We start from the raw sequence: 57,671 nt of genomic DNA on the forward strand, positions 1-57,671 counted from the left end.
GGCGGCCGGGGGGGGGGGGGGGGGGGGCGGGCGGGGGGGGGGGGGGGGGGGGGGGGGGGGGCGGGGCCGGGGGGGGGGGGGGGGGCCCCCCCCCCCCCCCCGCCGCCTCCCACCGCCCGCCCGGCACCCCCCACCAGCAGTCCCGCCACCCCTGAGGACGCCATGAGCAGCACGACCGTCATCACCAACATCGCCAGTCTGGTCACCAACGATCCCTCCCTCGGATGGGGGTCCCCCCGGTCGAGCAAGTTCGAGACTGGGGGAGGTTCCCCCCTCGGTCTGATCCAGGACGCGGCCGTCGTCATCGAAGGCGACCGCGTCGCGTGGACCGGTGAATCAAGCAAAGCACCCGCCACCGACAACCGCGTCGACGCCGGTGGCCGGGCGGTGATCCCGGGCTTCGTCGACTCCCACTCGCACCTGGTCTTCGCCGGCGACCGCACCCAGGAGTTCAACGCCCGCATGTCCGGCCGCGCGTACAGCGCGGGCGGCATCCGCACCACGGTCGCCGCGACCCGCGCCGCCTCCGACGAGGAGCTGGAGCGCAACCTCACGCGCTATCTGCGCGAGGCCCTCCGCCAGGGCACCACGACCTTCGAGACCAAGTCGGGCTACGGCCTGACCGTCGAGGACGAGGCCCGCGCGCTGCGCATCGCCGCCTCGCACACCGACGAGGTCACCTACCTCGGCGCGCACATCGTCTCCCCGGACTACGCCGACGACCCGGCCGGCTATGTCGCCCTGGTGACCGGCGAGATGCTCGACGCCTGTGCCCCGTACGCCCGTTGGGTGGACGTCTTCTGCGAGAAGGGCGCCTTCGACGGCGACCAGGCGCGGGCGATCCTCACGGCCGGCAAGGCCAAGGGCCTGCACCCGCGCGTGCACGCCAACCAGCTCTCGTACGGCCCCGGTGTCCAGCTCGCCGTCGAGCTGGACGCGGCGAGCGCCGACCACTGCACCCACCTGACGGACGCGGACGTCGACGCCCTCGCGAGCGGCGACACCGTGGCGACGCTGCTTCCCGGCGCCGAGTTCTCCACCCGCGCCGAGTGGCCGAACGCCCGCAGGCTGATCGACGCCGGCGTCACGGTCGCGCTGTCCACCGACTGCAACCCCGGTTCGTCCTTCACCTCGTCCGTGCCCTTCTGCATCGCGCTCGCCGTGCGGGACATGCGGATGACCCCGGACGAGGCCGTGTGGTCGGCGACCGCGGGAGGCGCGCGGGCACTGCGCCGCGACGACGTCGGCCGTCTCGCGCCGGGCGCCTACGCGGACCTGACGCTGCTGGACGCCCCCAGCCACGTGCACCTCGCCTACCGCCCGGGCGTCCCGCTGGTCACCGGCGTCTGGCGGCGCGGCGTCCGCGAGATCTGAGCGTCCCGCGGGCCGCAGGGACCCGTCCCCTCAAGGGACCCGTCAGGCGTTGCCCGCGCGCCAGCGCTGGCCCGTGCCCCCGGTCAGCGGCACCAGGGACAGCCCGCCGCCCCCGTCCGGCGTCACCGCCGTCTCGATGGCCACGGCCGGGCGGATCACGCCGTCGCCGTCGACGGTGAACCGGAGGTTGTCACCGTGGCCGCCGTCGAGCGAGGAGCACTCCCAGATGCCCACGCCCCGGTCGACGGAGCCGCGGCTGTCCAGGCAGAAGTCGTCGTCGGCGGCCGACCGGAGGGAACCGGTGCCGGTGTCGACGCGCCAGCGCTGGGTGGAGGAGGAGGTGCAGGGCGCCGTGATGACATCGGTGCCCTTCTCGAAGTCGCCGTCGCGGATGTCCAGGCACAGCCCCGAGGCGACGTTCACCACCTGGGTGGAGGCGCCGCCCGGCGGGCGGAAGACGACGGTCGGGGTCGGCTTCGGGCTCGGCGACCTCGGCGGCGCCGAGCTGCGGGACGGGGAGGGCGACGCGGAGGTCGCCGACGGCGAGGGCGAGGACGAGCGGGAGGGCTTCGGGGCCGACGGGGTGACGGGGACCGTGGCCGTGACGGTCACCGCGGGCCGGCCCGACGGCGCGGAGACCGAACCCGCCGCGCCCGTGGCCGGCGTCTCGCCCGAGGACAGCAGCAGGAACAGGACCGGCGCCAGGGCCACGCCGAGTGCCGCCGCCGAGGTCAGGACGACCCGGCGGGACGGCGGCCGGGACAGCAGCGACGACCGGGGGCCGGCAGCGGGTACGGGGGGCGGTACGGACCCCGCCTCCGGCACGTCGTTCGTGACGTACGCCGTACCCGCCCACGGCAGCAGGCCCTCGGCCAGGGCGGAGCGCGGATGGTCGCGCAGGGCGGACAGTTCCTCGTACGCGGCCGAGCAGTGCGCGCAGCGCGCCATGTGGGTGTTGAGGTCGGTGCTGGAGCGGGGGTTGTCGGGCCGCACCGACTCCTCGATCAGCCGGCGGAAGTCTCCGCAGCGCGGATCGTCCGAGGCGGCCAGCCGGTACTTCAGACAGGCCTGGGCCAGCGACTGGAGCGCCTGGTCGGTGCCGTACGTGACGTCCTCGGGGGTGAGGCCGAGCAGGACCGCCGTCCGCTCCGCCGGCTCGCGCTCCACGACCGCGTACCAGATGAGGCCCTGGGCGCGGGACGGGAGCGACTGGAAGGCGGGGAGCAGGGAGGGGACGGGGCCGGAGGGGCCGGCCGTGCTGAGGACGAGGAGCAGTCCGGGGTCGAGGCCCGCGGCCCGCTGGTCCCGGGCCCACGATGCGGCCACCCGCGCGGTCAGCAGCAGGAGCTGGTGCCGCCAGGGGACGTTCGGGTCGATGCCGCGGGCCGTCTCGCGGGCCGCGAGGGTGAAGGTCCCCGCCGCGAGCTGCCCGGCTCCGGACTCTCCGGTGGTGCACAGCCGGGAGTAGGCGAGGACCGAGGCGCGGTGGCGTCCGCGGAGTTCCTGGAGGGCCGCGTACGCCGTCGAGGTTCCGCCGCGCAGCAGCTCGGTCAGCCGTGCGTCGGACGTCCCCGCGGCCGGTCCGTCGCCTTCGGCCGCGGTGTCCTTGTCGGCCGGGTCCCCCTGCGCCATGTTCGTCCGCCTCCCCGCACCTGGTGCGTGCTCGTCCCGAACTGACGTACCGGCCAGTTTGGGATGCCCATAGTGGCGGGATCGGCCTTCCGGGAAAAGAGTTGTTGAACAACGATTCCATGGGAGCGCTCTCAACCTCCCCGTGCGGAGAGCGAGTTGACCGTGAAAGCGCGGGTTGACCGGGAAAGACGGAGCGGCCCGGCGCTCTTCGCGCCGGACCGCCCGGATGCGCGGCCCCGCGGGCCGCGAAGTCCTGTCACTCCTCGACGGTCAGGCCCTTCCGCAGCCGCACGAGGGTGCGCGACAGCAGCCGGGAGACGTGCATCTGGGAGATGCCGAGTTCGTCACCGATCTCGGCCTGGGTCATGTTCGCCACGAACCGCAGCGAGAGGATCTTCCGGTCGCGCTGCGGGAGTTCGGCGATCAGCGGTTTCAGGGACTCCATGTACTCGATGCCCTCGAGTCCGCCGTCCTCGTAGCCGATGCGGTCCGCGAGCGCGCCCTCGGAGTCGTCGTCCTCGGGCTGGGCGTCCAGCGAACTGGCCGTGTAGGCGTTGGACGCGGCCATGCCCTCGACGACCTCGTCGCGGCTGATGCCGAGCCGCTGCGCCAGCTCGTCCACGGTCGGGGCGCGGTCGAGGCGCTGGGCCAGTTCGTCGCCGGCCTTGGCCAGGTCGAGCCGGAGTTCCTGGAGCCTGCGCGGTACCCGCACCGACCAGGAGGTGTCGCGGAAGAAGCGCTTGATCTCGCCGATGATCGTCGGCATCGCGAAGGTGGGGAACTCGACCCCGCGGCTCAGCTCGAACCTGTCGATCGCCTTGATCAGGCCGATGGTGCCGACCTGGATGATGTCGTCCATCGGCTCGCTGCGGGAGCGGAAGCGGGAGGCGGCGAACTTCACCAGCGCGAGGTTGAGTTCGACGAGCGTGTTGCGGACGTAGGCGTAGTCGTGCGTGCCCTCTTCGAGGCACTGCAGCCGCGCGAAGAGCGTCTTGGACAGAGCCCGTGCGTCCACCGGCCCCACCTTGTCGTACGGGGGGATCTCCGGGAGTCCGGCGAGTGCGTCGACTCCGTCGGTTCCGGTTCCGTCGACGTGCTCCGGGGATTCCGGAGAGGGAGCCGACGTCGCCGTCAGGGTCTGCGATGCGTCGAGCCGGGGTGACATGTGCCCTCCATCGTTCTCGCTCGGCATATGGCCGCCGATGCCAATACGTGTGCACTGCGGTGTGCGGCGCCTCCAAAGCCGGCCGGGTCGGATAGGTGTCTCTTCTAGCCCTACCCGGTTTCTCGAACTCGCCGCAAGTGTCTTATCCGGCGAAATGTCCATTTTCATGGGGTTGTTCGGGTGTCGGGTGACGTAGAGAAGGCGTAGTGTTCGAGTGCGTACGTCAGTAGTCGCGACACCCGGAAGAGAGACGGCATGGACCGCGGGACGGTCGGCAGCGCACAGTCTGGCCGGCTTCTTGTCGAGGTGCGGGAAGAAGGCACGAGCGCTGTCGTGACCCCCGCGGGTGAGCTCGATCACCACACGGCCGATTTGTTGCGTGAGCCACTCGAAGGGTGCCTCGAAAAGGGGTACGCGCGGCTGGTCATCGACTGCTCCCGGCTGGAGTTCTGCGACTCCACCGGGCTCAACGTGCTGCTCGGAGCCCGGCTGAAGGCCGAGGCCGCGGGCGGCGGGGTGCATCTGGCCGCGATGCAGCCGGTGGTGGCACGGGTCTTCGAGATCACCGGGGCGGAGGCCGTCTTCACCGTCCACGACACGCTCGAAGCGGCCCTGTCCGCCTGATCCGGGGCCGTCCGTCATGCCGCCGCCCACGTCCCGGGTGCCCCTGGGGGACCGGCACGCCACCGGCGTCACGGGTTCCGTGCCGAATAAGTGGGTGTTCGGACCGTTCCGTCGGGCAGGAGACATCCTGGACGCGCCGGTGGCCCAGGGGCGGGCGGCGGGCGCGGCGGAAGTTGTTGATCCACAAGCGGTGAAAGCCGTTGCTCCATCCGTACTGAGTACTGCGTACTGAGTCTTGAATCGTGAACCGGTGAATCGGTGAGGTGAAGCGCTGATGAGCACCACCCGGCCTTGCTCGCCGGGCGACCGCGGCCCGGAGTCGGGCGACGGCGGCGCTTCCGCGGTGTCCGCGCGGAGCGTGGCGTCCGTGGACGGCACGACGTCCGCCGACGGCGCCTCCCCGGCCGGCGCGGCCCCCGCGACCGTCGGCCGCCAGATCCGGGCGCTGAGCCTCGGCGGCGAGAGCGGCGTCGTGCCGCTCGCCCGCGACTTCGCCCGGCAGGCGCTGTACGCGTGGGGCTGGCTGCCCGCGGCGAGCGCCGACCGGCGGGCGGCCGCCGAGGACGTCCTGCTGGTCGTCTCCGAGCTGGTCACCAACGCCTGTCTGCACGCCGAGGGCCCGGACGAGCTCCGGATCTCCTGTGACAACAAGGTGCTGCGCATCGAGGTCTCCGACCGGGGGGCGGGCCAGCCCGCCCCGCGCACCCCGCACCGCGCCGGCCGTCCAGGCGGCCACGGCATGTTCATCGTGCAGCGGCTCTGCCTGGACTGGGGCGTCGTCCGCACGCCCGGAGTCGCGGGCAAGACGGTATGGGCGGAACTGGGCGCTCCCGCGTAGCTTCCCGGCCCGGCCGGTCGGCCTCGCCTGCGGGGCGTCCGTCCCGTCGGTCTCGCGGGCCCGTCCGTCCCGTCGGCCCGGTGGGCCCGCCTCCCGGTTCGCCGGGGAGGGCCGTCCTTCCGGTCGTCCTCCCGGCTGTCCGCCCGTCGGCCGTCGCCGGTCGCCCGCGGTTCGAAACCTCCTTCGTACGGCACCCGGTGCGCGCCGGATCCTCACGGATCCGGCGCGCACTTTGTCTTCCCTCCACAAGTCCCCGGGCGTACCTTGACGGCCGATCTGATGTTCCGTCAGAAAATTGGCGTGAATGCCGTCAGGAGTGAGGGGCAGGCCCGTGTCGTACCGGACGTACCAGAAACGAACCGCCGCGCTCGCGTTCGCCGCGGCCCTGGCCGGCTCGGCGGTGCTGACGGCCGCCCCCGCAGCCCGGGCGAACGTGGTGGACGTCAACTACCAGTGCAAGACGCCGATCGGCGACAAGAGCGCCGTCTCGCCCATCGACATCAAGGGCGTCAAGAGCGGCAGCTCCTACAAGCTCACCATGTCCTGGCAGAAGGGTGTCTCCTCCAGCCCGGTCGAACTCGGCAAGGGCGCGATGTCGCCGAGCGCCGTCATCAAGGTGGGCGGCGCGGACAGCGGCACGGTGGCGGTCAGCGGTCCGGCCAACGCGGCCGCCATCCCCGCCAACACCCCCATCAAGATCAATGACTTGAGCGGGACCTACACGCCGAAGAAGTCCGGCAAGGTCACCTTCACCGCGGGCGTCCTCACCATCAAGGCCCTCGGCACCACGACCACCTGCACGCCCGCGAACAGTCCGGGCCCCTCGCTGACCCTCGACGTCACGGCGGCCGGCGGTTCCGGCTCGTCGACGTCGGGTTCGTCGGCCTCGGGCTCCTCCGGCTCCGGCACGAGCGGCACCGACTCCGGCGGCTCCCTCCCGCAGACCGGCCCCGAGGACTCCGTGATCGCCCTCGGCACCCTCGGCGGCACGGTCCTGCTCGCGGGCGCGGCGGGCGTGCTGTGGCTCACGCGCAGGCATCAGGCGGTACGCCGCTGACCGTCCCGCACCACGACCTGGAGCCGCCGCATGCCGTACGCACTCCCCGCTGCCCGCGTGCTGGGCCTGACCCTGGTGCTGCTGAGCGCGGCACCGACGGCCCTGGCCGCCGGGGGCTGGTCCGTCGTGCCGGCCGCGGGCGGCACGGCCGACGGACGGCCCCTCGTCTACGCGGAGGGCGCGCCGGGCACGGTCCTGCAGGACGCCGTGTCCGTGCTCAACCCGGGTGCCCGGCCCCTCACCGTCCGGCTGCGCGGCACCGCGGGCAACGCCGCCGGAGGTGTCCGCACCGCGCGCGGACGGCCGGCGGACGCGGGCGCGTGGATCGCCTTCGCCGGACACGCGGACGGCCGCCGGACCGCGGTGCGGGAGCTGTCCGTACGGGTCCCGGCGCACACCCGCGCCGATGTGCCGTTCACCATCGGTGTCCCGGCCGGGGCGGCGCCCGGTGACCATCCCGGCGCGATCGTCGCGAGCGGCGGCGGCCGCACCTCGGCGGTCCGGGTCCGGCTCCGGGTGCCGGGACCGGCGCTGCCGGCGCTGACCGTCGAGCACGTCAGGGTGGGCGGCGGCCGGATCTCGTACGAGCTGGTCAACCGCGGCACCACGGTCCTCGCTCCACGGCTCGCCGTGCACGTCGACGGGGTCTTCGGCACCCTCCTCGACCGGGGCCCGCGCGCCCTGCCCGTCGAGCTGCCGCCGGGCCGCCGCGTCACGCTCCACGAGGCGTGGACCGACCCGCCGGCGCTCGACGCGGCGGACGTGCGGCTGACGGTGACGGCGGCGGGCGGGGTGCGCGGGGCGGCGGACGCCGAGGTCCGGTTCGTGCCGTGGGGGACGGTGGCCGGGGCGGGGGGCGCTCTGGTGCTGCTGGGCGCCGTGCCCGCCGTACGACACCGGAGGCGGGCCGGGGTGAGGGGGCCGGGGCGTCGCGGGCGCCGGGCGCGGGACGGCGGGGCCGGCGAACAGCGCGGCACGGAGGTCGAGTCGACGGGAGCGGTGTCGTGAGCGTCCTGGGGTGCAAGATACGGGCGGCGGTGCTGGGGGCGGTGCTGGTGCTCGTCCTGGTCCCGTCGGCGGCGGCCTCGGCGCTGTCGGTTTCCGCGGCCGGGAAGCCGAGCGTCACCCTGTCCAAGTCCGAGGCGGGAAGCGGTGGTTCGGTCACCGTGACCGGCAGCGGATGGCGGCCCGGGACGCTGCTGATGATGCTGATCTGCGGGCAGTCCGTGCCCTCGCGCGGGGTGATCGGCGGCACCAACTCCTGCGCCAACGCCGACGGACGGGCCGTCACCACCGACGCCCAGGGCGGTTTCAGCAAGAAGCTGCCGGTGGCCGAGCCGCCCGAGCCGTGCCCCTGCGTGGTGCACGTCGCCACCGTCACCGGGGAGAAGGCCGAGGCCGACGCCCTTTTCATGGTGGCGGGCCACGCGGTCGAGCCGTTGCCGAAGGAGGAGGGCGGCGGCCGGATCTCGGTGCTGACCGACACCCGGCTCGACGGGTCGAGCGGTCTGCTGACCTGGTTCGGCTCGCCGCCCTCGCGCACCCTCGTGCTCACGGTCGGCAACGTCGGCACCGCCCCCGTGAAGAACCCGGTCTTCCAGGTCGGCACCGCTCACGGGGTGTTCGCCCCGCAGTGGGAGGAACAGCAGTGGCGCGGCACCATCGCGCCGGGCCGCAAGGCGCAGATCAGAATCCCGGTCGAGCTGTCGGCCGGGGCGCACGGCGACTACACGGTCTCGCTGAAGTACGGCGGGAAGGTGCTCGCCGAACAGCCGTGGGGCGTCGGCCGTCCCTGGGGCGTCACCGTCTTCTGGATCCTGCTCTGCGTGGTCGTCCCGGCCGCGGTGTTCCGGGCCGGCATGGCCGTGGTGGACCGGGTGCGTCCCCGTCGGCCGGGCGGGCGGGCGGGACGGCACCGGGGTCTGCGGCCGGGCGAGCTCACCCTGCGCCTGCCCTGGGCGAACCCCGCCCCCCGGACACCGGCGGACGACTCCGCCTCCCCGGGCCCGGCCCTGCCCTGGTTCACCCCGGACGACGATCCGGGGACCGGGGCGAACCGTCAGCTCTCCGCACCGCACGAGAACGGTCCGACGACGCAGACGAGAAAGGGGCATACGTGAGCACGCTACGGAGAGTGGTGCCGGTCAGAGGCCGCAGAGCGGGCGCGGCCGGAGTCGCGCTGATGCTCGGCGGTGCGGGCATCCTGCTGGGGGTGGCCGCCGTTCCGGCGCAGGCCGCCGAGGTGTCGTACAGGACGGAATGCATCCCGCCCGCGATCTCGGGTCTGCCCGCGGTGGAGGGCACCACGAAGGTGGAGATCACCGCGCCCGCCGAGGCGAAGGTGGGCGACGAGGTCACCGTCACCTGGAAGTTCACCCAGGCCGCCTCGAAGAACCCCGACGTCCTCGACCTCGACGCGAACACCGTCAAGCCCACCGGGACGCTGAAGGCGGGCGGAGCGCAGACCGCCGACATCGCGATGGAGGGGTCGCGCACGAACCCGGCGATCCCCAAGAACAGCGACATGAAGCTGTCCGACATGACGGGCAGGCTGAAGCTGACGACGGCGGGCGACGTCACGCTCACCCCGGACGGGTACGACATCAATGTCAGCAAGCCGATCTCCACCGACACCAAGTGCACGCCCAAGGAGGCGGTGAACCCCTCGGCGACCATCAAGGTGACGAGCGGCGGCGGGACGGGCGGCACTCCGACCCCCACGCCGCCGTCGACCCCCACCCCCACCCCGACCCCGAGCGGGTCGGCCACCCCGTCGCCGAGCGGCAGCGGGACCGGCGGAGGAAGCGACACCGGCGGTTCCGGCAGCGGGCAGACCGACTTCACCGGCAAGGAGGTCTCCGTCCCCTACGCGTGCAAGACGCCCATCGGAGACAAGAACGCCACCTCGGCCGTCCAGATCGACGCCAGGAAGAACGGCGGGAGTTTCGACCTCACCGTGCAGTTCAAGGCGTCGGTGATGGACAGCCCGGCGGACATCCCCGCGGATTCCGTGAAGCCGTCGATGGAGGTGGTCCTGGGCGGCGCGGACAAGGGCACGGTGCATGTGGAGGGTCCGACGAACTCCGCGCCCATCAAGTCCGGCGACCCGATCGAGATCCCCGATCTGACGGGCACCTACAAACCGGGCGCGACCGGATCGTCGACGCTGTCCCCGGGGGTGCTGACCGTGATGGCCCTGGGTACGACGACGACCTGCACCCCGACCACGTCCGAAGTCTCGCTGACCCTGGACACCTCGGAGCAGGCGAGCGGCGCCTCGGGCGGCGGGTCCACCTCGTCCGGTTCCGGGTCCGCCGGTACGTCGTCCAGCGGCGGCCTGGCGGAGACGGGCTCCGACAGCCACAGCGCCCTCGAGGCGCTCGCGCTGGTGGCGGGCACGGTGATCCTGCTGGGCGGCGCGGTCTTCACGTTCATGCCGGGACGCCGGAGCCGGTGACCGGGATGCCAGAGCCGGTGACCGGCGCGCGCCGATCCCCGGCCGTGGCTCTGGATCCGGTCCCCGGCCCGGTTCATGGCCCGGGGAGCGAGCCGGCCGCGGAAACGGCGAGGGGCCGCCGCACCGAACGGTGCGGCGGCCCCTCGCCGTGCTGTGGAACCGACGTCAGTGGACGTCGCCCATGAGCGCCTTGACCTTCTTGCGGTACATCCACACCGCGACACCGGCGATCACGGCGAGCGTGGCCTCCAGGGCGACGATGCCCGTCTTGTTGAGGTCGACGTTGGCGATGGAGAGCAGACCGGTCGTGGCGTCACCGGCGGTGACGGCCAGGAACCAGACACCCATCATCTGGGAGGCGTACTTCGCCGGAGCCATCTTCGTGGTGACGGAGAGGCCGACCGGGGAGAGCAGCAGCTCACCGACGGTCTGCACGAAGTAGATCGCCACCAGCCACATCGCGGCCGCCTTGTGACCGCCCTCGGCGATCGTCAGCGGGGCCAGGAAGAGGAAGAACGACGCGCCGATCAGGATCAGACCCGAGGCGAACTTCGTCGCCGTGCTCGGCTCCTTGCCGCGCTTGTTCAGCCACAGCCAGGCCCAGGCGAAGACCGGGGCCAGCGCCATGATCATGACCGGGTTGACCGACTGGTACCAGGAGACCGGGAACTCCCAGCCGAAGATGGTGTTCTTGGCCGACTCGTCGGCGAAGATCGACATCGTCGAGCCGCCCTGGTCGTAGATCATCCAGAAGACGGCCGCGGCGACGAAGAACCAGATGTACGCGGACATCTTCGACTGGTCGGCGCGGTCCAGGGACTTGTCGCGCTTGATGCGCCCGATGACCATGACCGGGATGACCAGACCGGCGATGATGATCGGGACCAGCAGCCAGTTCAGCGTGTAGTGGCCCGAGAAGCCGACGATCGCGTAGAACACGACGGCGACAGCGGCCCACAGGGCGGACTTGCGCAGCGTCGCGGACTTCTCCTCGGCCGTCAGAGGCGTGGGGACCTCGTGCGAGCGGGCGCTGAGGTGACGGCCGCCGAGCAGGTACTGGATGAGACCCAGCGCCATGCCGAGCGCGGCGAGGGCGAAGCCCAGGTGCCAGTTGACGCTCTCGCCGACGGTGCCGATGATCAGCGGAGCGGCGAAGGCACCGAGGTTGATGCCGACGTAGAACAGCGTGAAGCCACCGTCACGGCGCGGGTCGTCCGGGCCGTCGTAGAGGTGGCCCACCATCGTGGAGATGTTGGCCTTCAGCAGACCGGAACCGATCGCGACGAGGCCGAGGCCGCCGTAGAAGGTGCCGGAGGAGGGCAGAGCCAGCGTGAGGTGGCCCAGCATGATGATCAGACCCGCGACGGCGACCGTCTTGCGGGGGCCGAGGACGCGGTCGGCGAACCAGCCGCCGGGCAGGGCGAGCAGGTACACCAGGGAGAGGTACACCGAGTAGATCGCGGTCGCGGTGGCCGCGCTCAGGTGCAGACCGCCCGGTGCCACGAGGTACAGCGGGAGCAGTGCCTTCATCCCGTAGTAGGAGAAACGCTCCCACATCTCGGTCATGAAGAGAGTGGCCAGTCCGCGGGGGTGGCCGAAGAAGGTCTTCTCGGAGGAACCGGAGATTCCCGGAGCCGACGAGTCCTTCGTCAGGCTGGACGCCATGTCGATCCTTGCTGGTCGGGACGCGCTGTTGGGGGTACCCCGCTCACGTGGAACCGAGAGGTCGGGGAAATACGCGCCCATGGGGGGCGGCCGGCACCGGCGGGGTTCGGCGTCCGTCTCCCCACGCCCTCGGGGAGTCCGCTCCGGATGACGGAGCGGTGGACGGCGACCACCGGGATCCACGCCCGGCACGCGTCAGCGCGTCCGGGCCCGGCCACAGGTCTTTCCTTCGAAGGCTGGCTGACACCAGCCCGCACACAGAAGAGACCTTCAGCATCAAGTTCCAGCCAAAGGTCCCGAAGCGGTGCATCAGGCGTTAGGTCACCATACGACATCGCAATGCCCCATATGGAAGGACTTGAGACATGGATCACAGGTGATCGTGGAACCGCAGACGATCATTCGAAGGTGTTGTTCATGATCTCATCCCGAACCCGCAGGTAAGAAACACCCGGACGGAGGGTGTGAATCACGGAGGCGGATCACTGCCCGGACGTACTCCACGGCGGTCTACCATCACCCCATGACCCGTGTACTGCTCGCCGAGGACGACGCGTCCATCTCGGAGCCGCTGGCCCGTGCCCTGCGCCGGGAGGGTTACGAGGTCGAAGTCCGCGAGGACGGCCCCACCGCGCTCGACGCCGGAATGCAGGGCGGTGTCGACCTGGTCGTCCTGGACCTCGGACTGCCCGGCATGGACGGCCTGGAAGTCGCCCGCAGGCTCCGCGCCGAGGGCCACACCGTCCCCATCCTCATCCTCACCGCGCGCGCCGACGAGGTGGACACCGTCGTCGGCCTCGACGCGGGCGCCGACGACTACGTCACCAAGCCGTTCCGGCTCGCGGAACTCCTCGCCCGGGTACGGGCGCTGCTCCGGCGCGGCGCCGCCGAGCCCCAGCAGCCGCCCGCCACCCACGGCGTGCGCATCGACGTCGAGTCGCACCGCGCCTGGATGGGCGACGAGGAACTCCAGCTCACGGCGAAGGAGTTCGACCTCCTGCGGGTCCTGGTCCGGGACGCGGGCCGCGTCGTCACCCGCGACCAGCTCATGCGCGAGGTCTGGGACACCACCTGGTGGTCCTCCACCAAGACCCTCGACATGCACATCTCCTGGCTGCGCAAGAAGCTCGGCGACGACGCGGCGAACCCCCGCTACATCGCGACGGTACGAGGCGTCGGCTTCCGCTTCGAGAAGAGCTGAGGCGTCGGCTTCCGCTTCGAGGAGTGCCGAGCTCCGCAGGGACACCTGAGGCCCGTCCGGTCCGGGGCGGGGGGAAGCCCCCGCGCCCCGGACCGGCGCCCCGCTCGGGCCGGAGCGGCGAACGTGCACACTGGTCCCGGTACAGCCATCTGCCCGGAGGACCCCGTGCGTCGCCGTCTGATCCAGTCCACCCTCGCCGTCGTCCTCGTGGTGATCGCCGTCTTCGGGGTCTCCCTCGTCATCGTCGAGACCCGCACGATCAGCAACAGCGCCCAGGAGCGCGTGGACTCCGAGGCGCTGCGCCTGGCCAGCATCGTGGACAGCCGCATCCTCGGCGACGAGAACATCACCGCCGAGACGTTCAGGAACCAGGTCACCGACCGGCGCTACGCCGTGATCAGGATTCCGGGCCGCGACCCCATCGAGGTCGGCAACCAGCCCACCGGTGACGTCATCCAGTACAGCGCCAAGGGCGAGTCGGGGGAGACCGTCACCGTCCAGGAGCCCCGCTCCTCGGTGACCAAGGAGGTCGGCCGCACGCTCCTGGTCATCGGCGCCGTCGCCCTGCTCGCGATCATCGCCGCCGTCCTGCTCGCCGTACGCCAGGCCAACCGGCTCGCCTCCCCGCTCACCGACCTCGCCGAGACGGCGGAACGGCTGGGCTCGGGCGACCCCCGCCCGCGGCACAAGCGCTACGGCGTTCCCGAGCTGGACCGGGTCGCCGACGTGCTGGACAGCAGCGCCGAGCGCATCGGCCGGATGCTCACCGCCGAGCGCCGCCTCGCCGCCGACGCCTCCCACCAGCTTCGGACACCGCTGACGGCGCTCTCCATGCGCCTGGAGGAGATCACCCTCACCGACGACCCCGACACGGTGAAGGAGGAGGCGACGATCGCGCTGACGCAGGTGGAGCGCCTCACGGACGTGGTCGAGCGCCTGCTCACCAACGCCCGCGACCCGCGTACCGGCTCCGCCGTCTCCTTCGACCTCGACGAGGTCATCAAGCAGCAGCTGGAGGAATGGCGCCCGGCCTACCGCAGCGCCGGCCGCGCGATCGTCAGCTCCGGCAAGCGCCATCTGCAGGCGGTGGGCACCCCGGGCGCGGTCGCCCAGGTCCTCGCGGCACTGATCGAGAACTCCCTCATGCACGGCGGCGGCACCGTCGCGCTGCGCACCCGCGTGATCGGCAACCAGGCCGTCATCGAGGTCACCGACGAGGGCCCCGGCGTCCCCACCGACCTCGGCGCCCGCATCTTCGAGCGCACCATCAGCGGCCGCAACTCCACCGGCATCGGTCTCGCCGTCGCCCGCGACCTCGCGGAGGCCGACGGAGGACGCCTGGAGATGCTCCAGGCCCAGCCGCCGGTCTTCGGCATGTTCCTGTCCCGGACCCCGCTCAAGCGCCCGCCCCGGCTCCCGGAGGACGGCGAGGAGCGCACGGTCAGGTAGGAAAACGCCTGGTCAGGGGGCGGACGAGCGCAGGGTCCGGCGGTGGGGCGGCCCGTCGGTCGGGCAGCGGGACGGCCGGTCGGGCAGGACGGGCGCGCTCAGTTCACGCGGGCCCGCGGGCGGCGCGTCCCGGGCTCGGGCTCCTCGTCCAGGAACGATTCGGCGCTGGCCACCGCCTCCCGGGCCGGCAGCGCCCGGAACACCCAGGTGCGGTAGGACCAGAAGCGGAAGAGCGTCGCGACGCCGATGCCGAGGAACTTGAAGACGTTGCTCTGCAGCGGGCTGTCCCAGCCGAAGCCGTACGTCGCCGCGTACAGCACACCGTTCTCGATGACCAGGCCCACCACGCTGAACAGCAGGAAGAGCGTCAGCTCCTTGGTGCGCCCGCCCTTGTCGCGGTCCCGGTAGGTGAAGTAGCGGAACCCGACGTAGTTGAAGACGATGGACACGACCGTGGCGATGACACTCGCCCGCACGACCTGCAGGCCCGTGAGGTGGCGTACGAGGTTGAAGACGAGCAGATTGACGAGCAGCCCCGCACCGCCCACCGCGCCGAACTTGGCGACCTCGCGGAAAAGCAGGTCGAAGCGGCGCCGAACCGCGTTGCGAGGCCCGGTTCGAGGCCCCGATGTGGCACTGCCCATGGTGTCGCCAGCCCCCGTCGGTGGGTCGTGTCGTCTGCCGCGCAGGTGAACGCGCGAGTGGAATACGCCAACCAGCCCATGCTAACCAGCGCCCTGCCGCGATGCCTGTGCATGTGCTCACAGGTAAGAAAAGACGCGGTCACCGGCAGGGAAAATCGGGCGTATCACCGCGGAAACCGGCCACCGCGGCGTGGCCGATACTCTTGGAGCGTGACGTTCCCGGTAGTCGGCATGGTCGGCGGGGGGCAGCTCGCTCGTATGACACACGAGGCGGGCATCCCGCTCGGCATCAAGTTCAAGCTCCTCAGTGACACTCCACAGGATTCCGCGGCGCAGGTCGTCGGCGAGGTCGTCGTCGGCGACTATCGCGACCTCGACACGCTGCGTGACTTCGCGCGGGGCTGCGACGTGATCACCTTCGATCACGAGCACGTCCCGACCGAGCACCTGCGGGCCCTGGAGGCGGACGGCATCCCCGTCCGGCCGGGCCCGGACGCGCTCGTGCACGCCCAGGACAAGGGCGTGATGCGCGCGAAGCTCGACGAGATCGGTGTGCCGTGCCCCCGGCACCGCATCGTGACCGACGTGGAGGACGTGGCCGCGTTCGCGGCGGAAGGCCTCGCCGAGGGGGAGGAGGGCGACGGCTTCCCCGTCATCCTCAAGACCGTCCGCGGCGGCTACGACGGCAAGGGCGTCTGGTTCGTCCGCTCCCTGGAGGAGGCCGCCGAGCCGTTCCGCGCCGGCGTCCCCGTCCTGGCCGAGGAGAAGGTCGACTTCGCCCGGGAGCTCGCGGCGAACGTCGTCCGCTCCCCGCACGGCCAGGCCGTCGCCTATCCCGTCGTCGAGTCCCAGCAGGTCGGCGGCGTCTGCGACACCGTGATCGCCCCGGCGCCCGGCATCGCCGAGGAGCTGGCCCTCGAGGCGCAGGAACTGGCGCTGCGCATCGCCAAGGAACTCGGCGTCGTCGGGCACCTGGCCGTCGAGCTCTTCGAGACCCGCGACGGACGCATCCTCGTCAACGAACTGGCCATGCGCCCGCACAACTCGGGCCACTGGACCCAGGACGGCGCCGTCACCTCCCAGTTCGCCAACCACGTCCGCGCGGTCCTGGACCTCCCGCTCGGCGACCCGCGCCCGCGCGCCCGCTGGACGGTCATGGCGAACGTCCTCGGCGGCGACTTCCCCGACATGTACTCCGCGTACCTGCACTGCATGGCCCGCGACCCGCAGCTCAAGATCCACATGTACGGCAAGGACGTGAAGCCCGGCCGTAAGGTCGGCCACGTCAACACCTACGGCGACGACCTGGACGACGTCCTTGAGCGCGCCCGGCACGCAGCCGGCTACCTGAGAGGCACGATCACCGAATGAGCCCCGTTGTAGGCATCGTCATGGGTTCGGACTCCGACTGGCCGGTCATGGAGGCCGCCGCCCAGGCTCTGGACGAGTTCGAGATCCCCTACGAGGTGGATGTCGTCTCCGCGCACCGCATGCCGCGCGAGATGATCGCGTACGGCGAGCAGGCCGCGGAGCGCGGGCTCAAGGCGATCATCGCGGGCGCCGGCGGCGCCGCCCATCTGCCCGGGATGCTGGCGTCCGTCACCCCGCTGCCCGTCATCGGTGTGCCCGTCCCGCTCAAGTACCTCGACGGCATGGACTCGCTGCTCTCCATCGTGCAGATGCCGGCCGGCGTGCCCGTGGCGACCGTCTCCGTCGGCGGCGCCCGCAACGCCGGTCTGCTGGCCGCCCGGATGCTCGCCGCCCACGACGAGGAACTCCTCGGCCGGATGCGGGAGTTCCAGCAGGAGCTGAACGACCAGGCCACCGAGAAGGGCAAGCGCCTGCGCGCCAAGGTCGAGGGTGCCGGCGGCGGCTTCGGCTTCGGGAAGTGACGCGGATGCCGTCGTCCTCCCTGCCGTCGATCGACCGCGCCCGGGCCCTGCTCGACGAGTTCCCGGTCGTCGACGGGCACAACGACCTGCCCTACGCCCTGCGGGAGCAGGTCCGCTACGACCTCGGCGCCCGTGACCTCGCCGCCGACCAGAGCGCCCACCTGCACACGGACCTGGCCCGGTTGCGCGCGGGCGGCGTCGGCGCCCAGTACTGGTCGGTGTACGTCCGCTCGGACCTGCCCGGCGCCCTGACGGCCACGCTGGAACAGATCGACTGCGTACGGCAGTTGATCGACCGCTACCCGGCGGACCTGCGGGCCGCGCTGACCGCCGCCGACATGGAGGCGGCCCGCGCCGAGGGCCGGATCGCCTCCCTCATGGGGGCCGAGGGCGGTCACTCGATCGACAACTCCCTCGCCGCCCTGCGCGCGCTGTACGCGCTCGGCGTCCGCTACATGACCCTCACCCACAACGACAACATCGTCTGGGCCGACTCGGCGACGGACGTCCCCGTGGTGGGCGGCCTGTCCGCGTTCGGCCGCGAGGTCGTACGGGAGATGAACCGCGAGGGCATGCTCGTGGACCTCTCGCACGTGGCCGCGACGACCATGCGCGACGCGCTCGACACCTCCGTCGCGCCGGTGATCTTCTCGCACTCCTCGGCCCGCGCCGTGTGCGACCACCCGCGCAACATCCCGGACGACGTGCTGGAGCGACTGCCCGCCAACGGGGGAGTGGCGATGGTGACGTTCGTGCCGAAGTTCGTCCTCCAGGCGGCGGTCGAGTGGACGGCCGCGGCCGACGAGAACATGCGCGCCAACGGCTTCCACCACCTCGACACCACCGCCGAGGCCATGAAGGTCCACCGGGCCTTCGAGGAGGACAACCCGCGCCCCGTCGCGACGGTGTCGACGGTCGCCGACCACCTCGACCACATGCGCGAGGTCGCCGGCATCGACCACCTCGGCATCGGCGGCGACTACGACGGCACGGCGTTCACCCCGGCCGGCCTGGACGACGTCTCCGGTTATCCGAACCTGATCGCCGAGCTCCTCGACCGCGGCTGGTCGTCCACCGACGTGACCAAGCTGACCTGGCAGAACGCCGTGCGCGTGCTGGGTGCGGCGGAGGACGTGTCCCGCGACCTCCGCTCCCGCCGGGCACCGTCGAACGCGACGCTGGAACAGTTGGACGGCTGACGTCTGACGGCTGACGGCTCACCGAGTCACCGGGCTGTCGAGCCCCGGACTCCGGGGCCGCCGAAGGCGTCCGGGCCCACCGCCCGGGCGCCTTCGGCATGCGCGGCCGGGCGCGGTCAGCAGGCGCAGAGGCAGAACGGGTGCCCGGCCGGGTCGGCGTACACCCGGAACGAACGCGACCTGTCCTCGGTGTCCAGCGGCGTCGCGCCGAGCTCCAGCACGCCCTTCTCCGCCACGTCGAGGTCCTCGACGGCCAGGTCCAGGTGGAACTGCTGCGAGCCGTCCGGCGAGGGCCAGCGCGGCGGTACGTACCCGGGCGCAGCCTGGAAGGCCAGCTTCCGGCCGCCGGGCAGGTCCAGGTCGATCCAGTCGGTCTCCTCCGCGATGGTGCCGCCCAGCACCGCCGCGTAGAACTCGGCCAGCGTGCGCGGGTCGGGACAGTCCAGGACGACGACGTCCAGTGTGGCGAGAGCCATGACTTCCTCCGTGGGATCTGCGGCGACACCGGCGGGGTGTCCGTCCGGGCCGCCGGGTTACCTGTAGGACGCTTCAAGGAGTAACGGTTACTGCATGGTCCCGCATCGGAGGTAACGTCGCAACCATGAATGACCGAGCGCCCGCACCCGGCTCTCTGGCCCTGGTCCAGGCCCTGGTGAACACCCTGGACATCGAGTCGGGCGCCGACTCGCTGGACACGCCCGAGGGGCTGGCCCGGTTCGGCCTGACGGCGGGCGAGGCGGAGGGGGCCCGCGAGCTGCGCGAGTCGCTGCGGGCGGTGTGCCTGGCGCACGCGGGTCACCCGGCGCACCGGGAGGTGACCCCGCTCGGGGAACTCCTCGCCCGCGCGCCCCTGCGCGTGACGCTCGACCAGGACGGAGGCGCCGCGCGCCTGGTCCCCGCGGTCGGAGCGGCTTCCCCGGCCCCGGCACCGGCCTTTCCGGTCCCGGCGGACGTGGCCTCCCCGGCCCCCCTGGCCTTCCGCGTCGCCGCCGCGATCGCCGAGTCGCTGATCGAGGGAACCTGGCCGCGCCTGAAGGCCTGCGAGGCCCCGACCTGTCATTGGGCGTACTACGACCGATCACCCGCGGGCCGTGGCCGCTGGTGCTCGATGTCGGTGTGCGGGGCGCGCGCCAAGATGCGCCGTTACCGCGCCAAGTAGTCCCCGCGCGACGGAAGATCTTGCGGGCGGCGGGACCGGACGCCGGACACGGTCCGGCGGTCTTAGGCCGCGGCACAGCGAAGTGGTGCAGAATGCAACCGGCGCCGCTCCGGCCGACTGAGCCTCGGCCGGAGCGGCGTCACCCGCCACGCTCCCGGCCGGCGCCCGTCGGCAAGAGGGCTCGGGCCCGCCGCAAGGGGGCTCACGCCGCCGGCGAGAGGGCTCAGGCGGTGGGTCGTCCCATCGCCCGGTACGTCCAGCCGGCCCGGCGCCACAGCTCCGGGTCCAGCGCGTTCCGCCCGTCGAGGAGCACCCGGGACGTGGCCGCCTCGCCCAGCACCGCCGGGTCCAGCTCGCGGAACTCGCGCCACTCCGTCAGGTGCAGGACGACATCGGCGCTCCGCACGGCCTCCACGGCCGAGCCGGCGTACCCGAGCGTCGGGAACAGCCGCTTGGCGTTCTCCATGCCCTTCGGGTCGTAGACGGTGACCTGGCCGCCCTGGAGGTGGATCTGCCCGGCGACGTTCAGTGCCGGGGAGTCGCGCACGTCGTCCGAGTCCGGCTTGAACGTCGCGCCGAGCACGGCCACCCGCTTGCCGAGGAACGAGCCGCCGCCGAGCGCGTCGCGGGCCATCTCCACCATCTGCCCGCGGCGCCGCATGTTGATCGAGTCGATCTCGCGCAGGAAGGTCAGCGCCTGGTCGGCGCCCAGCTCGCCCGCGCGTGCCATGAAGGCGCGGATGTCCTTGGGCAGACAGCCGCCGCCGAAGCCGATCCCGGCGCGCAGGAACTTGCTCCCGATCCGCTCGTCGTGCCCTATGGCCTCGGCCAGCTTGGCGACGTCGCCGCCGGCGGCCTCGCAGACCTCGGCCATCGCGTTGATGAAGGAGATCTTGGTGGCGAGGAAGGAGTTCGCGGACGTCTTCACCAGCTCGGCGGTCGGGAAGTCGGTCACGACGAACGGCGTGCCCTCGGCGACCGGCGTCATGTAGACCTCGCGCAGCAGCTTCTCGGAGCGCTCGCCGCGCACGCCCACCACGATCCGGTCGGGGTGCAGCGTGTCGTTCACGGCGAAGCCCTCACGCAGGAACTCCGGGTTCCAGGCCAGCTCGGCGTCCTCGCCCGCGGGCGCCAGCTCGGCGAGCCGGGCGGCGAGCCGCTCCGCCGAGCCGACGGGCACGGTGGACTTGCCGACGACGAGGGCGGGACCGTGCAGATGCGGCGCCAGCGACTCGAAGGCCGCGTCGACGTAACTCATGTCGCAGGCGTACTCGCCGTGCTTCTGGGGCGTGTTCACACACACGAAGTGGACGTCGCCGAAGGCTCCGACCTCGGCCCAGTCCATGGTGAAGCGGAGCCGGCCGGTGGAGCCCTCGATGCCGGCGACGTGCTTGCGCAGCAGTTCCTCGAGACCGGGCTCGAACATCGGGACCTCGCCCCGCTGGAGCATCTCGATCTTCTCCGGAACCACGTCGAGCCCGAGGACCTCGAAGCCGAGCTCGGCCATGGCCGCGGCGTGGGTGGCGCCGAGGTAGCCGGTGCCGATCACGGTGATCTTGAGGGCCATGGGTGCTCCTGGGGTGTGCGGCGCGGAGGTGCGCGCCTGAGCATAGTCGGGGCTTCGGGGAGCGCTTCCACGGGCAGTTTTCCCTCTGTCGCCAAGCTCACGTATCCGTCTCGCGGGCGAGACCTTTAAAATTGTGTTACTTAACGGTAGTTAGCGCCGCCAGCACAGCACCTTTTGGAGCGTGAGAGACCTTGGCCGGATCGGCTGATTTCGACCTGTACCGCCCGTCCGAGGAGCACGACATGCTCCGGGACGCGATCCGCTCGCTGGCCGAGGCGAAAATCGCGCCGTACGCCGCCGCGGTGGACGAGGAAGCCCGCTTCCCGCAGGAGGCGCTGGACGCCCTGGTCGCGAACGACCTGCACGCCGTGCACGTCCCCGAGGAGTACGGCGGCGCCGGCGCCGACGCCCTCGCGACGGTCATCGTCATCGAGGAGGTGGCCCGCGTCTGCGTGTCCTCCTCCCTGATCCCCGCGGTGAACAAGCTGGGCTCGCTGCCGGTGATCCTCTCCGGTTCCGAGGACCTGAAGAAGAAGTACATGACCCCGCTCGCCAAGGGCGAGGGAATGTTCTCGTACTGCCTCTCCGAGCCGGACGCCGGTTCGGACGCGGCCGGGATGAAGACGCGGGCCGTCCGCGACGGCGACTTCTGGGTCCTCAACGGTGTCAAGCGCTGGATCACCAACGCGGGCGTCTCCGAGTACTACACGGTCATGGCGGTGACCGACCCGACGAAGCGCTCCAAGGGCATCAGCGCGTTCGTCGTCGAGAAGTCCGACGAGGGCGTGTCCTTCGGCGCCCCGGAGAAGAAGCTCGGCATCAAGGGCAGCCCGACGCGCGAGGTCTACCTCGACAACGTTCGCATCCCCGCCGACCGCATGATCGGCGAGGAGGGCACCGGCTTCGCGACCGCCATGAAGACGCTGGACCACACCCGCATCACCATCGCGGCCCAGGCTCTCGGTGTCGCCCAGGGCGCCCTCGACTACGCCAAGGGCTACGTCCAGGAGCGCAAGCAGTTCGGCAAGCCGATCGGCGACTTCCAGGGCGTCCAGTTCATGCTCGCCGACATGGCCATGAAGGTCGAGGCCGCCCGCCAGCTCACGTACGCGGCCGCCGCGAAGTCGGAGCGCGGCGACAAGGACCTCACCTTCCAGGGCGCCGCCGCCAAGTGCTTCGCCTCGGACGTGGCCATGGAGGTCACCACGGACGCCGTCCAGCTCCTCGGCGGCTACGGCTACACCCGCGACTACCCGGTCGAGCGCATGATGCGCGACGCGAAGATCACCCAGATCTACGAGGGCACGAACCAGGTGCAGCGCATCGTCATGGCGCGCAACCTTCCCTAGCGGGGTTCCGCAGGTCGGGAGCCGAACGCCCGCCGACCTGCACGGACAGCACAGCCCCCGGCGCGACGCCGGGGGCTGTTGCCGTACGCGGCGGACGAACCCCGCTCACCCGCTGCGAGGGATCCCCGCTCACCCCCAGGTGAACCCCTTCTGGACCTCCATGCACGCGTCCTTCTTGTCGCCGTTGAGCGCCGCCGACGACTCGGGTGCCTTCGTCGGCTTCCTGGACGCCGGATAGGCGTCGCCGGTACGCCAGTCCGCGCCCACGATCAGCGTGATCCCCGAGACGTCGGTCGACCTGCGCACCGATCCGAGCGGTACCCCGAGTGCCTTGGCGGTCGCCTGGGCGTCACCCTCCAGATCGGCGCTGGGGTACAGGACCGTGGTCTTGGCCTGCGGGGTGAGCGTGCTGTCGACGGCGGCCCGGGCGAACCCCTTGCCCTGCAGCGCCCCGACGACCGCGCCGGCTCTCTGGGGCGTCGGCGCCCCGCCGTTCACGCCGGTGCCGTTCCGGACCAGAACCGCGATCTGCCCGTCCGGCGCCGCCGGGTCGTCGGACGGACGCTCGGTCTTCTTCTTCGCGCCGTGCCCGTCCAGCGGAGTGTCGTCGCGGACCATGGAGATGAGCTGGTCGGCGTCTTCGGCCATGGGTATCAGCCGGTTGCGGTCCTGAGGCCACTGCACCGTGGGCAGCGTCGTCATCGTGATGCCCTTGGTGGGCACCTTCTTGAACTCTTCGGACAGGTCGTACAGCTTCTTGACGGTCCCCAGGTCCTCGTCGACGGTGAGCGCCTTCGTCGCGGTCTCCGCCAGCCTGCGCATCTCGTCGGGGTTGCCCAGCGTCGCGTTCTCGCGCAACTGCCGCACCATCGAGTTCATGTACATGTGCTGGGCGTGGGTGCGGCCGGTGTCGGTGCCGTCCTCGAAGCCGTAGCGGGTGCGCAGCCACTGCAGGGCCTGCTGCCCCTTGACCGGCGTCGTGCCCGCCTTCAGCTTCAGGCCCGATCCGTGGCCGTCCGACGTGTGCGAGTAGACGTTCTGCCGTACGCAGACCGGGACGCCGCCGATGGCGTCCGCCATCGACACGACACCGGAGAAGTCGACCACCATGAAGTGGTCGATGTGGATATGGGTGAGCTTCTCCCAGGTGGCGACCGTGCAGCCCGGGCCGCCGCGGCCCAGTGACTCGTTCGCCATCGACAGGGAGAGCGCCCCGTACACCTTGCCGGTGTGCGGGTCGGTGCACTTGGGGATGGGGATCATGGTGTCACGCGGGAGGCTGACCACGGACATGTTGCTGCGGTCGGCCGAGACGTGCACCAGCATCTGTACGTCCGCGAGCGGCGGGCGGCCCACATCGCTCCTGGACCCGCCCAGCTTGAGGTCCTCCGCGGTGTTGCGGCTGTCCGAGCCGATCATCAGGATGTTCAGCGGCGTCTGGCCCGCGGCGTTCGCGGTCGCCCTGGGCACGGCGTCGTCGCCGAGGTTGAGCTTGTCCTTCTTGATGTTGCTGTTGAGGTGCTCGTAGTACAGGTATCCCGCGCCGGCGGTACCCAGTATCACCAGGGTCAACGTCATCGCCGACCAGCGCAGTATGCGCCGCTTCGGGCGCCGGGGTCCCGGCTCCGATCCGGACGTGCGGCCGCCGCCCCGGCGCCGGTGGCCGCCGGACTGCGTCCGCGTGCCCTCCTCGCGCGGGCCGCTGTCCGTGTCGTACGCCGGGCCCGCCGCGGCTGGTCCGCCGCCGCGCCGGGCGCGCGGCGGAGCCTCTGCTCCTCGCGCACTGTTCTGTGTCATTCTCGTGCCCCTCCCGCCCCCGGCGTCCTCACCGCGGCTTCGTCTCGCGTCCCGCCCCCGGCATGTCAGCTGTGGCGTGGCCGCGTTTCCCCGCTCAGTGAGACGCAGAATCGATCCCCGAGGTCAACGAGGTGTGCGGACCTCGTCGACCGTCCGCCGCGAAAAGCCGGCTGTCGTACTGACGAGCCGGGAGCGCGAACGGTTGTGCGGGGAGCCTGCCGAGGAAGGCGGAGAGGGGGGCGAACACGAAGATGGGGAAGGGCGGTTGGCCCTTCCCCATGTCGAACTCCGTGCCGCCGTGAGCGACTAGTTGCCGGAGACGGTGACCTTCTCGTCGTTCTTGAGCTCGTCGACCAGCGTCTTCATCTTCGCCTTGTCCCAGACGAGGTTGCCGCCGACGGAACCGGAGATCGGCATGTTCATGGACTTGCCGTCGCCGCTGGTGACGCCCTTCATGGCCCAGAACATGTCGGCCAGGTCCCACAGGCTCATGTCCTTGTCGACGACCAGCGAGTCGAGGCCCGCCCCCATCGTCGGGTACAGCTTGAAGGGGTTCAGGACCGTCGAGGGGGTCGCGACCTGGTGGGCCAGGGCGGACAGGAACTTCTGCTGGTTCTTGGTGCGCTGCAGGTCCGAGGCGGCGAAGGCGTGCCGGGTGCGGACGAAGGCGAGGGCCTGCTCGCCGTTCAGCGTCTGCTTGCCCGCCTTGAAGTCGGCGCCGGAGTACTTGTCCTTGAAGCCCTGGTCGAGGTTCATCTCGACACCGCCGACCGCGTCGACGATGCCCGCGAACCCGGCGAAGCCGATCTCCACGTAGTGGTCGATGTGCAGGCCGGTGTTGTACTCGATGGTCCTGACCAGGAGCGTGGGACCGTCGAAGGCGTAGGCCGCGTTCAGCTTGTTCTGGCCCAGCGGGCCCTTGATCTTGCCGGACTCGGAGCCCTGGAACTTAGGGATCGTGACGTTCGAGTCACGCGGCAGCGACAGCAGCGTGGAGCCGTTGCTGCCGGTGTGCAGGATCATCATCGAGTCGGTGCGCTTGCCCTCGGCGGAGCCGGTGTGCAGCTTCTTCTTCTCCTCGGCGGACATGCCGGCGCGGCTGTCGGAACCGACGATCAGGTAGTTCGTTCCCTCGCCGGTCTCCGGCCGGTCTATGACCTTGGAGAGATCCACGTCACGGTGGAGCTTGGAGTCCGCCCAGAAGTACGTGCCGACGGAGACCACGACCAGCACGGTGACCAGCGTGATCGCGGTCCACTTGATCCGGCGCCGCCAGTTCGGCGCGGGGCGCCGCGGGTACGCGTCGGCGCCGCCGGGGCCCTGCGGACCGCCGGGCCCGCCCGGGCTCCCGTACACCTGGCCGTTGCTGTAGCCGGAGTCGTACCCGTTGTCGTAGCCCTGGCCGTCGTCGTAGCCCTGGCCGTCGACGTACGAGGGCTGGCGGGGCACCCCGGCGCCGTACGGCGGCGCGCCCTGGCCCGGACCGGGTGCGGCCGGCCCACGACGGACCTGTCGCATGACGCGGGCGCTCTCAGGCTGTGCGCCTGCGCTGCCGCGTCCGTAGCGGTTGCTGCGGTTGTCGTCGGACCACCCGTCGGGCCAATCATTCATGCGGACCAGTGTGCCGTTCCCTACCAGGCGTCTTACAAGGGAGCCGGGAGATCTGGGTCACGCCTGTTGCAGAGCTGATGCAAATCGACCGTCGCGTGACCGGCATAAGGTGGAGGACATGACAGACCAGGCCCCCAACCCGGAAAACGACATCCCGGGCAAGCCGACCTCAGCGTCCCGGACCACCCTCAGCCACATCATGACTCACAACGACACGAACCTTCTGGGATCGGTGCACGGTGGCGTGATCATGAAGCTCGTCGACGACGCGGCGGGCGCCGTGGCGGGGCGGCACTCGGGCGGGCCCGCGGTCACCGCCTCGATGGACGAGATGGCCTTCCTCGAACCCGTCCGCGTGGGCGACCTGGTCCATGTGAAGGCCCAGGTCAACTGGACCGGACGGACCTCGATGGAGGTCGGTGTGCGGGTCCTGGCCGAGCGCTGGAACGAGTCCACCCCGCCGCAGCAGGTCGGTTCGGCCTACCTCGTCTTCGCCGCCGTCGACGCCGACGGCAAGCCCCGCCGGGTGCCGCCGGTCATCACCGAGACCGAGCGGGACGAGCGCCGCTTCCAGGAGGCGCAGATCCGCCGCACCCACCGCCTCGCCCGCCGCCGGGCGATCATGGAACTCCGCGAGAAGCGCGCGGCGGAAGGCCTCGACGACTAGGAACACACCACCCGGTCTCCGGCTAGGAACACATCACCTGGTCTCCCGTGACCACCTCGGACCCGCCCTGGGCGGGGTCGTCGGCACGCACCCGTGTCACCTGCTTGAAGTCGGTCCCGGCGGTCACCTTCAGCAGCGGGCCCCGCCCGGGGACCGCGCGCAGCTCGGAGCCCGGCAGCGCGGCCGCGAGGGACTTCGCCGAACGGTCCCACCGGGGGTCGTACGCGATGACGGTGCGCCGGACCGTGGAGCCCGCGGCCGTCGTGGGCCGGCCCGTCGTCCGGAACCCGGTGGCCGCGAGCGCGCCGTCGACCTTCCTGCCGAGACCCGTGACGGCGGTCCCGTTCTCGATCTGGACCCGGATCCGCTGCGGGGCCACCGCGACCCGGACGGCCCGGGGCCGCGGGGCGCGGGGTGGCGCGAGCGGCTTGTCGTCGCGCAGCGCCTCGAACAGCTGCCGCGCCTTCGGCTCGTCCCATTTCAGGGCCGAGCCGATGCCCTTGACCACATAGGCCATCTGTCCGATCGGCACGGTCGTGAACTCGGACGAGGACGGGGAGAAGTTCCGCATCGCCCGGCCCAGGTCCAGCAGCTCGTCCGTGCCGAACCCCTTGTCGGCCCGCACCGAGCCCAGCACCGCGCGGGTCACGTCCCGGAACTTCATCGGGTTCAGCAGCACCCCGGACGAGGTGGCCCGGGAGACGAGCGCCGCCAGGAAGCGCTGCTGGCGCTTCATCCGGCCGAGGTCGGAGGACCCGTCGGTGTGCCGGGACCGTACGTACTGAAGGGCCTGCCCGCCGCCCAGCAGATGCGAGCCGGCCGACAGGTCGAGACCGGTGTAGCGGTCCTTCAGCGGCTGCGCGGTGCAGATGCGGACGCCGCCGAGCACGTCGACCGTCTTCATGAAGCTGGTGAAGTCGACCTCCAGATAGTGGTCGATCTTCACGTGCGTCATGCTCTCGACGGTCCGCACGGTCAGGGTCGGGCCGCCCTCCGCGTACGCCGCGTTCAGCTTGAGGGGATGGGGGGCGCGCCGCAGCCCGGTGACCTCGTCGGTGTGCGCGGGCGCCTCGGCGTAGGAGTCACGCGGCAGGCTGATGATGCTGGCGCGGTCCCGGTCCGCCGAGATGTGCACGATCATGACCGTGTCGGTGCAGTGGCAGGGTGCGCCGCCGAGCCGGTACTTCCGCCGCTCCGCCTCGGTGATCTTCTCCCGGCCGTCGGTGCCGACCAGCAGCAGATTCATGCCGTGACCGGCCTCGGGCCGGTTCTTCATGTCCTTGAACGGGTCGACCCGGGCGATGTCCGCGTCCAGACCGCTCAGCACCGCGTGTCCGATGCCCGCCGAGGCGAGGACCACCACGGAGACGGTGGTCAGTGCCCGTACGGCCCAGCGAGGCCTCCTGCGCCGTACGGGGCGCACGGGGCGTCCGTCTGCGCGCCGGGCGGGCTGCCGCGCCGGAGAAGGCCGCGGAGGGCGCTGAGGGCGGACGGGGGAGCGGGGCGGTGTGGGCAAGGGGGACACCTCCGCGAGGCGGGACGGGGGAGGGACGCGTTCCGCGGGGCCGGACGGAGCCGCGTTCCGCTGGGCGTGGGGATCCGCGAGCACCGTAGGCCCATACGATCTGCGGTCCGGTCCTTACGCCGGGCGGCGCGCGACCGTGTCCCCCGTTCGCGGTAACGTGAGCTCCGATGAGCGAGAAGTCTGACGTGCGGGCCCCCGCCGTATCTGTGATCATGCCCGTCCTCAACGAGGAGCGGCATCTGCGCGGCGCCGTCCAGGCGATCCTGGCGCAGGAGTACGACGGCGAGATGGAGGTCGTGATCGCCATCGGTCCCTCCACGGACCGGACGGACGAGATCGCCGCCGAACTCGTCCGCGAGGACCCGAGGGTCCACACGGTGCCGAACCCCACCGGCCGGACGCCCGCGGCGCTGAACGCCGCGATCAAGGCGTCCCGGCACCCCGTCGTCGTGCGCGTCGACGGACACGGCATGCTCTCCCCGAACTACATCGCCACCGCCGTACGGCTCCTGGAGGAGACCGGCGCGCAGAACGTCGGCGGCATCATGCACGCCGAGGGCGAGAACGACTGGGAGCACGCCGTCGCCGCCGCCATGACGTCGAAGATCGGCGTGGGCAACGCGGCCTTCCACACGGGAGGCGAGGCGGCCCCGGCCGAGACCGTGTACCTCGGGGTGTTCCGGCGCGAGGCGCTGGAGCAGCAGGGCGGCTACAACGAGGAGTTCATCCGCGCCCAGGACTGGGAGCTGAACTTCCGCATCCGTGAGGCCGGCGGACTGATCTGGTTCTCGCCCGAGCTGAAGGTGTCGTACCGGCCGCGTCCGTCCGTCAAGGCGCTCGCCAAGCAGTACAAGGACTACGGCCGTTGGCGGCACGTCGTCGCCCGCTACCACGAGGGCTCCATCAACCTGCGCTATCTCGCCCCGCCGACCGCCGTCTGCGCGATCGCGGCGGGCGTGGTCGTCGGCGCGGCGCTGACGCCCTGGGGCTTCATCGTCCCGGCCGGCTATCTCGCGGCCATCGGGCTCGGCTCGCTGCCCGCGGGCAAGGGGCTGCCGGCGAAGGCCCGGCTGCAGATCCCCGTGGCCCTCGCGACGATGCACATGTCGTGGGGCTGGGGCTTCCTCACCAGCCCGAAGGCGCTGGCCAGGAAGGTCATCGCGTCCCGGCGTCCCGCGGTCCTCAGCGGCGCGAACTGATCCGGTCGCGCACGAGTCCGCCACCGGCTCCGTCCGGAGCCGTCCGCACATGAATCGGGCCCCTCTCGACTTCGAGAGGGGCCCGACTTCCTTCTGCCGCCGGCCGGTTCTACGACCAGGTGTAGTTCGGGTCGACGTGCATGCAGGCGCTGGTGTCCGAGCCCTTGTCGAGCTTCGCGGACGCGGGCGTCGAGTCGTCGTCCGCCGGGGCCTCGTACGTCGTGCCGTCCCGCCAGTCGGCGCCGACGACGAGCGTGACCCCGGAGACGTCCGCGGACTTCTCCACCGCGTGAGTCGAGATCCCGAGGGCCTTGGCGACCCGCAGGGCGTCGCCCTCCAGATCGGCGCTCGGGTAGCGGATCAGCGTGGTCGCCTCGGCGGGCGCGGCCGACGGGTCGGCCTTCGCCTGCGTGAACCCCTTGCCGACGAGCAGCTCGCCCACCGCGCTCGCACGTCCGGGAACCGGCGCCAGCGTGCTGGTACGCGTGCCGTTCTGCACCTGCACCGCGATCTTGTCGTCCGCCGCGGCCGGATCCGAGGAGGTCCTCTCCGCGGTCTTCTTCTTGTCCTTGCCGTCCAGCGCGATGTCCTCGCGCAGCAGCCGCCAGACCTTGTCCGCGTCCGTCGGCTTGGGCAGCACGCGGTTGCCGTCGCTGGAGTACACCCACGGCATGGTGGTCATGGTGATGCGCTTGGTCGGGACCTTCTTCAGTTCCTTGCTGAGGTCGTAGAGATCGGTGACCGAGCCCAGGCCCTGGTCGACGGTCAGCGCGCTGGTGGCCGTCTCCGCGAGGCCGCGCAGCTTGCCCGGGTTGCTCAGGGTGGCGTTCTCCCGGAGCTGACGCACCATCGAGTTCATGTACTGGTGCTGGGCCTTGGTCCGGCCGATGTCGCTGCCGTCCTCGAAGCCGTACCGCGTACGCAGCCACTGCAGGGCCTGCTTGCCCTTGACGGACGTCGTGCCCTTCTCGAGCTTGAGCCCGGAACCGTGACCGGTGGAGGTGTGCGAGTAGATGTTGGCGTCCACACAGACGGGGACACCGCCGATCGCGTCGGCCATCGACACCACACCCGCGAAGTCGACCATGATGAAGTGGTCGATGTGGATGTCGGTCAGCTTCTCCCAGGTGGCGACCGTGCAGCCGGGGCCGCCGCGGCCCAGCGAGTCGTTCGTCATCGTCAGGGACGTGCTCGCGGCGTAGGTCTTCCCGGTTTTCGGGTCGGTGCAGTTGGGTATCTGGAGCAGGGTGTCGCGCGGCATGCTCACGACCGACATGTTGGTGCGGTCCGCGGACAGGTGCAGCAGCATCTGGACGTCCGCCCGGGGCGGTGTGTCGAAGGTGTCCTTCGCGCCGCCGAGCTTCTGGTTCTCGGTGGAGTTCCGGGCGTCCGAACCGATCAGCAGGATGTTCAGCGGGGTCTGGCCCGCCGCGTTCGGTTTCGTCTTCGCGGCGCGGTCCTTCGCGTCGCCGATGTTCAGGTCGTCCTTCTTCAGATTGCTGTTCAGGTGCTGGTAGTAGAGGTAACCGGCACCGGCGGTCGCGAGTATGAGGACCGACAGCACCATCGCCGACCAGCGCAGTATCCGGCGTCTGCGCCGGGGGCGGCCCTTGGTCCCGTGCCGTCCGTCGTCGTCCCCGCCCTGCGGGCCGAGCGGCGCGGTGCCGTCGGCCGGACGTGTGCCGTCACCGTCCGGCCGGGTGCGGACGCCGTCCGCCGTCCGAACGGACCGGCCGTCCTCCTCGTACATGCTGTCGTCCCAGCCCAGTTCGCCGGCTTGCGGGACACGTGGCCGTGCTCCCTCCCCGCGCACACTGCTTTGCGCCATCTCTCGCCTCTCCCACCCTGCGCCTGACGAACGGGTCCGTCGAACGTCCGGCCAGGCGTTCACACGCCTGGCCGGAAGCTGCCCGCGCCCTGGAGGACGCCTGACGGACCCCGTTAGATCACTTCGCGCACACCGTCTTGTCCGCAGTGGACTTCTCCACGTCCGGCGCCTTCGTCGGAGCGGTCAAGGGCACTCCGGCGCCCTTGAAGTCCTTGCCCAGGGTCAGCACGATCGCGGGCAGCCCCTGTGAGTTCTTCTCGCTCTTGCCGGGCTTCATCGCCGAACCGGACAGCCCCATGAGATCCGCCAGCTTGCGTGCCTGGTCGGCCTGGTCGGGAGAGTACTCCAGGGTCGTCTTGCTCAGCGGTGCGTCGGCGTTGCCCAGCTGGCTGGACTTGAGCACGCCCTCATCATTCTGCAGCCAGTTAAGAGTTTCCTGTGCGGAGCCGGCCTCGGCGCCGCCGTTGTAGATGTCGACGCGGATGTCGGACGCGGCGGAACGGGAGCCCTTGAGGCGGGCGGCCACTGCGGCCTTCTCCTTCTTCTGCTTCTGCTTCACGGCGGTGAAGGAGACGTCGTTCTTGATGGCGTCGAAGACCGGCTGGGCCTTCGTCGGGTCGACCACGACCGTGGCGTGGTACCCCTTCTCGGCCGGGTTGTCGACCACCGGAACCGTCGCGAAGGTGATGTTCTTCGTCGGCACCTTCTTCAGCTCCAGGGCCATGTCCTTGAGCGTGCTGACGCTGCCGATGCCGGTGTCGACGGTGAGCGCCTTGGTGGCGGCCTCGGCCAGCTTGATCAGCTTGGTGGGGTCGGTGAGGGTGTCGCCGGAGCTCATCTTGCGCATCAGGGAGCCGATGAACTGCTGCTGCACCTTGATGCGGTCGAGGTCGCCCGCGTTGCCGAAGCTGTGCCGGGTGCGGACGAAGGCGAGGGCCTGCTCGCCCTCGATGACGTGCTTTCCGGCGGAGAGCTTGAGGTGCGAGTTGGCGTCGTCGACGTTCTTGGCGAGACAGACCTCGACACCGCCGACCGCGGTGGTCAGCGTCTTGACGGCGTTGAAGTCGGCCATCATGAAGTGGTCCACCGTGATGCCGGTGACCGCCTTGACGGTGTCCATCGTGCAGCCGGGATTGCGGTCGTCCTGGCCAAGGCTCGTGTTGAAGCGGACGTTGTCCGTGCCCTTGATGCTCTCCTCGGTGCCGTCCGCCCGCTTGGTCTTGCACTCGGGGATGTCGACGATGAGGTCGCGCGGGATGCTCAGCGCGGTCGCGTTCGTCCGGTCCTTGGAGACGTGCAGCAGGATGTTCGTGTCGGCGTGCCCGACGCTGTTCTTGTCGCCGTATCCCGAGTTGCCCGCACCGGTGCGTTTGTCGGTTCCGATGATGAGCAGGTTGAAGGCCTCGTCCTTGCTGAAGCCGCTCTTGCCCGAACTGCCGATGTCCGTCGTCTGGACGTTGCCCTCGAGGTGCTTGATATAGGCGTACGCCGCGCCGGCGACAACCACCAGGACCAGCGCCATGGTGCCGCCGGTCCAGAGCAGTATCTTCTTCGCCTTCGACTTCTTGGGCGGCTTGTTGCGCCCGCGCCGCCTCCCGGGAAGCGGCTCCGGCGGCTCGGCACGCCGCCGGCGCGGTCCCGGCACGTCGGGGCCGGACGGCTCACGTTCCCGCCTCGGTGCGTCACGTTCCCGCTCCGGTGCCGCGCGGTCCCGGCCCGGCGCGCTCCGGGTGCGCGTCCCCGCCGGGGCTGTGCCCCTGCGCGGCCGCGGCACGCCCGATTGCGCTCCGGAAGGGGGCAGTCGCAGTTCGTATTCGCCAGTGTTCGGGTTGAGTACCCACTGGTCTGCGGGGTCGATGTTGTCCGCCCGCCCACGGCCTTGCGCGTCCACGGTTGTCTGAATCCTCCGTCGGGGCCACGCGGCGCCCTTTCCCCCTCAAAAGGCGCTCGGGTCTCGGTCAAGCAGTGCGCGACCCCCAAGGACGGACCTCGTGGCCGGGTGCACCGGATCGCTCACACTATCCGCCCAGTTCAGCGCGGAGCGACGGCCGTGACAAATTCGTCGTTCCTACAACCGGGCAATCCGCCCTATTTTCAGAGACTTCTTAGCTCGGCCGTTCCCCGCCTTGGCGCGCGCTTTACCCGCAGGCGTCCTGTGCCGCCGTGTTGCCTCGGAAAGTCGGAGCCGGATCGGGTGTGCCGGAGAGAAGGGCGACCCCTATTGCCGTCGACATTCCGTCGCGGCCCGACTCCTCTTCGTAGTCGCCTTCGTCGCCACGGAAGGAGTTCCCGTACAAATTCACGGAACCCGGTGACAGGCCCGCCGGTCCCTGCGGCGGTTCCTTCGCGACCGCGACGGGCTCGTCCGCGCGCAGCCGTGCGAAGAGCCGGGCCGCCGCGGGCTCCACGAGCTGATCGCGGTTGGCGTTGAGGACGTAGGAGGTGCGGGGAACGGTGAGGAACCGGATGTTCTCCGTGGGGATGTCGCGCATGCCGCGGACCAGGTCGTACAGGCCGCGCAGGCTCGCCAGCCCGGGGTCGGTGGTCAGCGACGAGGTGGCCGCGTCCAGCACCGGGTACAGCTTCGTCGGGTTGAGCAGGACGTCGTCGCTGCGCACCTTGCCGATCAGCGCGCCGAGGAACTTCTGCTGGCGGTCCATGCGGTCGGTGTCGCTGCCGTTGCCGATGCTCTTGCGGGCGCGCACGTAGCCGAGTGCCTGCTCGCCGTCGAGCACGACCTTGCCCGCGGGCAGTCTCAGCTTCGCCGCCTTGTCGTCGATCGGCTTCCGCAGGCACACCTCGACGCCGTCCACCGCGTCGACCATGTCCTTGAAGCCGTGGAAGTCGACCACCATGTGATGGTCGACGCGGATGTTCGTGAGCTTCTCCACGGTCCGGATCGTGCAGGCCGAACCGCCCACCTCGAAGGCGTAGTTGAACATCGCGAACATCGGGTCGGTGCGGGTGCCGTCGGGGCGCCGGCAGCCCGGAACGTGCACCATCAGGTCGCGGGGCAGCGACATGGCGGTCGCGCTGCGCCGGTTCGCCGAGAGGTGCAACAGGATCGTGGTGTCGGACCGTTCCGTCCCCGAGTCGCGGCCGTACTTCTTGTTCCCGGCCCCCGAGCGCGAGTCGGACCCGATCAGCAGGATGTTCTGCGCGTCGCGCACCAGCGCGGTGGGCCGCTCCTTCTCGTACCGGGCGAGCTCGGCCGCCGCGTCGTTGTCGGCCGTGATGTTCCCGTTCAGCTTCTCGTACGCGGCCCAGCCGACCGCCACGGCGCCCAGGACCACCACGGTGACCCCGGTCGCCGTCCAGCGCAGCCAGCGCCGCCGCCGGCGCACCGGCCCGGCCCCGGTGGGCGCCGCTCCCCGCCCCGGCTCCTCCGGGCCCCCGGAGGGAGTGCCTGCGGTGTCGGTCACGTCAGGACCACCCCTCATGGCGTACGAGCGTGTCGGGCTGCTCCTACGACCATGTCCCGGCGCGGCGGGCGAGGGGGGCCGGTGATGGGCCGAACGGGGGACGCGCCCGGCGCGCAGGGCGCCCCCTGGCGGGCTGCCGCCGGGCACGGACGACGCCCCGGCGAAGCCTGCTCGCGAGCCGCGGACGGCGCCTCCGGCGGAGTCCCGCTCACCGGTACGCAGGCGTCCCTGGCGAAGCCTGCTCACGAGCGCGGACAGTGCCTCCGGCGGAGTCCGCTCACCGGCCATGCGCGGTGTCTCCGGCGGGCCGCTAGCGGGCCGTCGCGGTCACCCGCTCGGACTCGATCCGCCGTGCGAGCGCGTCGTCGTCCAGGTCGCCGAGATTGCGGCACAGCACCACGGACCCGCCGGAGGCGAGCGGGGCGTACAGGCCGGCGGCCACGCCCTCCCAGGTGTCGTACGAGAGCGCCGACAGGATGCGCGAGCCGGGGCCCGTCAGATCCAGCCCGGGGGCGTCGGCGCGGGCCTGCTCCACGACCTCCGCGCCCGTGTACGCGGCCCCGGCGACGATCAGCGCCCGCTCCTCCGGGTCGACCGGCGCGTACGGCGCGAAACGGTCGCCCTGGCTCGGCACCTCGACGGCGTAGTCGGCGTATCCCGCGGGCGGCGTCGGGAAGCGGCGGCCGAGCGGCGCGAGCGAGAGGGCGATGCGCTCACCGGAGCAGGCCAGCCCGGCCTCGAACCGGCCGGGTCCCGCGACGACATGGTCGGCGGCCGCCGGGTCACCGCCGAGATCCGCGACGACGCCCACCGAGGAGCAGGCGAGCAGCCACACCGCCGTCTGCCAGTGCGCGGGCAGCAGCAGCGCGACCCGCTCGCCGGGCTCGGCGGACATCTCGCCCTGGAGCAGATTGGCGGTCTTGGCCACCCAATTGGCGAAGGTGGCCACGGACAATTCGACCCGTTCGCCCGTCGCGTCGTCGTAGAAGGTCACCAAAGGACGGGCGGGGTCCTCGGAGAGCGCGGATCGCAGCAGGTCGGCAGGGGTGCGGTCGGTGGCTTTCACGCGCGCAAGCGTACGCGGGCACGCCGCGCGGCACGGACCGAGCGCGCCACCGGTTCGGCGGAGCGTGTCCGACGGACCGTCAATTCCGCGATGGACAGATATGTATGACTATGTCCAGGATCAGGAGCATGCGTGGATTCCTTGGTTCCTCGGTCGGCGTCACCTGCGCGGCCGCTCTCGCCCTTCCGCTCACCCTGCCCGTCACCCCGGCACAGGCCGGCCCGGCGACGGTGGCATCGGAGGCCGCCGCCCCCGGCAGCACCCAGTCGCTGCCCCTCGTCCCCCTGACCCGCAAGCGCTCCCTCGGTCCGACCGACCGGACGCAGGGCCTCGCCCGCCGGAACGTACGGCCGTTCTCCCTGGTCGGCGTGATCTGGGACGACCCGAACAGTGAGCTGAACGGCCGTGTCCAGGTCCGCACCCGGGCGGCCGACACCGGCGACTGGTCCGACTGGCAGGACGTCGAGACCCACAACGACGAGCACGCCGCCGACCCGGACACCGACGAGAGCGCGTCGCGCCGGGTGCACGGCTCCACCGCTCCCCTGTGGGTGGGGGACTCGGACGGTGTCGAAGTCCGCGTCGAGGCGGAACGGGTGGCGCGGGAGGCGGCCTACGGCCCGCAGGAGTACGCCCGCAACGGCCCCAGGGAGAAACGTGCCTCCGCCCCGGCGGCCGCGCCGCTGCCCGGAGGCCTGCGCCTCGAACTGGTCGATCCCGGCGGGGACCCCCCGGCCCCGGACGACGCCCGGACGGCCGGACGGGCCGGCGGCGCGCCCGCGGGCCTGCGCGCCAGGAGCGTGCACGCGGGAGCGCCCGACGGCGCGGGCGCGAAGGGCGCCGTGATCCCCGCGCTCTCGCGGGAGGAGACGGAGCGCACGTACTTCCCCGACGGCACGACCCGGCGACGCACGACGCCGTACATCGGCCCGCGCCCCGCCATCGTCACGCGCCGCGGCTGGGGAGCGGACGAGGACCTGCGCGAGCGCGGCTTCCTCTACACGAAGACGGTCAAGGCCGCCTTCGTGCACCACACGGCCTCGGGCAACAAGTACAGCTGTTCGCAGGCGCCTTCGATCATCCGCAGTATCTACCGCTATCACGTGGTGAGCAGCGGATGGCGTGACATCGGCTACAACTTCCTCGTCGACAAGTGCGGGACCATCTACGAAGGCCGGGCCGGAGGCGTCACGAAGGCGGTCATGGGCGCCCACACCCGCGGGTTCAACACGAACAGCATGGGGATCGCCGTGATCGGCAGTTTCGGCGCCACGAAACCGACCGACGCGGCGCTCAAGGCCATCGCCCGGCTCACCGCGTGGAAACTCGGTCTGTACGGCGCCAATCCGCGTGGCAAGACATACCTGAAGTCGGCCGGTGGCAATCTCTACCGAAAAGGAAAGAACGTACGACTGAACGTGATCTCCGGCCATCGGGACGGGTTCGCCACGGAGTGCCCCGGACGGCTCCTCTACGGCAAGCTCGGCACGGCCAGGACGACAGCGGCCCGCTATCAGGGCCGTTAGACCGCCGGACGGCCGCCCGGAACGGCCCGGCCGGCACCGATCGGCCGGGCCGTTCCGGCAGAGGTCACCCGAAGTCACGGCAGAGGCCCGTCGAAGGACACCGCACGGCCATCGAGGGCGCCATCGAACGGTCTGCATACACTGGCCGGCCGAAAGACAGTTCGGCCGGTCCCGGCAGGAAGCAGAGACGACAGGTGACAGAAGCGATCCTCCTGGTCGGCGGCAGAGGCACCCGGCTGCGCCCGCTGACGGTGCGCACGCCCAAGCCGATGGTCCCGGCGGCCGGGGTCCCCTTCCTCACGCACCAGCTGGCGCGGGCGCGCGCGGCGGGTGTCGAGCACATCGTGCTGGCGACCTCCTACCTCGCCGAGGTCTTCGAGCCGTACTTCGGCGACGGTTCCTCCCTGGGCCTCCACATCGAGTACGTCACCGAGGAGGAGCCGCTGGGCACCGGCGGCGCCATCCGCAACGTGGCGTCCCGGCTGCGCTCGGGCCCCGACGACCCGGTCCTGATCTTCAACGGCGACATCCTCACGGGCCTGGACATCCGGGCGCTGGTGGCGGCCCACGAGACGACGGGCGCGGACGTCTCCCTGCACCTGACCCGGGTGGAGGACCCGCGCGCCTTCGGTCTGGTCCCCACCGACGCCACCGGGCGCGTCACGGCCTTCCTGGAGAAGCCGCAGACCCCCGAGGAGATCGTCACCGACCAGATCAACGCGGGGGCGTACGTCTTCCGCCGCTCGGTCATCGACACGATCCCCGCGGGCCGCCCGGTCTCGGTCGAGCGCGAGACCTTCCCGGAGCTCCTGGCCACCGGCGCCCACCTCCAGGGCATGGTGGACTCCACCTACTGGCTCGATCTGGGCACTCCCCAGGCCTTCGTCCGCGGCTCCGCCGACCTGGTGCTCGGCCGCGCTCCGTCCCCGGCCGTCCCCGGCCGCTGCGGCGACCGTCTGGTCCTGCCCACGGCCACGGTGGCCCCCGACGCCAAGCTCACCGGCGGAACGGTGGTCGGCGAGGGCGCCCGGATCGGCGCGGGCGCCCGGATCTCCGGCAGCACCGTCCTGGCCGGCGCGGTCGTCGAGCCCGGTGCCGTCGTCACCGACTCCTTCGTCGGCGCGGGCGCCCGCATCGGCGAACGCACCGTCCTGACCGGCACGGTCATCGGCGACGGAGCGGTCGTCGGCCCCGACAACGAACTCCGCGAGGGAGTCCGCGTCTGGTGCGACGCCCGGATCCCGGCAGCGGCCCTGCGCTTCTCGTCGGACCAGTAGTTCCGGCCGCACCGAGCCGGAGGGGCGAAAGACTCAGCCGAGATTCAGCCCCTCCGGCCCGCCTTTCGAGCGCGGGGAGGATGCAGCCCCTCCGGCGTTCGAGGACCGGGGTCCGGGGCGGAGCCCCGGGTACGGGAAGGGCAGGGGCGGAGGGGGCGAAAATCCGTCTGTGCCGAGGTGGCGGCAACGGCTCGGCGCGGGGCCGGGCGGAGGCGCGGGAGGTGCGGGCCGGGTCCGCCTAGAGCCGCCCGATGTCCGCGCGAGGCATCTTCGGCGCACGCCGGGGCGGAGTACGCCCGGAGAGCAGGATCAGCCGGGCCGCCCGGTGTCGCTGCCCGGCATAGGGCTCCAGCAGCTCCAGCATGACGGAGTCGTCCGCGTCCCGGTCCCCGGCCAGCGCGTATCCCACGATCCCCGGCAGATGCAGATCCCCCACGGTCACGGAGTCCGCCGAGCCATGACTGCGCTGCACGACCTCCGCGGACGTCCACGGCCCGATGCCGGACACGAGCTCCAGCCGCCGCTGCGCCCCCACGGGATCGAACCCGACCGCCTCCTCCAGTCGCGCCGCGACCCGTACGGCCCGCAGGATCGTGGCGGCCCGCTTGTCGTCGACCCCGGCCCGGTGCCACTCCCAGGACGGGATCAGCGCCCACGTCCGCGGCGCCGGCATGACGTACATCCGCTCGGGAGCGGGTCCCGGAGCGGGCTCCCCGAACTTCCGGACGAGCAACCGCCACGCCCGGTACGCCTCGTCGGTGGTGACCTTCTGCTCCAGGACGGACGGGATCAGCGACTCCATCACGAGTCCGGTCCGCACCAGCCTCAGGCCGGGCCGCCGATGCCGGGCGAGCGCGACGAGCCGGTGCCGGGGCTCGAAGGCGCCGGGATCGTCGGCGGCGCCGAGCAGGTCGGGAAGCCGGTCGAGCAGCCATTCGGCCCCCGGCCCCCAGGCCTCGCCCCGGATCACCCCGCCGCGTGGAGCGACCCGCAGTGTTCCGGGCCCGGCGGGCGTACGACTGGTCCGCCACACCGAGCCGTCGGGTGTCGTGCGGAACGTCGGATCGCCCGGTCCGCGCCGCAGCGGCCCGAGCACGAGCCCGAGGTCGAGCGGCCCGTCGGGCGTCCAGGTGCGGACGCGTCCGGGCCCGGCACTCCGGCGGGGCACCGCGCCCGGCACGCCGCCGGGAGTCCCGCCGGGCACCGCGACATGCCCGCCGCGCACGGTCGTACGCGTCGGCCGGGGAGCGAAACGTCCTGACACGAATGAGGTCCTAGAGCTGCTCGGCTGCCCTACGAGAGTAGGCGCTCCCCCGCACCCCCACCCCGAAACCCACCGAACCACCCACCCCGACCGCCCGGGCCGAGGCCTGTACGTTGCCCGGCGGGCCACCCACCACCGCCCATGGGGACCTTCGCGACCGCCCGGCGGGCCACCCACCACCGCCCGGCACCCATCCGCCGACGGGAACAGCGCCACGCCGGCCCAACCCCAGCCCCGGCCGGACCGGTCAGCCCGCCCAGCCAGACCGATCAAGGCGCCCCCGCCAGATAAAAGCGCCCCCGCCCGATCAGCGCACCTCGACAAAAGCGGCAGCGTCCCGTTCCGGCCGCGCCCTCGGCTCCTCCGCCGCGTGCCCGACGGCCACGGCCCCCATCGGGTCCCAGTTCTCCGGGAGATCCAGCACCTCGCGCACGACGTCACGGCAGAACATCGTCGACGACACCCACGCGGAGCCCAGCCGCTCCCCGGCCAGCGCGACCAGGAAGTTCTGCACGCCCGCCCCGGTGGCGACCACGAACATCTCGCGCTCGGCGCCGTCCCGCCGTACGTCGCCGTAGGTGTGCGACCCGTCCATGACCAGGCACGGCACCACGAGGTACGGCGCCTTGCGCAGCACGTCACCCCGGCGGACCCGCTTGGCGATGGACTCCTCGCTCTTCCCGTCGCCCCGCAGATCCGCGATCCACGCGTCCCGCATGGCGTCGAGCAGCCGCGTCCGTGACGCGTCCGACTCCAGGAGCACGAACCGCCAGGGCGTGGTGTGGTGCGGCGCGGGAGCGGTCACGGCCGCCGCGACCGCACGGCGCACGGCACCGGGGTCGACGGGCTCGTCGGTGAAGGCCCGTACCGTACGCCGCTGGGTCACGGCCTCCCGTACGGCCTCCGAGGTGCCGAGGCGGAACATGTCGTCCCGCGCGTCGCGCGCCATCGCCCGTGCCCCCGTGCCGTCCACCCCGGTCACCAGGTGCGCCAGCCCGCGCACGACGGCGACGGGCAGCCCGGAGGACTTGCCCTTGACCAGGTCACCGGCGGCGGCGAGTTCGTCGGCCGTGGCGACGACGGTCGCGCTGAGCGGGTTGCCGTGCGCGTCGGTGCCGCCGCGCAGGTCGTCCAGCACCTCGATGCCCGCGGCGCCGATCGCGACATCGGTGAGCCCGGTGCGCCAGGGCCGCCCGAAGGTGTCCGTGATCACGACGCCGACGTCGACGCCGAGGGTGTCCCGCAGTCCCGCACGGATCGTCCGCGCGGAGGCGTCGGGATCCTCGGGCAGCAACAGCACGGTCCCGGCGGGGGTGTTGGAGGCGTCGACGCCGGCCGCGGCCATCACGAGACCCTGCCGGTTCTCGACGATCCGCAGCGCGCCGCGCCGTGCCACGACCCGGACGGTCTCGGCGTCGATGGCCGCCTCCCGGTCGACGGCCTCGACGATCCGGCCCTCGGCCTTCGACACGATCTTGGAGGTGACGAGCAGGACGTCCCCGTCGGCGAGCCCGGGCCCGGCCGCGGCGATCAGCTTCGCCAGGTCGTCCCCCTGCCGCACCTCGGGGAGCCCGTCGAGCGCCCAGACCCGGTAGCCCGAGCCGGAGGACCGCTCCCGGTGCTTCACACCGGCGTTCCCGCCGGTGTTCCCGTGGGAGTGCCCTCCCGCGTGCTCCGCGTGCTCCGCGTGCTCCGCGTGCTCCGCGTCGCCGGGACGCGCCGCGTTCCCGGTGCTCACGACGTCCGTACCTCCTCCGCCAGCGCGAGCGCCTCCTGTGCCATCCGCGCCGTCGCGTCGAGGTCCGACATCATCAGCGGCACGGCCCGGCAGCGGATACCGGCCGCCTCGACGCGCTCCACGGCGGAGGCGTCGACCGTGTCGACGAGCCAGCCGTCGAGCAGGCCCGAGCCGTAGTGCTCGGCGACCGCGGCGGCCGTGGACTCGACGCCCACCGCGGCCAGCACCTTGTCGGCCATGCCGCGCACGGGCGCGTCGCCGACGATGGGGGAGAGGCCGACGACCGGCACGCCCGCGTCGGCGATGGCCTCGCGGATGCCGGGCACGGCGAGGATGGTGCCGACGGAGACCACGGGATTGGACGGAGGGAAGAGGATGACGTCCGCCCCGGCGATGGCCTCCAGCACCCCGGGCGCGGGCTTGGCCTGCTCGGCACCGACCGGCACGATCGCCTCGGCCGGCACGGAGGCCCGCAGCCGCACCCAGTACTCCTGGAAATGGACCACCCTGCGCTCGCCCGCGGCCCCGGTCGCGTCGCCCTCCGGCAGCGTGACGGCGACGTGGGTCTCGACGCGGTCGTCGGACATGGGGATGAGGCGCACGCCCGGCTTCCAGCGGTCGCACAGGGCTTCCGTGACGGCGCTGAGGGGATAGCCCGCGCCCAGCATCTGCGTCCGCACGATGTGCGTCGCGAAGTCGCGGTCGCCGAGCCCGAACCACTCGGGTCCGAGTCCGTACGCCGCGAGCTCCTCCTTGAGACGGAAGGTCTCGTCGGCCCGTCCCCAGCCCTGTTCCTCGTTGATGCCGCCGCCGAGCGTGTACATCACCGTGTCGAGGTCCGGGCAGACCTTCAGCCCGAAGAGGTGGATGTCGTCCCCGGTGTTTCCGATGACCGTGATGTCCGCGTCCGGCACGGCCCGCTGGAGACCGCGCAGGAACCGTGCACCACCGATACCGCCTGCCAGAACCACAATGCGCATGGGGCCCAGTCTCGCAGGCGGGTCCGACAACGTGTCAGCCGGTTGCGGGACCCCGGTGACGGCGGGCCGTCCTCCGGCACGGACGCGTCACACCGTTTCGGCGACCGCGCAACGCGCCGCGTGCATCGGCATCTCGGTGAGACCCGGGTAATAAACGTGCAGACTGACGGCCGGTTCGAGCGAGTCGTTGACGACCTCGTGGACATAACCGGGCGCGAAGACGCGCTGCGCGCCGGAGCCGAGGGCGCGCGTGCCCCGCTCGGTGCGCTCGGTGAGTGCGCCGTCCAGGACGGTCAGCACGCCGGAGGAGCCGCCGTGGTCGTGCAGTCCGCTGCCCTGTCCGGGCACCCAGGACAGGAGCCACACCTCGTAGCCGGGCCCCGTGCGCAGCCGGTGGTACCAGCGCGAGGAGGCGTCGTAGCGGACGAGGTGCTCCCACTGGGAGCGGTCGGCGGCGATGGAGCGCGCCAGGCCGGCGAACTCGGCCACGGTGGCAGGGTGTTCGCGCGGCGGCTGGAGCAGGTGCGGGACTTCGAGGATGTCGCCGGCGATCTGGAGGTCGTTGTCGCTGTTCATGGATGCGGTGGTTCCTCGGCAGGAGAGTGCTGGGGTGTCGCTGGGCGTTTCCGCCCGGGTCGCGGGCGGGGGGTCCGCCCGGGTCGGGGCGGGGAGAGCCCTGGTGCGGGCGGTGACCCCGGTGGGGGGTGGGGATTCGCCTCAGTGGCGGCGAGGCAGCCGGAGCGCGGTACGGCTCAACAGCTGGAACAGCAACAACAGCTACAGCGCGCGTGGGCAGCACCGAGGGACCCGGCGGTGCGGGTCGAGGTGGATGCCAAGTGCGCAAGCATGCCCACAAGGACAGCGGTTCACACCTCGGCTGTCAACTACATGTCCGGAATGTGGAAGATGTTTCACCTCATCCGGTTCATCTGGCAGGCGAAAGGTTTGTTCAGGAGGCTCCCCGGACACATGGCGCACAACCGGGTGAACAAACCTCGCCGCGGACTCGTGATCTAAATGTGATCCGATTCGCTTCGGGGTCTGCGTCGGAACGAGATCGAACGCCTGGACGTCCTCCTCTGTGAGGGGGCGGGCGTCTGACCTGGGCCTCTTGGGCCGTCAGGGTTTATGCCGATTTGAACACTTTCCGCATAGCCTTGGTTCCGCAGAGTGAATAAGGGGCCCAATAGCAGATCTCGGCTTGACTGGCCCGGATCGGCACACTTGTAATTTCACTCGTGTCGTTCAGCCGGAATCGGTAACGGCAGCATCACGGGGACGCGAATGACAGACGAGGGGCGCACATGACCGAGCTGGTGCAGCAACTGCTGGTCGACGACGCGGACGAGGAACTCGGCTGGCAGGAGCGCGCGCTGTGCGCCCAGACCGACCCCGAGTCGTTCTTCCCCGAGAAGGGCGGCTCCACCCGCGAGGCCAAGAAGGTCTGCCTCGCCTGCGAGGTCCGCTCCGAGTGCCTCGAATACGCGCTCGCCAACGACGAACGGTTCGGTATCTGGGGCGGTCTGTCCGAGCGGGAACGGCGCCGCCTGAAGAAGGCCGCCGTCTGAAAACGGTCGCACGGAGAAGCGGACGGGGAACACCGGTCCGCACCCGCGGGTGCCCCCGACCAAACGGCACACACTCTTACGTAAGGAACGGCCCGTCGCATGTGGGTTATCCACAGGCGGCGGGCCGCCGTCTTTCCCAGCCGTTAGTGTGGGCCCTCGTCCGAGACGTCCCGCTGTCCCCGCCGGACACAGACGTCCACCGCAGTCCATCGAACCGGGGCCCGTACCTCGATGTCCGTGCACAGCCTTTCGGCAGCCAGTGACAACACCGCTGCCGCCCCTGAGTTCCCGCGCCATGTAGTGACCGCGGTGCTCGTCTCCCACGACGGCGCCCGCTGGCTGCCGCAGGCGCTCTCCGGGCTGCTCGGCCAGGACCGCCCCGTGCAGAACGCGGTGGCGGCCGACACCGGCAGCGCGGACGAATCCGCCGAGCTGCTCACCGAGGCGCTCGGCGCCGACCGCGTGCTGCACCTGGCGCGGCGCACCGGCTTCGGCCAGGCCGTGGAGGAGGTGTCCCGCACCGCCCCCGAGCTGACCCCGGACGACCTGCCCTACCTCAAGCGTCCGAGCGGCTGGGACCCCGTCACCCGCAGCTGGCGCGACGACGCCTACGACCTGCCCGACCTCCCGCACGGCGAGCCCGAGCAGTGGTTCTGGCTCCTGCACGACGACAGCGCCCCGGAGCCCGACGCCCTGGCCCAGCTGCTGCGCGTCGTGGAGAACGAGCAGGAGGCCGGCCAGGACGTGGCCATCGTCGGCCCCAAGCTCCGCGGCTGGTACGACCGCAGAGCGCTCCTCGAGGTCGGCGTCACCATCGCCAACTCGGGCCGCCGCTGGACCGGTCTGGACCGCCGCGAACAGGACCAGGGACAGCACGACCACGTCCACCCCGTGCTGTCCGTGTCCACCGCCGGCATGCTCATCCGCCGCGACGTCTTCGAGGAACTCGGCGGCTTCGACCGCCGGCTGCCCCTCATGCGCGACGACGTCGACCTGTGCTGGCGCGCCCAGGCCGCAGGCCACCGCGTGCTCGTCGCACCGGAAGCCGTCGTACGGCACGCCGAGGCGGCCTCCCGCGAGCGCCGCGCCGTCGACTGCGTGGGCCGCACCGCCGCGTCCCCGCACCGGGTCGACAAAGCGGGCGCCGTCTACACCCTCCTCGTCAACGCCCGCACCGCACAGCTCCCCTGGATCCTGATCCGCCTCGTCCTCGGCACCCTGCTGCGCACGGTCGCCTACCTCGTGGGCAAGGTCCCCGGACAGGCCGTCGACGAGATCCGCGGCCTCCTGAGCGTCCTGCTGCGGCCCGAGCGGATCATCGCCGGGCGGCGCAGGCGCGGTCGCCCGCAGGTCGACAAGGGCGAGCTGCGGCCCCTGTTCCCGCCTCCGGGCGCCACCGTGCGGGCCACCTTCGAGCAGGCCGCCGGCAATCTGATGAGCGGCTCCGACGCCGAGACCAGTACCGGCGCCGGACGGCACGGAGGCGCCGTCGAGTCCGGACCGGGCGGCGACGACGGCGACTTCCTGGAGATCGAGCAGTTCGCCCGGATCAAGCGCATCGCGCGCAACCCCGGCCCGATGCTGTTCCTGGTGCTCCTGTTCGTCTCGCTCCTCGCGTGCCGCCAGCTGCTCGGCGGCGGGGCCCTCGCGGGCGGCGCGCTGCTGCCCGCCCCGGCCGACGCCTCCGAGCTGTGGGCGCGCTACCTCGACGGCTGGCATCCGGTCGGCGCGGGCTCCACCCGGTCCGCCCCGCCCTACCTCGCGCTCGTCGCGCTGCTGGCCTCCACGCTCCTCGGCTCCACCGGGCTCGCGGTCACCGTGCTCCTCGTGGGATCCGTGCCGCTGGCCGGCTTCGCCGCGTACTTCGCCTCACGCCCCCTCGTCGAGTCCCGCCTGCTGCGCGCCTGGGCGTCCGTCGCCTACGCCTTCCTGCCCGCCGCCACCGGCGCGCTCGCCGGCGGCCGTATCGGCACCGCCGTCCTCGCGATCCTGCTGCCGCTCATCGCGCGCGCCGGCATCGCGGCGAGCGGCCTCGCGCACGGTTCCCGGGCACGCGGCAGCTGGCGCGCGACCTGGGCGTACGCCCTGCTGCTGACGTTCACCACGGCCTTCACCCCGATCGTGTGGCCCATCGCGCTGGTCCTCGGCGTCGCACTCCTCGTGGTGCGCCGCAGGGAGATCCCCGCCTACGGGCTGCGTTTCCTGGCCCAGCTCGGCACCCCGCTGCTGGTCCTCGCCCCCTGGTCGCTGACCCTGCTGCCGTTCGGCTTCTTCCGGCAGGCCGGCCTGGACTACGGCACCGGCACGGCCTCCGCGCTCGACCTGCTCAGCGCCAGCCCCGGCGGGCCGGGCACCGTCAGCGGACTGATGCTCTTCGGCATCGTGCTCGCCGCGCTGGCCGCCCTGCTGCGCTCCGAGCGCCAGGCGGGGATCCGGACCGCCTGGGTCATCGCCGTCGTGGCACTCGTCTTCGCGGCCCTGTCGAACCGCTCCACCTGGGCGGGACCCGCGACCCTCGTCTACGGTCTCGCCCTGCTCGCCGCCGCCGCCGTCGGCTCCGACGGCGCCCGCGCGCGGGTGGCCGAGCAGAGCTTCGGCTGGCGCCAGCCGGTGGCCGCGCTCATCGCCTTCGCCTGCGCCGCGGGCCCGCTGCTCGTCGCCGCCGGATGGATCATCCGCGGTGCCGACGGACCCGTGGAGCGCCGCGACCCGGTGCAGGTGCCCGCGTTCGTGGCCGAGGAGAGCGGTACCCGCGACCAGGCCCGCACCCTCGTCCTCGACAGCCGCTCGGCCGGCGAGGTCGGATACGTCCTCGTCCGCGGCTCCGGCGCCCGTCTCGGCGACGCCGAACTCGCCTCGGCCGCCGGTGAGAACAAGAAGCTCGACAAGGTCGTCGCCAACCTCGTGGCCGGCTCCGGTGCCGACCAGGCCGACGAACTCGGCGGTTTCGCCGTGCGCTACATCCTGGTCCGCAAGGGCGCGCCGCGCGACATGAGCCGCGTCCTGGACGCCACCACCGGCCTGTCCCGGCTGAGCCAGCAGGACGGCAGCGCCCTGTGGCGCGTCGACCAGCAGGTCTCGCGTGCCGCGATCGTCCCCGCGTCCGGCGACCCGGAGGCCATCGCCGCCGGTCCGGTCGAGGTGCACACCACGATCCCCGCGGGGAACGACGGCCGCGTCCTGCGTCTGGCCGACAGCGCCGACGCCGGCTGGACGGCCACCCTGGGCGGCAAGCCGCTCACCCGCACCACGGTCGACGGCTGGGCCCAGGGCTTCGAGCTGCCCGCCGACGGCGGCAGGCTGGACGTCACGTTCGACGCACCGCTGGGCCACACGGCCTGGCTGTGGGCCCAGGGCGTCCTCGCCCTGGTCCTCGTGGTGCTCGCCCTCCCCGGGCGGCGCCGGGACATCGACGACGACCTCCCCGAGGAGGAGCAGCCCGTGACCGCCGAGGACATGACGGGCGACAGCCGCCGCGCCCGCCGTCTGCGCGCCCAGGCCGAGGCCGAGGCGGAGGCCGGGCGACCGGACGAGGACCCGGAGTTCGACGGCGAGTTCCCCGCGGACGCCGACGAGGACGACGACGAGGGCCAGGACGTGGAGGTCCCGGCCGCCGCCGTCCCGCATCAGCAGGCGTACGGCGAATGGGACAGCCCGAGTTACGCGAACGCCGAGTACGACACCTACGGCGGCGAGCAGTACGAAGGGCAGCAGGGACAGCAGGGGTACCAGGCCGGCACGTACGACCAGTCGTACCCGGCGGATCCCTATCAGGGCGGCCAGTACGACCCGTACGCCTACGGAGGCACGGCGGCGTACGACCAGAACTACGGCCAGGGCTACGACGCGAACGACGGGCCCTTCGATTCCCGGGGCCAGGGCTACGAATCGGGCGAGCAGGGCTACGACCCCGCGTACGACCCCACGCAGCCGCACCGCACCGGCAGCGAGCGCCCCGACGGGAGCCATCAGTGAACCGCACCACCCTGTCCCTGATCGCCGCGGTGACCGCGCTCGCCGCCGTCACCGGGTTCGCGACCCTCGAGCCGCCCGCCACCTCCGGCGACAGCGCGGCCGCCACGGCCGCACGGCTGCCCGTGGAGCGCACCAGCCTGCTCTGCCCGCAGCCGAGCACCTCCGACATCGCGGACACCGCGTACACGTCCTTCACTCCGGTCGTGGCGGGCACGAGCGGCGGCGGCAAGGCTCAACTCCAGTCCGCCACCGAGGAGTCGGCGGACCCGGCCGGCGGCAAGAAGCGCGGCGCCAAGCCCGCCAAGCCCGTCGTCCAGCCCAAGGAGCCCGGCAAGCCGACGACCGGCGACACCTCGGGCCCCGACGTGCCCGCTCTCGTCGGCCTCGCGTCGGGCAAGTTCGCGCCCGGCTGGACGGTCCAGGAGACGACGGAGGTCGCCGCGGGCGTCGGGCGCGGTCTGCTCGGCACCAACTGCACCGCGCCCGACACCGAGTTCTGGTTCCCGGGCGCCAGCACCGCCGCGCAGCGCACCGACTACGTGCACCTGACGAACCCGGACGACGCCGCGGCCGTCGTCGACATCGATCTGTACGGCAAGGACGGCACGCTCAAGTCCACGGTGGCCGACGGGATCACGGTCCAGGCGCACGCCAGCGAGCCGATCCTGCTGAACACGCTGGCCGGTGATCCGCAGGCCGATCTGACCGTGCACGTGAAGGTCCGCAGCGGCCGGGTCGGAGCCGTCGTGCAGGCACTGGACGCCAAGACCGGCGGCGACTGGCTGGCCGCCTCCGCCGACCCCGCGGGCAGCCTCGTCATGCCGGGCATCCCCAAGGACGCCACCTCCGTGCGCCTGGTCGCCTTCGCGCCCGGTGACACGGACGCAGACCTGAAGGTGCGCCTCGCCTCCCCCTCGGGGACGATCACCCCGGCGGGCAACGAGACGCTGCACGTGAAGGCCGGCATGACCTCCGCCGTCGACCTCGGGGACGTCACCCGCGGCGAGGCGGGCTCCCTGATCCTCGCGCCCACCGGCACGTCCGTGCCGATCGTCGCCGCCCTGCAGGTGGTGCGCGGCAAGGGCGCCGATCAGGAGACCGCGTTCATCCCGGCCGCCGCCCCGGTCGGCGCCCGCTCGACGGTCGCCGACAACAGCGCCAAGGGGTCCACGCTCGCCGTGACCGCCCCCGGCGAGGGCGCCAGGGTCAAGGTCACCGCGTCGGCGGGCAGCGGGGGCGGCACGCCCGTCTCGAAGACGTTCACGATCAAGGGCGGGACCACGCAGAACGTCGAGGCGCCCGTCCCGAGCGGCCTGAAGGGCACGTACGCCCTCACCGTCGAGTCGGTCTCCGGAGGCCCGGTCTACGCCTCCCGGATGCTCTCCGCGACCCAGGAGGGCGTTCCCGGCTTCACCATCCAGAACCTCCCGGACGACCGCGGGACGGTCTCGGTGCCGGACGCCGAACAGGACCTGTCGGTACTGCTCAAGCAGTGATCCGGGACCGTCGGCCCGAGTCCGGAACGACCCGAGTCCGGAACGCCCCGGCCCCGGGAGACCTGGGCCCGGATCGTTCCGGACTCGGGCCGGAGCGGCCAGGGCCGAAGCCGCCCGGGGCCGGCGCGGGCCGGCGGGCCGGACCCGGCCGGGGCGGCTCTGGCCGGGGCCGCTCTCAGTCCTCGTCGTACCGCGGGTCGACCGTCTCCGGCGTCAGGCCCAGCAGTTCCGCGACCTGTTCCACGACGACCTCGTGCACCAGGGCGGCGCGCTCGTCGCGCCCCTTGGTGCGGATCTCGATCGGACGGCGGTAGACGACCACGCGCGCGGGGTGCCCCTCGCGCGCCGCGACCGTGCCGCCCAGCGGCACCGCCTCGTCGCTCCAGCCCTCGCCCGAGCGCTCCAGACGGGGGACTTCGAGGATCATGAAGTCGATGTCCGCGAGCTGCGGCCAGCGTCGTTCCAGCCGCTCCACGGAGTCCTGCACCAGGTCCGCGAAGACTTCGGAACGGCTCGCCGCGAGCGGTACCTGGGGCGGCGCCACGGGGCCGCGCATGCCCCTGCCGTGGCGGTCACGATGACGGGGACCGGATGCTGCGGCACGGGGCGGTACGGGGTTGTCCATCACTGACGAAGCGTAGTCCCCGCCCGGCCCGGCCGCCCGGCCCCACGCGCAGGTCGTCGGCGGGTGGCAGGACCGACCGCCCCGACCGGGCCTGTCTTCCGGATGACGCCCGATGACCGTTCTCATCAAGATTCAGCTCGATTCCGCATCTCTCCAAGACCGTGTCCGGCATGGCAATTGGCATGATTCGCACCAAGTGGTGACCGGATTCAGGCCTGTTCGGTATCTCGACACCCGATGTCGCCCCAGGTCAGGCTCTGATGCCCCGAAAGCGGTGTGGGGCGTCTCACAGCACGACACGGTGGGGTGACCTGGGGCAGAGTCGTCGCGGCCCGCTCAAGAGTGCGGTACCGTCCCACCTCGTGAGCCTTGTACGTCGCTGTTCGCGCACCGCTTGCGGCCGTCCCGCCGTCGCGACGCTGACGTACGTCTACGCCGACTCGACCGCGGTGCTCGGCCCGCTCGCCACCTACGCCGAACCCCACTGCTACGACCTGTGCGCCGAGCACTCCGAGCGCCTGACCGCGCCGCGCGGCTGGGAGGTCGTCCGCCTCGCCGACTCCTCCGGTCCCGCGCGCCCCAGCGGCGACGATCTGGAGGCCCTGGCGAACGCGGTGCGCGAGGCGGCCCGTCCGCAGAAGCGCGCGGCGGACGCCGGCGGCAGTGCCCGCTCGGCGGACCCGATGGAGGTCGCGCGCCGCGGCCATCTGCGGATCCTGCGCTCGCCCGACAACTGAGCACCGCGCGCACGACCGCACCCGGTTCCACGCGCCCCGCTTTCCCTGCTCCACTCTCCCCGCCCCGTCCCGCCCCGTGCATCGCGCTCGCGCCGAACTCCTCGGCGGCGTCGGGCCGGAGACCTGCCCGACGACCCCGCGGCGGTCCCGCCGACCGTCCGGCTCGCCCGGCGGCATACCGGTGGGCCGGACGCCCTCCGGCGCCGCTCAGGGGCCGCGTTCCGCCGCTTCCCGCCCAGTGGATCGTCAACGCCCCGTGGGCGTACCGGATGACCGTCCGCACCCGGCACTTCGACGCACCCGGCACCTGCCGCCGTCCGCGGAATCGCCCTCGCCGCCGTCCAGTTCGCCGCCTCGCATCACGTATCCGCCCAACTCGGCGACGGCGCAGCCTCCTTGGTCCTCTCCTGGACGCCGTCCCGGCCAGGGACGCGCCCCGGTGGAGTTCGGCGCCGCCGGTGTCAACCCGGACGGGTAGTTTGGGGCGACCGAAGTGGACTTCTGGAGGGTTGGCCGTGACTGCTGATCTGTCGCAGCTCGTGAAGGCGTACGACGTACGCGGGGTGGTTCCGGACCAGTGGGACGAGCCGCTCGCCGAGCTGTTCGGCGCCGCCTTCGTCCAAGTGACGGGAGCGGACGCCATCGTGATCGGCCACGACATGCGGCCGTCGTCGCCGGGCCTGTCCCGTGCCTTCGCACGCGGCGCCGCGGCACGCGGGGTGGACGTCACCGAGATCGGCCTGTGCTCCACGGACCAGCTCTACTACGCCTCGGGCGCGCTCGGCCTGCCCGGCGCCATGTTCACCGCCTCGCACAACCCGGCCCAGTACAACGGCATCAAGATGTGCCGGGCGGGCGCGGCCCCCGTCGGCCAGGACACCGGCCTCTCCGAGATCCGCCGGCTCGCCGAGACCTGGCTCGACTCCGGTGCCCCCGTCTCGGACGCGACGCCCGGAACGATCACGCGGCGCGACACGTTGGAGGACTACGCGGCGTACCTCCGCTCGCTCGTCGACCTGACCTCGATCCGCCCCCTGAAGGTCGTCGTCGACGCGGGCAACGGCATGGGCGGCCACACCGTGCCGACCGTGTTCTCCGGTCTGCCGCTGGAACTCGTCCCGATGTACTTCGAACTGGACGGCACGTTCCCGAACCACGAGGCCAACCCGCTCGACCCGGCGAACATCGTGGACCTCCAGAAGCGCGTCCGTGAGGAGGGCGCCGACCTCGGCCTCGCCTTCGACGGCGACGCCGACCGCTGCTTCGCCGTCGACGAGCGGGGCGAGCCGGTCTCCCCGTCCGCGATCACCGCGCTGGTCGCCGCCCGCGAACTGGACAAGCACGGCGGCGGCACCGTCATCCACAACCTCATCACCTCCTGGTCGGTCCCGGAGGTCGTCCGCGAACACGGCGGCACGCCGGTGCGCACCCGCGTCGGCCACTCCTTCATCAAGGCCGAGATGGCCACCTCCGGCGCGATCTTCGGCGGCGAGCACTCCGCGCACTACTACTTCCGCGACTTCTGGAACGCCGACACGGGCATGCTGGCCGCCCTCCACGTCCTCGCCGCCCTCGGCGGCCAGGACGGCCCGCTCTCCGGCCTCGTCGCGGAGTACGACCGCTACGTGGGCTCCGGCGAGATCAACTCCACCGTCGACGACCAGGCGGCCCGTCTCGCCGCCGTCAGGGCCGCCTACGAGGGCCGTGAGGGCGTCGTCCTCGACGAACTCGACGGCCTGACGGTCACCCTCGGGGACACGTGGTTCAACGTCCGCCCCTCCAACACCGAGCCCCTCCTGCGCCTCAACGCCGAGGCCCGCGACGAGGCGACGATGGCGCGGGTCCGGGACGAGGTACTGAAGATCATCAGAGGCTGACCCCGGACACGGGGACCAGGCTGCCCGTCCTCCTGGCTGCCCGTCCCACCGCCCGGCGGCCGAGGACCCCGCCCGGTGTTCCGGCACCCCCGGCCGCCGGGCGAGGCCACCGGACCCGCCCGCCGGACTTGCCCACCGGCGGCCGGACGCGCCTGGCCCGGTCCGCGCCGACGGCCGGCCGCCGAGGCCGGGCACCGGCGTGCGCGGCATCCGCGGTACCGGGCACCGCCGGTGACCGGTGGCTCGCCCGGACGGGTGCCGGCCCCGGTGCGGACGCCGGTCGTGGAGGCCCCCGCACCCGCTCCGCGCGTCTCACGAACCGTGGGCGCGCCCCGGCACCGGGCTTCCCGCAGCGGTACCCTGACCAGGCCGCATCCACCGTTTCGGAAGGACACCCCATGCCGCTCGAAGCCGGCCTCCTGGAGATCCTCGCCTGCCCGGCCTGCCACGCCCCGCTCAAGGAGCAGGAGACCGAGCTGATCTGCACGGGAGCGGACTGCGGCCTCGCGTACCCGGTCCGCGACGGCATCCCCGTACTCCTGGTCGACGAGGCCCGGCGCCCCGCGTAACCGACGCGCCCGACTCGCGCACAGCGGTGCCGCACCCGCCGTACGCGAGGCGCCGGCGGCGCCGTCCCGCCCCAGGCGCGGCGACGGCGCGGCAGGCACCACGACGAGCCCCGCCACCGACGACGAGCGACGGCACCGCCGCCCGCACCGACGACGGAGACGCGGCCGTCCCGACCGGCACCCGGCGTACTTCCGGCGGGCACCCGGTCCGACCCAGCGCCGCTCGGCACCTCGCGCGAGCGACTCCCGTGCAAGCGACCCCGGCGGCTCACGCGCAAGCTCCGCCCGGCGATCGGAGGCTCCGACCCCATGCTCGACGAATCGCTCCTCGACGATCCCGACGCGCTCACCCGGGCCGACCGGCGGGCCCTGCTCCGCGGTGCCGCCGAGGCCGGTGCCCGGGTGCGCACCGCGGTCCGGCACGCCGCCGAGGCCGGCATCTCCGAGCTGAAGCCGGACGGCCGTCCGCGCGCCGTCCTGATCGCGGGCCCCGGCATGGCCGCCACCGGCGTCGCCGAACTGCTCGGCACCCTCGCCGGAGCCAGCTGCCCCCTCACCCGGCTCACCCCCACGGGCGTCGCCCCCGCCGGCGGCGCCCTGCGCTGGGACCTGCCCGGCTGGGCGGGCCCCGTCGACCTCCTGCTGATCGCCACCCCCGACGGCAGCGAACCCGGCCTGGAACTGCTCATCGAGCAGGCCTACCGGCGCGGCAGCACCGTCGCCGCCGTCGCCCCCGCGGGCTCCCCCCTCTCCGAGTGGGTGCAAGCCAGCCACGGCCTCTTCGTCCCCATGGCGACCGCCCCGTACGACCAGGAAGAGCCCCTGGGAGCCTCCGCCCCCGGCGTTCTCTGGGCGCTGCTCACCCCGCTGCTCGCCCTCCTCGACCGCACCGGCCTGGTCTCGGCCCCGCCGCAGGCGCTGCAGAAGGTCGCCGACCGCCTCGACCGTGTCGCCGAGCGCTGCGGCCCCGCCATCGCGGCGTACAGCAACCCCGCCAAGACGCTCGCCGCCGAGCTGGCCGAGGCGCTCCCGGTGATCTGGACGGAGGGCACCTCGGCGGGACCGGCCGGCCGCCGCTTCACCGCGGCGCTCGCCGAACTCGCGGGCCGCCCCGCGCTCACCGCCGAACTGCCCGAGGCGCTCGCCTCGCACAGCGTGCTGCTCGCGGGCGCGCTCGCCGCGGGCGCGGACCCCGAGGACTTCTTCCGGGACCGCGTCGAGGAGGCACAGGCGCTGCACGCGCGCGTGGTGCTGCTCCGCGACCGTCCCATCGGCGGGCTCAGCGCCGCACCCGCCGCCCGCGAACTCGCCCTCAGCCACGACACCGCGATCAGCGAGCTCGAACCCGAGGAGGGCGGCGAACTGGAGACCCTCGCCGAGCTGATCGCCATCACGGATTTCGCCGCCGTTTACCTGGCGCTCGCTTCGGGGGCCTGATCTTGGGCGGGACCTCGCGCCCGGCGTGCCGCATCGCCGGATCCCGCGAAGGGCGCCCCTGACCCCACGCCTTTGATCAGCGCCCGCACGCGCGGGCCGATCAGCGCACGTATGGAGAAGAAGACACCGATGGACCGCCTCGACAACACCGTCCGCCCCTACGCCTGGGGTTCGACCACCGCCATCCCCCGACTGCTCGGTGTGGAGCCGACCGGCGAACCACAGGCGGAGATGTGGATGGGCGCCCACCCGGGCGCGCCCTCGCGCACCGGGCGCGGTCCGCTCAACGAGGTCGTCGCCGAGGACCCGGAGCGGGAACTCGGCCGCGCCGCCGTCGCCAGGTTCGGCCCCCGCCTGCCGTTCCTCCTCAAGCTCCTCGCCGCCGGCGCCCCGCTCTCCCTCCAGGTGCACCCCGACCTCGAACAGGCGCGGGAGGGCTACGAGGACGAGGAGCGCCGGGGCGTCCCGATCGACGCCCCGCACCGCAACTACAAGGACGCCAACCACAAGCCCGAACTGATCTGCGCCCTCACCGAGTTCGACGGTCTGTGCGGCTTCCGCGCCCCCGAGGAGACCGCCGGACTCCTCGAGGCCCTGGAGGTCGACTCCCTGAAGCCGTACGTCGACCTGCTGCGCGCCCACCCCGAGGAGGCGGCGCTGCGCGAGGTCCTCACGGCCGTGCTGAGCGCCGACCCCGAGGACATGGCCCGTACGGTCACCGAGACCACCGCCGCCTGCGAACGCCTCGGCGGCGCCTACACCCCGTACGCCGGCCTCGCCCACCACTACCCCGGCGACCCCGGAGTCATCGCCGCGATGCTCCTCAACCACGTCCGGCTCCAGCCCGGCGAGGCCCTCTTCCTCGGCGCCGGCATCCCGCACGCCTACCTGGACGGCCTCGGCGTCGAGATCATGGCCAACAGCGACAACGTCCTGCGCTGCGGCCTGACCCCCAAGCACGTCGACGTCCCCGAACTCCTGCGCGTGGTCCGCTTCGAGGCGGCCGACCCCGGAGTCCTGCGCCCCGAAGCGTCCCCCGACGGCGAAGAGGTCTACGCGACCCCCATCGACGAGTTCCGCCTCTCCCGGTACGTCGTCGCCGAGGGTGCCGATCCGCGCGACCTCACCCGCGAGACCCCGCAGATCCTGCTCTGCACCTCGGGTTCGGTGCGCGCCGACGGCATCGATCTGACCCCCGGCACCTCGGTCTTCGTACCGGCGGGCGAAAAGGCCGAAGTGTCAGGGTCCGGCACGATCTTCCGTGCGACAGTGGTTGCCTGACGGGACGACTGCACCTACCTGAGGCGCGTCGCCTACGGACCGGGCTGCAAGAATGGCCCACCGCAAAAGGCGGGCAAAGCCCGGACCGGGCGGGGTACGAGAGTACGAACGGGTCCGGACGGCGTACGAAGGGACAGCAGGAGCAGATGAGCGCTTCAGGCGGCACCAAAGCGATCGTGGCGGCACTCGGCGCCAACCTCGCGATCGCGGTATCGAAGTTCGTGGCGTTCGCGTTCAGCGGCTCCTCCTCGATGCTCGCCGAGGGCGTTCACTCGGTCGCCGACTCCGGCAACCAGGCGCTGCTCCTGATCGGCGGCAAGAAGGCCCAGCGCGAGGCGACCCCGCAGCACCCCTTCGGCTACGGCCGCGAGCGCTACATCTACGCCTTCCTCGTCTCGATCGTCCTGTTCTCGGTCGGCGGCATGTTCGCCGTCTACGAGGGCTACGAGAAGATCAAGCACCCGCACGAGATCGAGCACTGGTACTGGCCGGTCGGCGTCCTGGTGTTCGCGATCATCGCCGAGGGCTTCTCCTTCCGTACGGCCATCAAGGAGTCCAACGAGCTGCGCGGCTCGCACTCCTGGTCCCAGTTCATCCGCCGCGCCAAGGCCCCCGAACTGCCGGTCGTCCTCCTGGAGGACTTCGGCGCGCTCATCGGTCTGGTCCTCGCGCTCGGCGGAGTCGGCCTCGCCCTGCTCACGGGCGACGGCGTCTGGGACGGCATCGGCACGGTCTGCATCGGTGTCCTGCTCATCCTGATCGCCCTGGTGCTCGCCGCGGAGACCAAGTCGCTCCTGCTCGGCGAGTCGGCCGGCCCGGAGGAGACCGCGAAGATCGAGGCGGCGATGGTCGACGGCGACACCGTCACCGGCATCATCCACATGCGCACGCTCCACCTCGGCCCCGAGGAACTGCTGATCGCCGCGAAGATCGCCGTCCAGCACGACGACACGGCCGCCGAGGTCGCCAGGGCGATCGACGCCGCCGAGGCCCGCATCCGCGCCGCCGTCCCGATCGCCCGGGTGATCTACCTGGAGCCGGACATCTACAGCGAGGCCGCGGCCGCCAAGGGCCCGGACCCCGCCGCGACCCCCGGCGGACCGACGCCGTCGCCGGCCGACCACTGACCCACCCGCTTCCGCACCGCCGTTCCGCACCCGCCGGGCCCGTCCGAGACACGGACGGGCCCGGCGGCGTTCCCCTGTCCGGCACCCCGCTCCGACGCCCGACATCCGCGCCGAGTCCATCCGATCAAGCCCGTGAAGGCCGCTTTGTCCGGACGTGGACTGGGGAGGGACAGGCCCACCGGTGTAGCTTGGTGACCGAGCCAGACGTCGCTGCTGATGGCGGTCGGGCGGTCCCACCGCGGACCGGCCGAGGGAGAGAGGGCCTCCGACGGACTGCGCTGCGCGCACCGGGCACACCTGTGCCCTGCCGAAGCATGTCCGTGCCCCGTCGGGCACTGGTACGTGCCGCCGCCGCGCAGAACAGCCCTACCCACCTCGCCCCGATTCCGAGGAGCAGCTCGTATGACGACTGTCGACAACCGACAGGACTTCAAGGTCGCCGACCTCTCCCTGGCCGCCTTCGGCCGCAAGGAGATCACCCTCGCCGAGCACGAGATGCCCGGCCTGATGTCGATCCGCAAGGAGTACGCCGCCGCGCAGCCCCTGGCCGGCGCCCGCGTCACCGGTTCCCTGCACATGACGGTGCAGACCGCCGTCCTGATCGAGACCCTGGTCGCCCTGGGCGCCGAGGTCCGCTGGGCGTCCTGCAACATCTTCTCCACCCAGGACCACGCCGCCGCCGCCATCGCGGTCGGCCCCGACGGCACTCCGGACAACCCGCAGGGCGTCCCGGTCTTCGCCTGGAAGGGCGAAACCCTGGAGGAGTACTGGTGGTGCACGGAGCAGGCGCTGACCTGGCCGAACACC

General features: G+C 72.0%; 46 protein-coding genes (1 of these 46 cut by a window edge). 28 read left to right on the top strand and 18 right to left on the bottom strand.

The window, feature by feature from the left end:
- Positions 1-162: 162 nt before the first annotated feature.
- Positions 163-1,374 (top strand): imidazolonepropionase, encoded by a 1,212-nt coding sequence (gene hutI / locus ACH4S8_RS38935; protein WP_398402927.1) that lies wholly within the window; start codon positions 163-165, stop codon positions 1,372-1,374.
- Between the two features lie 42 nt (positions 1,375-1,416).
- Here hutI and ACH4S8_RS38940 read toward each other — a convergent pair whose 3' ends face one another.
- Both ACH4S8_RS38940 and ACH4S8_RS38945 read right to left on the bottom strand, forming a co-directional pair.
- Positions 1,417-3,006 carry a ricin-type beta-trefoil lectin domain protein gene (locus ACH4S8_RS38940; protein WP_398402929.1) on the bottom strand — a complete coding sequence of 530 codons (1,590 nt, stop codon included), beginning with the start codon at positions 3,004-3,006 and terminating at the stop codon, positions 1,417-1,419.
- Between the two features lie 256 nt (positions 3,007-3,262).
- On the bottom strand, positions 3,263-4,171 hold the full coding sequence (locus tag ACH4S8_RS38945) for an RNA polymerase sigma factor SigF (protein ID WP_398402931.1): 909 nt from the start codon (positions 4,169-4,171) through the stop codon (positions 3,263-3,265).
- 255 nt (positions 4,172-4,426) lie between these two features.
- Between ACH4S8_RS38945 and ACH4S8_RS38950 the strand changes: the two genes are divergently transcribed.
- From ACH4S8_RS38950 to ACH4S8_RS38975, 6 genes are all read left to right on the top strand, one after another.
- Positions 4,427-4,795, top strand: coding sequence for an STAS domain-containing protein (locus ACH4S8_RS38950; RefSeq protein WP_037628234.1), 369 nt, complete (start codon positions 4,427-4,429; stop codon positions 4,793-4,795).
- Between the two features lie 274 nt (positions 4,796-5,069).
- A complete protein-coding gene (locus ACH4S8_RS38955) occupies positions 5,070-5,633 on the top strand; it encodes an ATP-binding protein (protein ID WP_398402934.1) in 564 nt (187 codons plus the stop codon).
- 304 nt (positions 5,634-5,937) lie between these two features.
- Positions 5,938-6,690, top strand: a complete 753-nt coding sequence (locus ACH4S8_RS38960) for an LPXTG cell wall anchor domain-containing protein (RefSeq protein WP_398402936.1) — start codon at positions 5,938-5,940, stop codon at positions 6,688-6,690.
- Between the two features lie 30 nt (positions 6,691-6,720).
- On the top strand, positions 6,721-7,698 hold the full coding sequence (locus ACH4S8_RS38965) for a hypothetical protein (protein WP_398402939.1): 978 nt from the start codon (positions 6,721-6,723) through the stop codon (positions 7,696-7,698).
- Between the two features lie 5 nt (positions 7,699-7,703).
- Positions 7,704-8,810, top strand: a complete 1,107-nt coding sequence (locus tag ACH4S8_RS38970; protein WP_398403021.1) for a neocarzinostatin apoprotein domain-containing protein — start codon at positions 7,704-7,706, stop codon at positions 8,808-8,810.
- A 62-nt stretch (positions 8,811-8,872) separates the two neighbouring features.
- Positions 8,873-10,147 (top strand): hypothetical protein, encoded by a 1,275-nt coding sequence (locus ACH4S8_RS38975; protein WP_398403023.1) that lies wholly within the window; start codon positions 8,873-8,875, stop codon positions 10,145-10,147.
- A 165-nt stretch (positions 10,148-10,312) separates the two neighbouring features.
- Here ACH4S8_RS38975 and ACH4S8_RS38980 read toward each other — a convergent pair whose 3' ends face one another.
- Positions 10,313-11,812: an oligopeptide:H+ symporter gene (locus tag ACH4S8_RS38980; protein WP_398402941.1), complete on the bottom strand. Its 1,500-nt coding sequence runs from the start codon at positions 11,810-11,812 to the stop codon at positions 10,313-10,315.
- A gap of 523 nt (positions 11,813-12,335) precedes the next feature.
- On the opposite strand from ACH4S8_RS38980, the gene ACH4S8_RS38985 reads away from it, so the two are divergent.
- Entirely contained in the window at positions 12,336-13,013 is a 678-nt protein-coding gene (locus ACH4S8_RS38985; protein ID WP_018566970.1) for a response regulator transcription factor, read from the top strand.
- Between the two features lie 165 nt (positions 13,014-13,178).
- On the top strand, positions 13,179-14,462 hold the full coding sequence (locus ACH4S8_RS38990) for an ATP-binding protein (RefSeq protein WP_398402944.1): 1,284 nt from the start codon (positions 13,179-13,181) through the stop codon (positions 14,460-14,462).
- Positions 14,463-14,560: 98 nt separating this feature from the next.
- Here ACH4S8_RS38990 and ACH4S8_RS38995 read toward each other — a convergent pair whose 3' ends face one another.
- On the bottom strand, positions 14,561-15,106 hold the full coding sequence (locus tag ACH4S8_RS38995; RefSeq protein WP_398402946.1) for a GtrA family protein: 546 nt from the start codon (positions 15,104-15,106) through the stop codon (positions 14,561-14,563).
- Between the two features lie 210 nt (positions 15,107-15,316).
- Here ACH4S8_RS38995 and ACH4S8_RS39000 point away from each other — a divergent pair, with 210 nt between their 5' ends.
- The 3 genes from ACH4S8_RS39000 to ACH4S8_RS39010 are packed head-to-tail and all read left to right on the top strand — an operon-like array spanning position 15,317 to position 18,197.
- Positions 15,317-16,477: a 5-(carboxyamino)imidazole ribonucleotide synthase gene (locus ACH4S8_RS39000; RefSeq protein ID WP_398402948.1), complete on the top strand. Its 1,161-nt coding sequence runs from the start codon at positions 15,317-15,319 to the stop codon at positions 16,475-16,477.
- The gene (gene purE / locus ACH4S8_RS39005) at positions 16,474-16,998 is read left to right on the top strand and encodes a 5-(carboxyamino)imidazole ribonucleotide mutase (protein ID WP_398402951.1); all 525 of its coding nucleotides are present in this window, start codon (positions 16,474-16,476) and stop codon (positions 16,996-16,998) included. The genes ACH4S8_RS39000 and purE overlap by 4 nt, the downstream gene beginning before the upstream one ends.
- 5 nt (positions 16,999-17,003) lie before the next feature.
- Positions 17,004-18,197 carry a dipeptidase gene (locus ACH4S8_RS39010; protein ID WP_398402953.1) on the top strand — a complete coding sequence of 398 codons (1,194 nt, stop codon included), beginning with the start codon at positions 17,004-17,006 and terminating at the stop codon, positions 18,195-18,197.
- 116 nt (positions 18,198-18,313) lie between these two features.
- Here the strand turns inward: ACH4S8_RS39010 and ACH4S8_RS39015 are convergent, their stop codons facing one another.
- Positions 18,314-18,673: a VOC family protein gene (locus ACH4S8_RS39015; protein ID WP_398402955.1), complete on the bottom strand. Its 360-nt coding sequence runs from the start codon at positions 18,671-18,673 to the stop codon at positions 18,314-18,316.
- A gap of 125 nt (positions 18,674-18,798) precedes the next feature.
- On the opposite strand from ACH4S8_RS39015, the gene ACH4S8_RS39020 reads away from it, so the two are divergent.
- Positions 18,799-19,356, top strand: a complete 558-nt coding sequence (locus ACH4S8_RS39020) for a CGNR zinc finger domain-containing protein (RefSeq protein WP_398402957.1) — start codon at positions 18,799-18,801, stop codon at positions 19,354-19,356.
- Between the two features lie 223 nt (positions 19,357-19,579).
- On the opposite strand, the gene ACH4S8_RS39025 is transcribed toward ACH4S8_RS39020, so the two are convergent.
- A complete protein-coding gene (locus tag ACH4S8_RS39025) occupies positions 19,580-20,923 on the bottom strand; it encodes a UDP-glucose dehydrogenase family protein (RefSeq protein ID WP_398402959.1) in 1,344 nt (447 codons plus the stop codon).
- A 191-nt stretch (positions 20,924-21,114) separates the two neighbouring features.
- Between ACH4S8_RS39025 and ACH4S8_RS39030 the strand changes: the two genes are divergently transcribed.
- Entirely contained in the window at positions 21,115-22,272 is a 1,158-nt protein-coding gene (locus tag ACH4S8_RS39030; RefSeq protein WP_398402961.1) for an acyl-CoA dehydrogenase, read from the top strand.
- 129 nt (positions 22,273-22,401) lie between these two features.
- On the opposite strand, the gene ACH4S8_RS39035 is transcribed toward ACH4S8_RS39030, so the two are convergent.
- Positions 22,402-24,069, bottom strand: a complete 1,668-nt coding sequence (locus ACH4S8_RS39035; protein ID WP_398402963.1) for an LCP family protein — start codon at positions 24,067-24,069, stop codon at positions 22,402-22,404.
- Positions 24,070-24,375: 306 nt separating this feature from the next.
- Complete coding sequence (locus ACH4S8_RS39040; protein WP_398402965.1) at positions 24,376-25,680, bottom strand: LCP family protein; 1,305 nt, start codon at positions 25,678-25,680, stop codon at positions 24,376-24,378.
- A 118-nt stretch (positions 25,681-25,798) separates the two neighbouring features.
- Here ACH4S8_RS39040 and ACH4S8_RS39045 point away from each other — a divergent pair, with 118 nt between their 5' ends.
- A complete protein-coding gene (locus tag ACH4S8_RS39045; RefSeq protein ID WP_361692759.1) occupies positions 25,799-26,347 on the top strand; it encodes an acyl-CoA thioesterase in 549 nt (182 codons plus the stop codon).
- Between the two features lie 22 nt (positions 26,348-26,369).
- Here the strand turns inward: ACH4S8_RS39045 and ACH4S8_RS39050 are convergent, their stop codons facing one another.
- Positions 26,370-27,872 (bottom strand): LCP family protein, encoded by a 1,503-nt coding sequence (locus tag ACH4S8_RS39050; protein ID WP_398402968.1) that lies wholly within the window; start codon positions 27,870-27,872, stop codon positions 26,370-26,372.
- Positions 27,873-28,039: 167 nt separating this feature from the next.
- Here ACH4S8_RS39050 and ACH4S8_RS39055 point away from each other — a divergent pair, with 167 nt between their 5' ends.
- Positions 28,040-29,071, top strand: a complete 1,032-nt coding sequence (locus tag ACH4S8_RS39055; RefSeq protein ID WP_398402970.1) for a glycosyltransferase family 2 protein — start codon at positions 28,040-28,042, stop codon at positions 29,069-29,071.
- A gap of 109 nt (positions 29,072-29,180) precedes the next feature.
- Here the strand turns inward: ACH4S8_RS39055 and ACH4S8_RS39060 are convergent, their stop codons facing one another.
- The 4 genes from ACH4S8_RS39060 to ACH4S8_RS39075 all read right to left on the bottom strand — a co-directional run bounded on the left by ACH4S8_RS39060 (position 29,181) and on the right by ACH4S8_RS39075 (position 35,387).
- On the bottom strand, positions 29,181-30,899 hold the full coding sequence (locus ACH4S8_RS39060) for an LCP family protein (protein ID WP_398402972.1): 1,719 nt from the start codon (positions 30,897-30,899) through the stop codon (positions 29,181-29,183).
- Between the two features lie 118 nt (positions 30,900-31,017).
- Entirely contained in the window at positions 31,018-32,790 is a 1,773-nt protein-coding gene (locus ACH4S8_RS39065; protein ID WP_398402974.1) for an LCP family protein, read from the bottom strand.
- Positions 32,791-33,037: 247 nt separating this feature from the next.
- Positions 33,038-34,339: an LCP family protein gene (locus ACH4S8_RS39070; protein ID WP_398402976.1), complete on the bottom strand. Its 1,302-nt coding sequence runs from the start codon at positions 34,337-34,339 to the stop codon at positions 33,038-33,040.
- A 292-nt stretch (positions 34,340-34,631) separates the two neighbouring features.
- Positions 34,632-35,387 (bottom strand): TIGR03089 family protein, encoded by a 756-nt coding sequence (locus ACH4S8_RS39075; RefSeq protein WP_398402978.1) that lies wholly within the window; start codon positions 35,385-35,387, stop codon positions 34,632-34,634.
- Positions 35,388-35,515: 128 nt separating this feature from the next.
- Here ACH4S8_RS39075 and ACH4S8_RS39080 point away from each other — a divergent pair, with 128 nt between their 5' ends.
- Together ACH4S8_RS39080 and ACH4S8_RS39085 are read left to right on the top strand one after the other, a co-directional pair.
- Positions 35,516-36,913, top strand: a complete 1,398-nt coding sequence (locus ACH4S8_RS39080; RefSeq protein ID WP_398402980.1) for a peptidoglycan recognition protein — start codon at positions 35,516-35,518, stop codon at positions 36,911-36,913.
- Positions 36,914-37,107: 194 nt separating this feature from the next.
- Positions 37,108-38,190, top strand: a complete 1,083-nt coding sequence (locus ACH4S8_RS39085) for a sugar phosphate nucleotidyltransferase (protein ID WP_398402982.1) — start codon at positions 37,108-37,110, stop codon at positions 38,188-38,190.
- Between the two features lie 238 nt (positions 38,191-38,428).
- On the opposite strand, the gene ACH4S8_RS39090 is transcribed toward ACH4S8_RS39085, so the two are convergent.
- From ACH4S8_RS39090 to ACH4S8_RS39105, 4 genes are all read right to left on the bottom strand, one after another.
- Positions 38,429-39,454: a DNA-3-methyladenine glycosylase family protein gene (locus ACH4S8_RS39090; protein ID WP_398402984.1), complete on the bottom strand. Its 1,026-nt coding sequence runs from the start codon at positions 39,452-39,454 to the stop codon at positions 38,429-38,431.
- Positions 39,455-39,761: 307 nt separating this feature from the next.
- Positions 39,762-41,081, bottom strand: coding sequence for a coenzyme F420-0:L-glutamate ligase (locus ACH4S8_RS39095; RefSeq protein ID WP_398403025.1), 1,320 nt, complete (start codon positions 41,079-41,081; stop codon positions 39,762-39,764).
- Between the two features lie 107 nt (positions 41,082-41,188).
- Positions 41,189-42,172: a 2-phospho-L-lactate transferase gene (cofD, locus tag ACH4S8_RS39100; protein ID WP_398402986.1), complete on the bottom strand. Its 984-nt coding sequence runs from the start codon at positions 42,170-42,172 to the stop codon at positions 41,189-41,191.
- Positions 42,173-42,259: 87 nt separating this feature from the next.
- Positions 42,260-42,748, bottom strand: coding sequence for a cysteine dioxygenase (locus tag ACH4S8_RS39105; protein WP_398402988.1), 489 nt, complete (start codon positions 42,746-42,748; stop codon positions 42,260-42,262).
- 728 nt (positions 42,749-43,476) lie between these two features.
- On the opposite strand from ACH4S8_RS39105, the gene ACH4S8_RS39110 reads away from it, so the two are divergent.
- The 3 genes from ACH4S8_RS39110 (at position 43,477) to ACH4S8_RS39120 (ending at position 49,211) form a co-directional block, all read left to right on the top strand.
- Positions 43,477-43,740, top strand: a complete 264-nt coding sequence (locus tag ACH4S8_RS39110; RefSeq protein WP_003975777.1) for a WhiB family transcriptional regulator — start codon at positions 43,477-43,479, stop codon at positions 43,738-43,740.
- Between the two features lie 231 nt (positions 43,741-43,971).
- The gene (locus tag ACH4S8_RS39115; RefSeq protein WP_398402990.1) at positions 43,972-47,715 is read left to right on the top strand and encodes a glycosyltransferase family 2 protein; all 3,744 of its coding nucleotides are present in this window, start codon (positions 43,972-43,974) and stop codon (positions 47,713-47,715) included.
- Positions 47,712-49,211 carry a DUF5719 family protein gene (locus ACH4S8_RS39120; RefSeq protein WP_398402992.1) on the top strand — a complete coding sequence of 500 codons (1,500 nt, stop codon included), beginning with the start codon at positions 47,712-47,714 and terminating at the stop codon, positions 49,209-49,211. Before ACH4S8_RS39115 ends, ACH4S8_RS39120 begins: the two co-directional genes overlap by 4 nt.
- A 175-nt stretch (positions 49,212-49,386) precedes the next feature.
- On the opposite strand, the gene ACH4S8_RS39125 is transcribed toward ACH4S8_RS39120, so the two are convergent.
- Positions 49,387-49,836 carry a metallopeptidase family protein gene (locus tag ACH4S8_RS39125; protein ID WP_398403027.1) on the bottom strand — a complete coding sequence of 150 codons (450 nt, stop codon included), beginning with the start codon at positions 49,834-49,836 and terminating at the stop codon, positions 49,387-49,389.
- A gap of 260 nt (positions 49,837-50,096) precedes the next feature.
- Here ACH4S8_RS39125 and ACH4S8_RS39130 point away from each other — a divergent pair, with 260 nt between their 5' ends.
- From ACH4S8_RS39130 to ahcY, 7 genes are all read left to right on the top strand, one after another.
- On the top strand, positions 50,097-50,573 hold the full coding sequence (locus tag ACH4S8_RS39130; RefSeq protein ID WP_398402994.1) for a DUF3499 domain-containing protein: 477 nt from the start codon (positions 50,097-50,099) through the stop codon (positions 50,571-50,573).
- A gap of 515 nt (positions 50,574-51,088) precedes the next feature.
- A complete protein-coding gene (locus tag ACH4S8_RS39135; RefSeq protein WP_398402996.1) occupies positions 51,089-52,450 on the top strand; it encodes a phosphomannomutase/phosphoglucomutase in 1,362 nt (453 codons plus the stop codon).
- A gap of 398 nt (positions 52,451-52,848) precedes the next feature.
- Entirely contained in the window at positions 52,849-53,019 is a 171-nt protein-coding gene (locus ACH4S8_RS39140; protein WP_078943765.1) for a Trm112 family protein, read from the top strand.
- 309 nt (positions 53,020-53,328) lie between these two features.
- Positions 53,329-54,456 carry an SIS domain-containing protein gene (locus ACH4S8_RS39145; RefSeq protein WP_398402999.1) on the top strand — a complete coding sequence of 376 codons (1,128 nt, stop codon included), beginning with the start codon at positions 53,329-53,331 and terminating at the stop codon, positions 54,454-54,456.
- Positions 54,457-54,585: 129 nt separating this feature from the next.
- Positions 54,586-55,737: a mannose-6-phosphate isomerase, class I gene (gene manA, locus ACH4S8_RS39150; RefSeq protein WP_398403001.1), complete on the top strand. Its 1,152-nt coding sequence runs from the start codon at positions 54,586-54,588 to the stop codon at positions 55,735-55,737.
- A 146-nt stretch (positions 55,738-55,883) separates the two neighbouring features.
- Positions 55,884-56,864, top strand: a complete 981-nt coding sequence (locus ACH4S8_RS39155; protein ID WP_398403003.1) for a cation diffusion facilitator family transporter — start codon at positions 55,884-55,886, stop codon at positions 56,862-56,864.
- A gap of 402 nt (positions 56,865-57,266) precedes the next feature.
- Positions 57,267-57,671, top strand: partial view of an adenosylhomocysteinase gene (ahcY, locus tag ACH4S8_RS39160; RefSeq protein WP_398403005.1) — the 5' portion only. It continues 1,053 nt past the right edge of the window; 405 of the gene's 1,458 nt are visible here — the first part of the coding sequence; its start codon is at positions 57,267-57,269; its stop codon lies off the right edge, out of view.

The organism is Streptomyces sp. NPDC021080 (assembly GCF_044333225.1).
GTDB lineage: Bacteria > Actinomycetota > Actinomycetes > Streptomycetales > Streptomycetaceae > Streptomyces.

Coding starts and splice junctions, on each gene's coding strand:
- hutI (WP_398402927.1), top strand. CDS start 163: ATGAGCAGCACGACCGTCATCACCAACATCGCCAGTCTGGTCACCAAC.
- ACH4S8_RS38940 (WP_398402929.1), bottom strand. CDS start 3,006: ATGGCGCAGGGGGACCCGGCCGACAAGGACACCGCGGCCGAAGGCGAC.
- ACH4S8_RS38945 (WP_398402931.1), bottom strand. CDS start 4,171: ATGTCACCCCGGCTCGACGCATCGCAGACCCTGACGGCGACGTCGGCT.
- ACH4S8_RS38950 (WP_037628234.1), top strand. CDS start 4,427: ATGGACCGCGGGACGGTCGGCAGCGCACAGTCTGGCCGGCTTCTTGTC.
- ACH4S8_RS38955 (WP_398402934.1), top strand. CDS start 5,070: ATGAGCACCACCCGGCCTTGCTCGCCGGGCGACCGCGGCCCGGAGTCG.
- ACH4S8_RS38960 (WP_398402936.1), top strand. CDS start 5,938: ATGCCGTCAGGAGTGAGGGGCAGGCCCGTGTCGTACCGGACGTACCAG.
- ACH4S8_RS38965 (WP_398402939.1), top strand. CDS start 6,721: ATGCCGTACGCACTCCCCGCTGCCCGCGTGCTGGGCCTGACCCTGGTG.
- ACH4S8_RS38975 (WP_398403023.1), top strand. CDS start 8,873: ATGCTCGGCGGTGCGGGCATCCTGCTGGGGGTGGCCGCCGTTCCGGCG.
- ACH4S8_RS38980 (WP_398402941.1), bottom strand. CDS start 11,812: ATGGCGTCCAGCCTGACGAAGGACTCGTCGGCTCCGGGAATCTCCGGT.
- ACH4S8_RS38985 (WP_018566970.1), top strand. CDS start 12,336: ATGACCCGTGTACTGCTCGCCGAGGACGACGCGTCCATCTCGGAGCCG.
- ACH4S8_RS38995 (WP_398402946.1), bottom strand. CDS start 15,106: ATGGGCAGTGCCACATCGGGGCCTCGAACCGGGCCTCGCAACGCGGTT.
- purE (WP_398402951.1), top strand. CDS start 16,474: ATGAGCCCCGTTGTAGGCATCGTCATGGGTTCGGACTCCGACTGGCCG.
- ACH4S8_RS39010 (WP_398402953.1), top strand. CDS start 17,004: ATGCCGTCGTCCTCCCTGCCGTCGATCGACCGCGCCCGGGCCCTGCTC.
- ACH4S8_RS39015 (WP_398402955.1), bottom strand. CDS start 18,673: ATGGCTCTCGCCACACTGGACGTCGTCGTCCTGGACTGTCCCGACCCG.
- ACH4S8_RS39020 (WP_398402957.1), top strand. CDS start 18,799: ATGAATGACCGAGCGCCCGCACCCGGCTCTCTGGCCCTGGTCCAGGCC.
- ACH4S8_RS39025 (WP_398402959.1), bottom strand. CDS start 20,923: ATGGCCCTCAAGATCACCGTGATCGGCACCGGCTACCTCGGCGCCACC.
- ACH4S8_RS39035 (WP_398402963.1), bottom strand. CDS start 24,069: ATGACACAGAACAGTGCGCGAGGAGCAGAGGCTCCGCCGCGCGCCCGG.
- ACH4S8_RS39040 (WP_398402965.1), bottom strand. CDS start 25,680: ATGAATGATTGGCCCGACGGGTGGTCCGACGACAACCGCAGCAACCGC.
- ACH4S8_RS39045 (WP_361692759.1), top strand. CDS start 25,799: ATGACAGACCAGGCCCCCAACCCGGAAAACGACATCCCGGGCAAGCCG.
- ACH4S8_RS39055 (WP_398402970.1), top strand. CDS start 28,040: ATGAGCGAGAAGTCTGACGTGCGGGCCCCCGCCGTATCTGTGATCATG.
- ACH4S8_RS39060 (WP_398402972.1), bottom strand. CDS start 30,899: ATGGCGCAAAGCAGTGTGCGCGGGGAGGGAGCACGGCCACGTGTCCCG.
- ACH4S8_RS39070 (WP_398402976.1), bottom strand. CDS start 34,339: ATGAGGGGTGGTCCTGACGTGACCGACACCGCAGGCACTCCCTCCGGG.
- ACH4S8_RS39080 (WP_398402980.1), top strand. CDS start 35,516: ATGCGTGGATTCCTTGGTTCCTCGGTCGGCGTCACCTGCGCGGCCGCT.
- cofD (WP_398402986.1), bottom strand. CDS start 42,172: ATGCGCATTGTGGTTCTGGCAGGCGGTATCGGTGGTGCACGGTTCCTG.
- ACH4S8_RS39105 (WP_398402988.1), bottom strand. CDS start 42,748: ATGAACAGCGACAACGACCTCCAGATCGCCGGCGACATCCTCGAAGTC.
- ACH4S8_RS39110 (WP_003975777.1), top strand. CDS start 43,477: ATGACCGAGCTGGTGCAGCAACTGCTGGTCGACGACGCGGACGAGGAA.
- ACH4S8_RS39115 (WP_398402990.1), top strand. CDS start 43,972: ATGTCCGTGCACAGCCTTTCGGCAGCCAGTGACAACACCGCTGCCGCC.
- ACH4S8_RS39125 (WP_398403027.1), bottom strand. CDS start 49,836: ATGGACAACCCCGTACCGCCCCGTGCCGCAGCATCCGGTCCCCGTCAT.
- ACH4S8_RS39130 (WP_398402994.1), top strand. CDS start 50,097: ATGCCCCGAAAGCGGTGTGGGGCGTCTCACAGCACGACACGGTGGGGT.
- ACH4S8_RS39140 (WP_078943765.1), top strand. CDS start 52,849: ATGCCGCTCGAAGCCGGCCTCCTGGAGATCCTCGCCTGCCCGGCCTGC.
- ACH4S8_RS39145 (WP_398402999.1), top strand. CDS start 53,329: ATGCTCGACGAATCGCTCCTCGACGATCCCGACGCGCTCACCCGGGCC.
- manA (WP_398403001.1), top strand. CDS start 54,586: ATGGACCGCCTCGACAACACCGTCCGCCCCTACGCCTGGGGTTCGACC.
- ACH4S8_RS39155 (WP_398403003.1), top strand. CDS start 55,884: ATGAGCGCTTCAGGCGGCACCAAAGCGATCGTGGCGGCACTCGGCGCC.